The organism is Citrobacter sp. Cy070 (assembly GCF_030332245.1).
GTDB classification, from domain to species: domain Bacteria; phylum Pseudomonadota; class Gammaproteobacteria; order Enterobacterales; family Enterobacteriaceae; genus Citrobacter; species Citrobacter youngae.
In genome coordinates this window covers 1-57,671 of sequence record NZ_JAOWIG010000073.1, presented here as the reverse complement: position 1 = coordinate 57,671, position 57,671 = coordinate 1, and the positions used below count along the sequence as shown (strand labels likewise).

The following is a 57,671-nucleotide window of genomic DNA, read 5'->3' as shown; positions in this document are numbered from 1 at the left end:
TCGCATCGGCACGTCCGCCCATCACGCCAGACAGGCATCCCAACAGCGAGCCCAGCCCGCCAGCGATACCCACCACCACCAGACCGGCGACAATTGACTGCTGACTTCCGACCAGGACGCGGCTGAACAGATCACGACCCACTTCATCGGTGCCAAACCAGTGGCTGGCCGACGGTGGCAACAGGCGAGCGGTCAGATCGATGGCGTTAGGATCGTAAGGGGTGATCCACGGAGAGAGCACCATTAACAGTAGCATCAGTACAATAATAACGCCGCCAATCAGCGTCAGCGGGCTGCTTTTCATCATCCAGAACAATTTGGCCCAGTCCGTGCGACGGCGGGCGGTCTGCGGGACCGCTGGTGTTTCTTGTGTGAGCATCATTGTGCGCCTCCACGTCCAATTCGAGGATCTACCCACAGATAGAGCAAATCCACCACCAGGTTAACCAGCACATAGGCGAAGGAGACCACCACGGCAAATCCCATCACGGCCGGGAAATCAAGCGCCTGAATGGAGGTCACAACCCAGGCGCCCATGCCCGGCCAGGCAAAGACCGTTTCGGTCAGTACCGCGCCATAGAGCAGATCGCCCAGGGCCAGACCCAGCACGGTTATTGACGGAATCAACGCATTCGGCAGTGCATAACACAAAATGATGTACCAACCCGGTAAACCACTGGCACGCGCGGTGCGGATATAATCTTCACTCAGTTGCTCCAGCATGGCGGAACGAATCTGGCGGGCAACGATCCCAAGATGTACAAAAGCCAGTGTCAGCGACGGCAAAATCAGGTGCTGAAGCGCATTGAAAAAGACTTCGGCGTTGCCTTCCAGCAGTGCATCAATCAGGTAGAATCCGGTGACGTGAGCAGGTGGATCCAGCCAGTCGTCTAAACGTCCACCGCCGGGTAAAATTTGCAGATGACCGTAAAACAGCACGATAACGCCGAGGCCCAACCAGAATGCCGGGGTCGAAATACCGGTGATCGCCATCAGGCGGACGAGGTGGTCAAGCCAACGGTTGCGCCAGACAGCAGACAGAATACCCAGCGGGATACCGATGATCAGCGCCAGCAGCAGAGAGCAGAAGGCCAATTCAAGAGTGGCAGGGAAGAATACGCGCAGTTCATCCAGCACCGGACGGCCGGTGCGAATGGATGTGCCTAAATCACCCTGAAAAATATCGCTGACGTAACGGAAAAACTGAATATACAGCGGCTGATTCAGTCCCAGCTGTTGGCGAATATTTTCGACAATTTCATCACTGGCGCGATCGCCGGCCAGCAGTCGTGCAGGGTCGCCCGGGATCAGGTGTGAAATAATAAAAGTGATTACACAGACACCGGCAACCACCAGGATAAGTCCCCAGCATCGCTGGCGTAAAATGCTCCAGAAGGTCATTGGCTTCCCCTTGCGGAGCCAAATCGACTCCGCATTAATGTGGTTTATTTACTCATGGTGGAGATATTGAAGACCTGTTCCAGCATGGGGTTGAAGACAAAACCTTTGACGTCTTTATTCATCGCCAGCTGGTAGTTTTTCTGGAATAAATAGACGTAAGCCGCTTCATCAATGACGATGGTTTGCGCCTGCTGGTAATCATTGGTTCTGGCGACCTGGTCGGTGGTGGCCAGCGCGCTGCGCAGCAACTTATCGACCTCACTGTTTTCATAGAATGAACGGTTACCCGGCAAGCCTTTCTTATCCGATTCGAACCAGTAGTTCATGAACATGTACGGGTCAGCAAAGTCCGGGCTCCAGTTACCGATGGCAATGTCATAGTCACCTTTACCGACGCGATCTCGCATGGTGGCATTCGCCAGTTTTTCCAGTTTCACCTTAATGCCTAACTTGCCGAGGCTGGCCTGAGTGGAGAGCGCAATTGGCTCCCAGTTAGGATCGTTATCGGAATACAGGAAGCTCAGGGTTTCGGGTTTGTTGGCAACGTTACCTAATGCTTCTTTTGCTTTCGCTTCATCAAAGCTGTACTGCATGGCCTTGTCATCAAAACCCCACATCCCCTCAGGAATAGGGCCACGCATCTGCTTGCCGTTACCGCTGAGGATCCCATTTACCATGCCTTTATAATCGGTGGCCCACGAGATGGCGCGGCGCAAATCCACCTGATTGAGCGGCGCTTTACTGTTATTCAGATACAGATAGGTGACGCGCAACGAGGGATAATCCGCCACGTTGACTTTACCTTCCTGTTTTAAGGCAGCAAGCTGGTCAACAGGAAGCGCATCGGCAATGTCGATATCGCCACGGGACAGTTGCAAACGACGGGAAGCGCTTTCTCCGATGATCTTGACCGATACGCGTTTAAACGTGGGTTTAGGGCCGGAATAATGTGGGTTGGGTACCAGTACCAGTTGTTGTCCTTTTTGCCAGCTCTTCAACATGAAGGGACCAGACCCGGCCGTATTTTGTGCCAGAAATCCACGGGCATCATCAGCGGCATGCTCTTTTAAAATCGCCGGGTTGATAATTGAGGCGCCGTCATTTGCCAGCGTATATAAGAACGGCGCGAATGGTTGGCTAAGGGTAAATTTCACCGTGTTGTTGTCGATGGCATCAACTTTCAGATCTTTCGGAAATGCCTCAGCCGGCCCTTGACCGATCTTGAGCAAGCGCTCAAAAGATTGTTTTACTGCATCAGCGGTCACTGGCGTGCCGTCGGCGAATTTTGCATCGCTTTTCAGGGTAAAGATCCATTCTTTTTGGTCATCAGACGCTTTCCAGCCGCTGGCCAAATCACCTTCAACTTCCGTGGAACCTTTGCCGCCCTCTGTTTTGTACTGAACCAAACGCTGATATGAGGGATAGGTCACCGTCCAGTCGTTGTTATCGATTGTTACAGCGGGGTCGAGCGTTTGTGGATCGGCGGCTTTACCGATAACCAGCATATCTTTAGGGACGGCGGCCTGTGCGGCAGGCAAAGCGACCGCCAGCGCAACGGCTAACAGAGCGGGGCGAAAAAACGAGGTTAACGCAGGTGTAGTCTTCATAACCAGGCTCCAGAATTAAAGGGGATGTTGTGTTGTTATAGACGTGACAGTGTAACAAGCTATTTGATCGTCAAGCAGCGGGTAACGCGCGGCATTTGGCAGTTCGAAATGCCACCACTCGCTGTTGATGCCGACAAAACCGCCGCCGAACATGATGGCATTGAGCAGCAGTCGATTACGCTGCGCAGCCGGAGGAACTGAAGGGTGCCAGGCATGGGAACGGTCATGCATTTCATCAAAACCAGCCCCCATATCGAGCACATTACCGCGAGCATCCATCAGCGTGACGTCAATGGCCGTACCCCGGCTGTGATTCGAACCGATCGCCACATCCACCACATACTGCGGATCCGGACAGGCATTCCACAGTATCGCCTGCGCCTGTTGTGGGCGGTAGGCGTCATACACCACCAATGACAAACCCGCCAGTTGCGCGATGCTGATGCTTTTAGCCAGTGCAGTGACGGCCTCGGAATGCAGCAGGCAGCGCGCTTCCTGGTAGATGGGCGCGCCGGTAATGTTATCGGCTGTAGCGTATTTCAGGTCGATATGCAGTGACGGGAAAATCACCGACAAATCGACCAGTTCTGGGGTATCTGACATAGCACGTTTCCTGTTTATTGTTCGAATTGACCAAATTGTTGTTGTAACTGGCGGTTAGTTTGCAGGCGTCCCGCGAGGGAGTCGCCCAGTTGCGCCACCACCGCGGAGAGTAATAAGTTGAACAGGCAACTTACCGGAGCAAGCGAATCCCAGAAGTGCCCGGTATCCGTTTTCACCTGAAGTAAATCAATGGCATAGTCTCTGGCCCAGGGGCACCATACATCCGTGATTAACGCCAGAGGAATGCCGCGCTCACTGGCAACGCGGCAATATTGTCGGGATGTCGCCGAGTAAGCGCGCGTATCGGTGATCACGACATAAGGTTGATTAAATCCCGAGTTCAGCGACTCAACCCAGCTACCGGAAAGTCCTTCGGAGTAACTCACTTTCGGGCGCAGATATTCCAGATGGCTAAAAAAGGCGTTAGCGATCCCGCGGGTGGACTGGATCCCAAGGATATAAACGGCTTCTGCCTGCGCCAATTGCTGCGCAATACGTAAAAATGTCTCGCTTTGCGCCAGTTGGTAGACGTGGGTGATAGCGTCAATCTCCAGCAACAGCGACTGTTGTGCGCGGTCAGGTAGATTTTGCTGCTGGTGCCAGGAGTCCAGGCGCTCGTTCATTCCCCAGGGCTGATAGGGAATAGCCGGTATTTCACGCAGGCTGGCTTTCGCATCTTCCAGGTTACGAAACCCGAGTTTACGCAGGTAGCGCCCGACGGTAATGCCACTGGTTCCTGCTGCTTTCGCGATGCCGTCTGCCGTTTCAAAAGGGATCTGTGCAGCGTGCGCTAACAACCAACCGGCAACGCGCTTTTCGCTGGGCGTTAGCTGGCTAAAGGTCCTTTCTATGCGGGCAAATAACTCAGGTTTTGATGTCATTACCATCTCGCTGTTAGTTGTTTGTCAGATACCGCGTCACTGTTACCGGATTAACAATGCAGGACGCGTGCCAGGTCGGCGACAGCGCTGCGTCGGGGTTCTTTGTTAAAAAACATCAATTTTCATTAACCAATGATCAACATTTGTGCAGCGTAGTTCAGTTTTGGTGCAAAGGTAGGGTAAGTGAGGGATGAATCTGCTGATTTCGTCGTAACGATCACATTGTGTGCAACATTTCTTATCAGACATCAGAATCAGTAATGTGAAATATAAATTTCAGCCATATCGATGGCCGTAACCTTTATTCCTATGACGGTGGGAGTATTATTTTTTGCGAACTACATTAACGGTTTAAAGCGCAAGTGTAGATATTATCTGGATTATAAATGGAGTACTACAATGAATAAATTCTCCCTTTCTACAGCAGGCATCCTGGTCGCAGCGCTGTTAACCAGTGTAAGCGTCAATGCAGCAACTGATAACGCTAAAACTGAAGTCACTCCGAAAGGCATGAGCTGCCAGGAGTTTATTGATTTGAACCCGCAAACTATGGCTCCGGTTGCTTTCTGGGTGCTGAATGAAGACGAAGACTTCAAAGGCGGCGACTTCGTTGACTATAACGAAACCATCACTACAGCTGTGCCTCTGACCGTTGAACTTTGCAAAAAACATCCGCAAAGTGAATTAAGTAAAATAAAAGAAGAAATCAAAAAAGAATTATCTAAATAAGATTAGCCATGTATTAAAACCCAGTCAGAGTGCTGGGTTTTGCTATATGTGACAACGTCACTTATTTATTTCGTAATACTTAAGAAAACGTTATAAAGATATAAACTCCTGTGCCGATACTGGGTAAAAGTTAGCCTTTTGCAGAAGGAGTTTGTATGGCCTGGTATCCTACTCGTATTTCAACGCGGTTAACCATTGGCGGCATCCTGCTGCTTGCGGTGACCACCCTTGTTATTGTTGCAATTATGCTCTGGCGTGGTCAGCCACGCGTCGTCGAAATCAATACCGCTCTGATAGAAGAAACAGGGCAAGGTTTAACCCGTCAACTGAGTACTGTGCTATCCCGAATCGAGGGCGAAACCGTCAGTCTGTCACGACTGGCCGAAGTACTGCCTAATGATGAGTCTTTGTATCAAAGCGTGGTTCCACACCTGATTGGCGAAGACAGCCACTCAATTATTACCGGCGGCGGGATCTGGCCAGAGCCAAACGCGTTTACCCCGGGAGTAGATAAACGTAGCTTTTTCTGGGCGCGCAATGCTGAGGGCAAGCTTGATTTTTCGAATGATTATAATGCCGAAGGATCTGCCGGTTATCACAATGAAAGTTGGTATCAGCATGCCAAAGGTCACTCACAGAACAGTTGCCTGTGGTCTGATGTTTACCAGGATGCCAGTTCCGGCGTGAACATGGTGACGTGCAGTATTCCGTATCAATTAGCCGGCAAGTTTGCCGGTGTGGCCACCACCGATATTCGTCTGGATAACGTAGCGACCTTTATGCAGCAGCAAGGCAACAGCACCGGCGGCTACGCATTTGTGGTTGATAAACAGGGGCAGATCCTCTATTTCCCCCAGGCCGATCAGACAAAATACAAAACCTTTAGCGATCTGGCGCAAAGCGCACACTGGCTGGCTCCGGTAGAAGCCGGGCTGAAATCGCTGCGCGCGACTGATGGCGTGAAAACCATCACGCTGGAAAGCGATAACGTACTGAATGCTCCGTCACGCGTAATGTTGTTCCCGATGGCTGATACTGGCTGGGTCGTAGGGCTGGTGACACCGGAAACGCGCATCGTTGGCCTCGCCAAAGTCATGATGCAGGATGTGCTGGAAGTGCTGATCCCGATTATGACCGTGTTGCTGGTAGGATCATGGCTGGTGGTGCGTCGCTTGATCTCTCGTCTCGATGATACACGTCGCGCACTCGATGATATCGCACAGGGTGAAGGCGATCTTACCCGACGTCTGGATGTTAGAGGTAAAGATGAGATTTCAGATATCGCGGAAGCCTTTAACCTGTTCGTCGATAAAATTTCCGCCATTCTGATCACCGTCAGAAGCAGTAGCGTGGTGGTAGCCAATAACGCCGTCAGCCTGGCCGACAGTAACATGGAGCTTTCTTCACGGGTAACTCAGCAGGCGGCTGCGCTGGAAGAGAGCTCGGCCGCGATGGAACAATTAAATGCGACCGTTCATCAAAATGCGAGCAACACGCAACTGGCAGATGAACTTTCCGACAACACTGCGCAAACGGCGAATCGCTGTGGCGACGTGATGCAAGGTGTGATCTCGACAATGGATAACGTCAGTGCCTCGTCCGGTAGAATGGTGGAAATTGTAGCCGTCATCGACAGTATTGCATTCCAGACCAATATCCTGGCGCTGAATGCCGCCGTTGAAGCCGCCAGAGCAGGGGATGCAGGCAGAGGATTTGCGGTTGTTGCCTCTGAAGTTCGTACCCTGGCACAGCGCAGTGCCACTGCAGCCCAGGAAATCAAAGCGTTGATTGATGAGTCCGTTTCGCATGTTGGCAGCAGCAGCCAGCAAATCCACAATGCAGGTGAGCGCCTGGAAGAGCTGGTCAACAACGTGCGTCAGGTTAGCCAACTGATGGGGGAAATCCGTGTCGCGGGTGACGAGCAACGTAAGGGCGTTTCCGAAGTCACGCTCGCCGTCACCGAAATGGACAGCACCGTGCAGCAAAACGCATCGTTGATTGATGATGCTGCCACGCGAACCCAGGTACTGAAAGAAGAGGCGGAACAATTAGCGCTACTGGTTTCCTCCTTCAAATTGCCGGAGCCTTCAGCGGCCTGACCCCCACGTAAAGTATCCGGGGGCATCGTCTGCACCCGGATAACTCCAGGCTACACTTAACGTAGTTAACACGTCGGGAGCCGGAGTATGGCTGAGTTTGTCGTAGCGATGCTGGTGCACACACCGGTGTGGGTGTATGTCTTGTTGGTCTTCCTGTTATTTCGGGGGATTAAAGCCAGGATACCCGCTACCGTTACGCTGGAAAAGCTGGCACTGATCCCGGCGCTCTTTCTTTTTTGGGATATTTACGATTTAGCCACTTACCGCGATCAGTCCATCAGTACGTATCTGCAGTGGATGGTTGGTATTATTAGCGGCGCGATAGTGGGCTATATGTTGATAAACCCCGGTCGTCTGACACGCAGTAGCGCACCACGCAGCATTCATCGCCCGGCAGATTACTCTGCATTACCGTTCATGATGTTGGCCTTTGGCATCAAATATGTACAAGGTGTATTGAATGCTATCGCACCCGATATTTTACGCCAGCCGGTAATGAGTGCGTTGGCAATTATTACCGGTGGCGTGCTCGCCGGGGTGTTTATCGGGAAATTTATCCGCTACGTCAGCGTTTATCTCCGGTCACCAGCCCCCGGCAATACTTAGCGTCCCCAACGGTCACGAATATAGGTCACGGCTTCCTGGGTTTGCGGTTGGTTAAGATAGTCCTCTCGAAACAAGATAGTGCCATTAATATTCGGTTCGGACTCGTTCAGATCGAGTTGTTTTTTAAGCTCCGGCACACCGCCTTGTACCGTCCAGTCCGGTTCTTTTCGCGACGGCTCACCCACTTTATACAGCGCCACGCCAATATACAGGCGGGTATTGGTGGATTTCACCACGCCAGCCCACCATTTTGCCAGTACATCATAACGCGCCGCATCACGGGCGAAAGGCCAGTACAGCTGTGGTGCGATGTAATCCAACAGACCTAATTGCACCCAGCGCCGGGTATCGGCATACGATTCATCATACGCTGCCGCACCACGGGTGTCGGAGCCTGCCGGATCGTGGGAGCGATTACGCCACACGCCTGCAGGACTGACGCCAAACTCCACGTCAGGCTTAAGCTTTTTGATGGTCTGTGAAACCTGTTCGATCAGCCGTTGCGTGTTATGACGTCGCCAGTCCGCTTTTGAATCAAAACCCTGGCCATACCGTCTGAAAGTCTGGCTGTCGTTAAGCGCCGAACCCGGCGATTCGGTATAGAAGTAGTCGTCAAACTGCACGCCATCCACCGGATAATTCTCAACGACTTCCGCCACGATGCTGGTTATCCAGTCGCGCACGTCAGGAATACCCGGGTCCAGTACAAAACGGTCACCCGATGTACGGATCCAGTCCCGATGCAGAACATAAACGCTGGACGGGTTCTGCGACAGCGTGCGGTTTAATTCTGCGACCGTTGAAGGCTTCGTATTGACGGAGACACGGTAGGGGTTAAACCAGGCATGAACTTTCATCCCGCGTTTGTGCGCCTCATCGAGCATAAATTGCAACGGATCGTAACCAGGATCCTGGTCAATGGTGCCGGTCAGAGTGTCTGACCAGGGGAGAATTTTGGATTGCCACAGCGCAGTGCCGTCCGGTTTCACCTGGAAAAAAACGGTATTGATCCCAAGACGTTTCAGATTATCCAGCTTATCCGTCAGCGCTTTTTGCTGCTGGCTGATGCGGATGGCGGACGAACTGATGTTTACGGATGAGACTGGCGGCCAGTCCAGACGGGAAACCGTTGCCAGCCAGATACCACGAACCGGTTCTTTGCTCTGTTGCGGCGTTGTGACCGGGGGGTGAGGGTTAACCTTCGGTCCTGGCGGTTGTGAAGAGCAACTGCCAAGTAACAGCATACTGCCAACCAGTGCAGCGAACCATTTCACGTTGGTTAGCGGTAGCGAGTTGCGGGAACGGGCGAGCAGAGTCGCCAGTTTTTTCTGATAATGACCTGAAAAAAAACCGGATGCTGACATCGAATTTTGCTCTTATTTTTTCTTGTTGCGGCTGTTAGCCCAGGGATCAATAGCAGGAGCAGTGGGTTCTGGTGCAACGTCATACAGAGAATCAAGATACAGTGCTTCAACTTCTGCTCGCGCCCACGGCGTACGACGCAGAAACTTCAAACTGGATTTAACGCTCGGTTCATTTTTAAAACAGTTAATGTTTATCCGTTGGCCAAGTTCAGCCCAACCATAACGATTAACCAGGGCATTGACCTGCATTTCAAGCGTCACGCCATGTAAGGGGTCTTTAGAAATGTGAGCATTCATATGAAGTCCAGTTCGGTGGTTCCAGATTTTGTCAGTTGCACGAGCGCAAGGTTACAAGAAAGCAAGGCGACCAGCAATGGTATAAACCGGCATAGCACGGTGAATGAGTACCAGGCCAGCAATGTGCGCGCAGTACTTGAAACAGGCGAAAGAGAAGGGCGAAGTGACTATTCCCAGCGACCTGGCTAATGATGTCTGTACGCAAGGTCATAGTTTTGGAAAATGGCTGCTTAATGATGTTGTATTGCGCATTTCTAACTTAGCTGATCAAGTGGGTATCAAGGCCATCATGGTGCATGCCATTGATGACAAGGCCCGGGCCTTTTATGAATATTTTGTAATGGGGGGAACCCGTAGAGGGTTATGAGTCAGGTACGCATTGATTTGATTTAACATAATATACATTATGCGCACTTAGATAGAGAGAAGTGAAATCTGCCATACTGGGTTCATCATTGTGCTGGTCATTGATAACGCCTGACAGCGTTGTTCCTGGATTCAGGCTGTTCACCGACTACCATTCAAACCATATACTTTACGCATACGTCAAATCGCTGACGTTGCAATTGCTCACTCAGTCCTTTTCGCGTACAACCACAAGGTACGACACAAACCTGTGCCCTGGAATTTCACAGCAACGGACCCTACAGCCAATGCAAAGAACTATCCATGTTCATCAAAATGACAACGCTATCTTACGTGTCACGTTTCTATTGGTTCTTTCATTCACACTGACCGGTTGTGCGTTGACCCGCGTCTCTGCCAGCTCACATGACAAAGACGTCGATGAGCTAAATGTTATTGGCTTGAATCTGGATGCTGCAAGGCAAAAAGCAATCGTGGATGGTTTTGTGTGCAGTAAGGATGCAAACCTCAATCAGGTACAAACCGAAAGTGGCAGTCATAAATGGTTACAAACGGAATGCAGTAAAAAAAGCCTGGAACTGTTCTGCCCACAAATGCGGTTTATAGTATTCAATGTTGACCCCGATACAAATAAAGTTGTTGATGTAGGGAAATATATTAATCAGCATACTTGTTTCTGAATATGACATCGGCACCAGTAGGGTCTATGTCATATCGATATCCCCCTTCTGTCTCCACTTCTATTCAAGAGTACCGGATTGTATTGACCCTATGAAATAATATAATACCTGCATACTTTTAATGATAATCGTTACTGTTTAGCGGACAGCCGACTGCCAAATAAAGATTAGACTAACCCAAAGTTTTAATTACATTAATCACGTGGAGTTATGATGAATGATTTAAATCGTTTTTACTTTGACTTACCACAATGGCTAGGTAAGAGTGAAGGCATTCATCGACAATTTATTGGTAACTTTATATCTTGTCTCCATGATGAACAATTACAAGTAGTACTGAATCCAGTTAGTTTTCCCTGTTATGGTCTTAAAAGACTGGCAATTAAAGACTCTATTACATTCTCCTTCCACTCATATAATAATGACAAAAATGTTTTCTCGATAAAAGAATCACCTATATATGGACTGTACTCTGTAGATAAAAATGGATATTCGGGATGGGCAGATATTTGTGTTAACTTCAGTTCATATATCGATAAAATAAATAAAATAGATCACGACAGTGCCAAAAGTATCATTGGCGAGAAGCGGGAATTTTTCAGGGAGACAAAACTCTCCAAGCATCAACAACCACATAACCACGTTGCTCTACCCTCGAATTACCTTTTTTTCCCCATGCAGGTCAACTCTGATTCGGTTACCGATCATGAGAACATCAGCGCCATGGAGGCATTAGACTATGTTGCGGCATTGGCTAAAAAGACAAATCGAAAGTTGGTAATCAAACGCCACCCGATGTGTAAATCCAGAGGTGTTGATGCCAAGATTGCGTATCTATTAGCAACCAACGAGAATGTTTTGTCTGTTGATGCTAATATCCACGAATTAATTGAAGGGAGTTCTGCCGTTATCGCATGTAATTCTGGCACAAGCATTGAAGCCTTGATTTTCGGTAAACCAGTTTATTGCTTTGGGCGAAGCGAATGGTACGAAGCTACACATAAAATTGAAGCCTTAGAAGATTTCGATGCGATATTTTTGAATGATACACACAGTACCATGTCTGTTTTCCAGGAGAAGTTGATAGCATATTTATTATCTGAATATTGGATTCAATTTGATGACATTGAATCTATTAAGGAAAAAATAAAATACTGCATAAGCCTCTATGAGAGCAACTACGGTGATGACTTTATCGACAACCATAATAATGGTGAATGTTATGTCAGAAGCTTTTTGAATGCCCAAAGAGAGATCGCGATCCTGAAGAGAAAGCAAAAGAAGTATAAGAAAGATTATGAATTATTATCTTTTGTAATACGATTTGTCCTATTTTTACCCTTTAAAGCTACACTTACTATGCTGGGAAGGAACAAGAATCATTGATTCTGAGGGCGTGATGGAAATTGCTGGCTCAGAATCATACTATTTCATCGCATACAGGATACAGAAACATGGCTGACTGGAACCCTTCGCTCTATCTGCAATATGAAACCGAACGTTCGCGACCCGCAGCTGAATTACTCAGCAGAGTCGCGCTGGAGAATGTCCGCTCAGTCGTCGATCTCGGCTGCGGCCTGGGTAACAGCACCGCATTGCTACATCAACGTTGGCCATCAGCGCAAATATCAGGCGTGGATTCTTCGCCGGCAATGCTGAGCGAAGCGCGTAACGCGTTGCCTGGCTGTCATTTTATCGAAGCGGATATTAGCGCATTTCAGACAGAAGAGCCCGTAGATCTGTTGTATGCAAACGCATCTTTGCAATGGGTTCCCGATCACTATCAGCTGTTCCCCCACCTGGTCTCTCTGCTGGGGAAAGATGGCGTATTGGCTGTACAAATGCCGGATAACTGGCTGGAGCCAACGCATGTTCTGATGCGTGAAGTTGCCTATGAACTGGGTTACCCCGATCGCGGCCGTGCGCCTCTTCCCGGAGTGCATGCGTACTATGATATTTTGACTGACATGGGTTGCGATGTTGATATCTGGCGTACAACCTACTATCACGTTATGGATTCACACCAGTCAATTATCGACTGGGTGAGTTCGACGGGGTTGCGTCCCTGGTTGCAGGACCTGAGTGAAAGCGAACAACATCGCTATCTGGCGCGTTATCATGCATTGCTGCAGGAGCAATATCCACTGCAAGAGAATGGGAAAATACTGCTGGCGTTTCCGCGGTTGTTTATCGTTGCTAAACACAATTCTTAAGCACTGACCTCCTGGTATCAGCCTCTTTATACCAGGGGCTGATAATTATTGTGAATTCCCCATGCGCGCCCTCGCCTTTTTACGATGAGGATCTAGTGATGAAGCCAGTCATCTGCTAGTGTCTGAGAACGTTTACTGACGGGGGTTGTCATGTCTAAAATCTACATTGGCGGTTGTCTGTGTGGCTCTGTTCGCTTTACCGCGACGAGCCCTAATAATTCGCATACCTGCTCGTGCGATATTTGCCGCAAGCATACCGGTGCACCAACCGTCGTCTGGATTGAATTTAATGCTGAAAATGTAGAATGGACGGGAAAAGCGGGTAAACCGACTACCTGGCGTTCTTCAGAAACCTCCAGTCGCGCTTTTTGCCCTCAATGCGGAAGTTCAGTTGGTGGCATTGATGATGCTCCGGTAATAGCGCTATTAGCGGGCGTTTTTGATGATCCCAATGATGAAGATCTGGCCCCCGAGTTTCATTCATTTACCGATATGCAGCCTGCGTGGTGGCAAAGAGAATTCGGCTAAAACCGCACTCACCGGCGCATCAAGTCTTACCTATTCCTTCCGTGAAACAATAAGAGCTGGTCGTGTTACCAGCTCTACCGGATGCTATGTCAGCTGGTAATGCTTATCTGGCATATGTTTCGCCGGCACAACGGTTTCATCATTCATCTGCAGCAAATCGATTTCAATCGCGTTACAAATCGCATCGAGTGGCAGATCATTATTCTCTGTACCAAACGGATCTTCGAGTTCTTCGGCTAGCGTATCGAGCGAGATAAAAGTATAGGAAATAAGCACCGAGATGAACGGTGTCATATAGTGTAAATCCACCACTAACGCGAATGGCAACATGATGCAAAACAGATATACCGTGCGATGCAGGATTAAGGTGTAAGCAAACGGAACGGGTGTGTTCGCGATACGCTCACAACCTGCCAGCACTGCTGACATATCATTTAACCTGTTGTTTAAACTGTGAAATAATATATCAGATAGCTGCCCATTTCGTCTGCGAACGGCCAGCCACTCCCCCATCATCAGCAGAATGCGGTTGGCCGGTGATTGAGCCGCAAAAACGGTCTGTAAATCGCTCTCGCTGAGATATTTCGCCAGGGGTTCCGCCTGCGGTTGTCGACGTAAAGTCATACGCAGGCAATGGGCAAATGCGATTTGCAAACGAACGAACTGTCCCAGTTCAGCATCGTCTGGTAAGGTCGTTTTCACCTCACGCAGAAGCGAACGGGAAGCAATCATCAACTGCCCCCATAAATGTCGGGCTTCAACATAGCGCGAATAACAGGCGTTGTTACGAAAGCCTAAGAAGATTGCAATTGCGACACCAAGAATGCTGAATGGTGCCAAAGTAAATTTGATACCCAGCATCGTATACCATGGCAGCATGATGATAACGGCAATGGAGAGCAGGAAATTCAGCAGCAAGCGTGAAAAGATTTTGGATAATACTGAGCCATGCCAGACGAATATCAGGCGTAGCCAGTGTTGTTGGGGGCGAACGATCATGGTTATCTTCGGAAAATGTGAAAGCCGGGACATTAAACGTGATCGCGATCAATGTTGCAAGCTTATAGCAACATTATCTAAACATCTTTTCCTGCTGACCATAGTGGGCATTGAAGCTTCAGGTGTGCTCCATTTTTAGAAGTTATATTGTATGTTGTAACTAAATAAGGACGATAAAAAAACCCGGCCTGAACCGGGTTAACGTATTAGCACAGTGGCTTAACCGCTTCGCGCATGCCTTTCGCCAGGATAGAATCCAGGTCGGCAGAAACCTGTTCGACCAGCCCGGGAACCTGTGTCAGATCCTGTTCCCAGTGATCTTTTACGGCCAATACCGCGTTGACCAGCGCTGCGGTAGTAATCTGGCGGTCACGATGCTGAGCCCACAACACCTGGAAACGCTCCATCCAATGCGCATCATCCTGAACCGGATAAGATTCACCGTTACGCTCACCACGGTAGAAAGCAATCAAGGCTGCCAGGGCAAATGTCAGACGCAGCGGCAGTTGGCCGCTGGCCTTCTGCCCTGCCAACAACTGCGGCAGAATACGGGTGCGGAATTTGGTCATGCCATTAAGCGCAATCGACAATAGTTGATGCTTAATGTACGGGTTGCAGAATCGGCCGGTCACCGCGCTGGCAAATGAAGCCAATTCATCACGCGGCAGATCCAGCACCGGAATAATCTCTTCATAGATAGCTTTCTCAACGAAGGCGCGAATCTCAGCATCATTCATTGCCTCACCCACGGTATCAAGCCCTGCCTGCCAGGCGACCGGTACCAGGGCTGTGTGCGCACCGTTGAGAATGGCGACTTTACGCTCTTTATACGGCTTGATGTCATCAACAATCAGAACATTCAGCGGGTATTTATCGAGGCGAAGTTCAGTGGCTAATGATTTTGGCCCCTGAATAACAAACAGATAAAAGTGTTCTGCGGTATCAAGAAACGCATCATGATAACCCAGTTCAGCTTCAAGCTTCGCAACTTCGTCACGTGGGTAACCGGTAACAATACGGTCCACCAGCGTAGAACAAAATGCGTTTGCCTGGTCCAGCCACTGTACGAATGCTTCCGGCAACGCCCATTCCTGAGCATAACGCAAAACCAGTTCATGCAGCGCTTCACCATTGTAATCAATCAGCTCGCAAGGAATGATAATCCAGCCTTTATCAAGCGCACCGTTGAAATGGCTATAGCGTTCGAACAGCAGTCGGGTCAGTTTTGCCGGATAACTCACAGCCGGCGCATCATCAAACTTATCACCCGCGTGGTAGCTAATACCCGCTTCCGTGGTGTTAGAGAAAACAAAACGCATTTCAGGATTATGCGCCAGCTTCAGGAACTCATCGTATTCGCTATAGACGCTGATTTCGCGGTTAACCGAACGAATTAAACGGGCATCGCTGACGGCCTCGCCCTTTTCATTCAAACCACGAATGATGGTGGTATAGAGACCATCCTGGGTACTCAGTGACGGCGGAAAAGTACTTTCGATAGGACGAACAATGACCACACCAGCGTTCAGATCGGTATGTTCATTCAGCAGATCAACTTGCCAGTCAACAAAGGCGCGCAGGAAGTTTCCTTCACCAAACTGAATAATGCGTTCAGGATAGTGAGCACCGGGAAAATCGCGACGATTTAGTGTTTGCACAATGGGTTCCCTTTTTGATTAGTCATACAACCTGATTGAATTGGTCTAATAGGTTAGCAAACTTTAATACAATGAAACCCTGTTTTGATCAATCCCCGATGACAAATTAGAGCGTTTTATAAAAAAGTGTGGTTCCGGCCACTGTTCCATCAGGCATTTTTGCATAGTCAGGGATTACCCCTGCTTTTTGCCATCCACAATTGTGGTAGAACAACTCGGCGGCGCTGCCTGTAGACGTATCAAGAACCAGGAGGGTTTTCCCTTCATGATGGGCGCAAATTTCCAGTGTATTCATCAATTCCCGGGCTATCCCGCACCGCCGTGCAGAGGTATGAACCAGGAGTTTGGCAACGTCTGCACGATGAGGCTGGTTTTCGGGTTGATCAATAATGAGCTGAACGGTCCCAACAAGGGTCCCTTGCGCATTTTCAGCCCCCAGAACAATGCGTTCTCCACAAGAGACACTTTGTGCAACACGTGTCCAAAAAGGCCGCGACTTATCGCGGTTAAAAGGGAGCATAAAACTGACAGATGCGCCATCGTTCACGCACTGTTCAAGGACATCACTAAGCTCGTCGATTCTCGACAGGATCTGTTCCGCGCTCAGTATAAAGCAGGGGGTGTGGGTAGCCATTTAGTCTCCTTAGATTGACCCCTTCATACTGCAATTAACAATTACATAACACAAGGAGTCGAATCATAGGATTATGTTATCTATGGCTTATTCATTTGCAGCACTAACCAGTGGTAGATAACAGTGACAACGTAACGTTGCTGTTGCTCGCTCAACGGTTGCCCCTGAGGTATATCATGCCATTTGGCCAGACATCCCCTACAGCAGGTCGCCGTGGCATGTTGAGCGATAAACACCGGATGTCCACGCATCGGCGTTTGCTTTCCGTCATTGGTCGGGAGCGCGGGAGCCAGGCGCTTAGCAATAAAATCGGCCGCATGTTGTTCAATGACCGGCGCACCTTTTTCCAGACAATATTGTCTTTCTTTCTGACCGAGACGAAACCGCGATCGAAAAGTCGATTTCGCCAGTCGGGCAAAAAGCGAGTCGAGCGTGTTCATCAGTAAACCGAGCGCCCTAACTGTTGAGTTAATTGTTCCAGTACCGCAATACCCGCCAGCGAGTTCCCTGCGGGATCCAGTTCCGGACTCCAGACCGCAATCGCCATCTCATGCGGCACGATCGCCACAATACCGCCACCGACACCCGATTTCGCCGGCAAACCTACCCGCCAGGCAAACTCCCCGGCATTTTGATACATACCGCTGGTCGCCATTAGCGCGTTAATCTGCCGCGCCTGCATCGGCGTGACCACGGGCTCCGCAAGATGAAAGGCATGCCCCTGATTCGCCAGAAAGACGAACGTGCGCGCCAGCTCCACACAGCTCATTTTCAGCGCGCAGTAGTGAAAATAATTTTGCAGAACGGTCGTCACGTCGTGATGAAAATTACCAAAGGACTTCATCAGCCAGGCAATTGCCGCGTTGCGGGCTGAGTGCTCAAACTCAGAGCGTGCCACCGTCGTATCATAAGCAATATCTGAAACGCCACTTAATGCACGTACCACTTCCAGCATTCGTTGCCGTGGCGCACTCAGGCGACCTTGCAGCATATCGCAAACCACCAATGCCCCGGCATTGATAAAGGGATTACGCGGTATACCCTGCTCCATTTCCAGCTGCACCAGCGAGTTAAACGGGTGACCGGAAGGATCTTTGCCAACACGTTGCCAGATCTCGTCTTCCTGGTAATGACGCATTGCGACAACCAGGCTAAGCACCTTTGAAATCGACTGAATAGAAAAACGTTCTTGCGCATCCCCCGCCTGATAGTGCTGACCATCAACGGTGCAAATGGCAATACCCAGTTTTGAGCCATCGACAGAGGCTAATGCAGGAATATAATCGGCAACTTTCCCCTGACCAATCAGCGGACGAACCTGCTGCACAATGGTCTCTAAAATTGAATTGTCCATGGCCCTGGCCACAACATGCTCCTTGCTCGCAGGTATGAAAGGCCTGCGAGTATAACAGAGCTGAATACACAGCGTCAGGCCGGAAGACGGAATCTGGCAACGGCCTGCATAAGCTGATGAGATTCATGACGTAACTGTAAGGAGGAATCAGACGCAGCGTTCACCAGATCGCTGGTCTGTCGGGCTTCGTTATTCAGAGCCTGAAGCTGACTGGTCAACTCGTGAATACGGGTTCCCTGATTCATCGTCGCAGCAGAAATATCATTCAGTAAGGCGCCAAGATTTTCCACCAGCGATATAACCTGCTGTAAGTTGTCATCCAGTCCGTTCACCGCATGAAATCCTTCGTCAATACCCGCTAAGGAATGATGAATCAGCGCCTGAATATTCTGCGTGGACTGACTGCTTTTTCTCGCCAACAACCCAACTTCTTTTGCAACAACCGCAAATCCACGCCCTTGTTCACCAGCATGCGCAGCTTCAATCGCCGCATTTAACGCCAGAATATTGGTCTGAAACGCGATGCTGTCAATCAGTGAGATGATCCCGCGCATCTCTGATGAACGGGCAACAATTGCCTGCATCGACGCATTTACCGTTGCCATCATCCGGTTGCCACCCGCAGCAATATCCCGCGCCTGCACGGCGCGTTGATTCGCCAGTTGAGCAAACCCACTGTTATCCTCGACATGTGTTTCCAGAAACGAAATATGTGATGTCACCGTATTTAGCTCATCGCTCTGTTTCGCGGATTGCTGATATAACTGTTTATTGCTTTGCGTAAGCTGAGTGATATTTCCCACCATTGAGGTCGTAGCGTCATTCACCTGTTGCACCAGCATCCGTAGCCCCTGCTGCATCGCGTCGATACGTGAGCTCAGTTGTGTCACTTCACGATTAAACTGGCTCACCTGGGGGGCTGGACGGGAAAGATCGCCAGCCGCTAACACATCAATATGATCGATCAGTCGTCTCAGTGGCGCGATTACCCAGCGGGACATACTGCGCCAGACCAGTACCGCAATCACCACCAGCACAAGAGGAATAAATAAAAAGAGGTGCTGTAAACGTTCAAGACTGGTCAACAGCTGCTCTCGCCCTTTTTCCGTCTGCTGGAAATTGTCTTGCTGAAAACGTGCATAATTTTCATTAAAGTCTGTCTGAAACGCCTGAACAGGCACGGCAAAAAACGCATCAATGCTATTGGATTGCATTAATCCATCGGCCTGCTCCTGAATACCGCTATAAAAACGCTGATAGCTCTCCATCAAGTCGGGAGGCTGATGCGGATCCATTGCAAGCCAGGCATCCCATGCCGTTTTTGACTGCGTTAACGCATGCTGGGCCTCTTCCATTAACGGGCGCCAGCTCCCTTCCGAGCCGGTAGCCGCATCCTGCATAAAGTAAACGCCAGCACGATTAAGTAAGTCGCTGGCAGATAACAACGCCACCCTTGCTTCATCGATCTTCGACTGTTGCAAAAGCACCTGCTGATTATGCTGTTCATTAATCTGCGCGTCCCTGACAGAGGCTGAGAGCATAAGCGAGGATGCAATCTGCAAAACAGAGAACAGTGCAATAATACAAATGATACCGGTTAACAGACCAAACTGACGGGGAGTCAGGCGACGAAAAATTTGCGTTATGTTCATATTACTCTTCTGTATCAAAGCGTTAGGCGCGAGTGTACGCAGAGTAAATGACAAATTTATTGCAGAAATAAGACGGGTGCCCCTGCAGAGGCACCCGGGCTATCAGAGACGGTTTTTCCAGACGGTTTGCACATTGCAAAACTCATGCAGACCAAAGTGAGAAAGCTCACGACCAAAACCGCTTTTCTTCACGCCGCCAAAAGCAACGCGAGCATCACTGGCACTGTAACCATTAATAAACACGCCACCACACTCCAGACGGGCCGCCATAGTTTGCGCCAGTGCCTCATCCGCGGTAAACAACGTCGCCGACAAGCCGAACTCGCTGTCATTAGCCAGTGCTAATGCGTGCTCAGCATCCTTCGCGACGGTAATCGCCGCAACCGGGCCAAACAGCTCCTGACGAAACGCCGTCATTTCCGGCGTAACATCACCCAGTACCGTCACGGCATAGTAATTACCCTGACCGGCTATTTTTTCCCCACCGAGGAGTAAGCGCGCCCCTTGAGCCAGTGAATCTTCAACCTGCTGATGCAGTTCATCCCGCAGATCAAAACGTGCCATTGGGCCGAGATCGTTCTCTTCATTTAGCGGATCGCCCATTTTCAGTGCACTGGCTGCCGCAACAAAACGGTGGGTGAATTCTGCCGCAATCCCTTCTTCAATAATAAAGCGTTTCGCTGCGGCACAAACCTGCCCGGTATTCTGATAACGCCCTGCCACTGCGGCTTTAACCGCTAAATCAAGGTCTGCATCATTAAGCACGATAAACGGATCGGAACCGCCTAACTCAAGCACGCATTTCTTCAGCGCTGCACCAGCCTGAGCGCCAATCGCAGCACCAGCACGAACGCTGCCCGTCACCGTGACCGCCGCGATACGCGGGTCATTGATCATCTGACTCACCCCGGCGTTATCGGCATTCACCCAGCCATATACCCCAGCGGGTATTTCCGCATCGGTAAAGACCTGGGCGATAATCGCGGCACAACCAGTGACATTCGGTGCATGCTTTAACAGATAGCCATTTCCGGCCAGCAAAATCGGCACGGCGCCGCGCATAACCTGCCAGAGCGGAAAGTTCCACGGCATGATCGCCAGAATAGTCCCCAGGGGACGGTACTCAATCACGGCCTGATGATTCTCAACCTGCGTGGCCTCGGTACTGAGCATCGCTGGCCCATATTCGGCGTACCAGTCACATAATGCCGCAGACTTTGCCACTTCCGCACGTGCCTGCCTGACGGGCTTACCCATTTCACGCGAGATACACTGCGCCATCTCTTCGGCGCGTTCACGCAGCGCTTGTCCGACCCGGCGCAACATCTGTGCGCGATGGGTGACGGTCGTGCGTTTCCATGCGTTGAATCCCGTCGCCGCCAGATTCAGCGCGTGGGTAATCTCATCGGCGCTGGCCCACGGCATTGCCGTCAGCATTTCGCCACAGGTCGGGTCAACGGAAATAGCATGTGTTGCTGCTGTGATGGTCATAAGTGCCTCTCTTTCTCGCAAGGTATGGTTATATCATGCGCAGGTTTACTCTTTCTGAAAAATGAATAATATTAACCATACCATTCACGAACAGAGAAAATTATGGACCTGACGCAACTTGAAATGTTCAATGCCGTCGCAGAGACCGGCAGCATCACGCAGGCTGCGGCGAAAGTGCATCGCGTGCCGTCCAATCTCACCACGCGTATTCGCCAGCTTGAAGCGGACCTTGGCGTCGATCTGTTTATTCGTGAAAATCAACGTCTGCGGCTTTCTCCCTCCGGGCACAATTTTTTGCGTTACAGCCAGCGGATCCTGGCGCTGGTAGAAGAAGCGAGGATGGTGGTCGCAGGTGATGAACCACAGGGTTTGTTCTCTCTGGGATCGCTGGAAAGTACAGCCGCCGTGCGTATTCCGGCCACACTTGCCGAATATAATCAGCGCTACCCTAAAATCCAGTTTGCACTGGCAACAGGACCGTCCGGTACCATGCTGGACGGTGTGCTCGACGGTACGCTGAACGCCGCTTTTGCTGATGGCCCTATTACCCATCCAGGTCTTGAAGGAATGCCGGTGTACCGTGAAGAGATGATGATTGTCACCCCACACGGCCACCCCCCCATCAAACGGGCCAGCGATGTGAATGGTTACAATATCTATGCCTTTCGCGCCAACTGTTCCTATCGTCGCCACTTTGAAAGCTGGTTTCACGCCGATCGTGCCATGCCAGGCACGATCCATGAAATGGAGTCCTACCACGGCATGCTGGCCTGTGTGATTGCCGGCGCGGGAATCGCGCTGATTCCACGTTCTATGCTGGAAAGCATGCCAGGCCACCATCAGGTCAATGCCTGGCCGCTGAGTGAAAACTGGCGTTGGTTAAATACGTGGCTGGTCTGGCGTCGGGGGGCGATGACGCGACAGCTGGAAGCATTTATTGAGGTACTGGAACCTCAGCTGTCGCAAAATGCAGATTAACTGGCGAACGTCAGATGGCAAGGCAGTTGCTCAAGCTGCTGCCGCACCTCTTCATTGAGTCGCGCATCGGTCACGATATCCGTCAACGCATCCAGATGTGTGACGTTGAAAAGTGACCATGCACCGTATTTTGAACTGTCTGCCAGCAGTACGCGACGTTTGGCGTTTGCAATCAGGTCGCGCTTCAGACCGGCCTTTTCTTCCGTCGGTGCGGTGATCCCGCGGGTCAGATCCCAGCCGTTACAGCTTAGAAACGCGATATCCGGCCACACGTTTTGCAGCAGTTTACGCCCGTGCTCGCCGATACAGGACTGGCTGGAGTCATCAATACGCCCGCCAATGATCGTCACTTCAATTTGCTTGAACTCAGAAAGAAATAGCGCAATGTGCAGATCGCTGGTGATGACGCGCAACGGCAGATGGGTAAGCTGGCGCGCCAGTTCAATCATCGTCGTTCCCGCATCCAGGATAATGGCGTCCCCGGCTTTCACCAGGCTTGCCGCCGCGCAGGCAATAGCCTGTTTTTCCATCAGGCTGCGCTGCATTTTTTCATGTGTGGTTGGTTGCGAAGGGATAAACCGGTTAAGCGTCACGCCGCCGTGAGTACGGCTGATAACACCTTCCTGATCGAGTTTAATCAGGTCGCGGCGAATGGTCGCCGGAGAGGCCTGAGTCACAGCGACAAGCTGTTCAACTGTCGCCAGATTATGCCCTTTCAGATAATCCATAATCTGTTCTAACCGATTATATCCCTTCATTTTAATCCCGCGTAATTTGCATTGCTAACTGGATGGACACGGCCATGCTCTCAGACTTGGCTTTACCTGTCCAGGCAATATCAAACGCCGTGCCATGGTCTGCAGAAGTGCGAATAAATGGCAATCCGGCGGTGATATTCACCCCATCATAGAATCCCAGCAATTTTAGCGGAATATGGCCCTGATCGTGATACATTGCCACCACCATGTCATACATACCTTCGTGGCACTGCATAAAGACAGTATCTGGTGGACATGGTCCCGTAACATTTAACCCTTTCGCTTGCATTGCCTGCACCGCGGGTCCGACAATCGTTATCTCTTCCTCGCCAAACAGGCCATTTTCGCCGGCATGGGGGTTGACGCCTGCGACCGCAATACGTGGATTATCAAACCCGACACGACGCAGGAAATCATCTGCGACCTGAATGACTGTTTTTACACGCTGTTCACTGAGCGTATCAAGGAATTTACGTAGTGCAATATGTGTGGTGACATGAATCACTTTAAGCTGTTCGGTATACAGCACCATCGCATAGTCTTTGCTGTTGGTCAGTTGTGCCAGCAGTTCGGTATGGCCGGGATAATGATGTCCCGCCATGTGCAGTGCTTCTTTATTCAGCGGCGCAGTGGCAATGGCCTTAACTTCACCACTTAGCGCGAGTGCTGTAGCGCGTTTAATACAGCGATAGGCCAAATCACCCGCCTGCGCTTGCACCACCCCCGGTTCAAGCGCCGCAGGATCGGCAAGGGGTTCGTCAATCACGTTGATAACACCGGGGGCGAATTGCGCCTGGGTTACGTTATCGATCACCCGGAGTTCCGCTGGCGGCGTGACATTTAATGACTGGATACGACGCAGCGTTTGGGCACATCCCACAACCACAACCGGCGCGCCAGACAGTTCTCCCTCCACCAGCGATTTAATAATAATCTCAGGTCCAATACCTGCAGGGTCGCCCATAGTTACTGCAATAATGTTATTCACTCATGTTCTCCTCGATAAAATTTAAAACCTGACGCAACGTCGTTTCGTCACCGAATCCCCCTGCCTTTGTCATAACCGGGCGTTGCCAGTCGCCACCGACAAAATGACCGTACGGCACACACTGGGCCACACGGTCAGTAATACGAAATCCTGTTGCCTTAAGGGCGTCTGCAACCGCCATCGCCACATCACCACCAGAGAGATACAGCGCGCCTGGCGATACCTCCTGCAAAACCTGCCGGATAAGCTGTCCAAGAAACTGGCAGATTTTTTCACCGAGCTGAGCGCGATTCATCCCCACACGCACGCACAGCTGCGGAATATGATGGCGTGCTTCACTGTCGGGACTTGTGCGAACAATGCAGTGCCTACCAGAGGAGAGGATCCTAACGATGTGCTGCGCGTACTCTGTCGAGCTACCGCTGAAGATATTTTCGATATCAATGAATACAGTTCCCACCTGCGGGTCCTGGTACACAGCGGCAATCTGCTGTTGAGCGATTTCACTCATTGAACCCACTACCGCCAGTAAACACTGTGAGGACGGTGTCCGGACATGGCGGGCAAGCGCGTCACAGATCCCGGCAGACCCCACCAGCAGCGGCAGCTCATCCTGCATCAGCGCATCAGTAACAATCACATCAAGGTCAGCGTCAGTCCGGGCATCCACAACCCAAATCTGCGGCGTCTCAACAGCAGGCTCGCGCAGGTGCTGCATGTAGTCATTCAGTGACATCGCCCGACACGCAATGGTGGTTTGCGCCTGTATCACCTCACAAATATCGGCACTCATCACCGGTGTTTTCGGATCGCTGGCAAATTCGGTCTGCGTTACCGGAATACCGTTAACGAGGCACTGCCCCTGCTCGGTGGTTCGCCCGACTGAGGGACAAGCCAGTGCCACGATGGCCCGCTTTTTACCTGTAATCCGCATTAACGCGTCCAGTTCGGCCCCCGGGTTTCCGCGCAATGTTGAATCTATTTTCTTCAGCCACTGCGTCTGAGGACCAGCCTGACTCGTCAGAGCCAGCTCACTTACTCTGGCGGCGGCCTGCTCTGCCTCCAGCGCACGACTATCCGTGTTGATGACCAGCACATCTGCATCATCGGCACAGGGCAATGTGAAAGCGACATTTACCGTCATTCCCGTCAGCGCCAGACTCACCCCCGCATCATTTCCCCCCGTAAAGTCATCAGCAATGACAAGGATCTGGGGTCTTACAACATGTCTACTCATCCATGCTCCGGGTTGTTGTATGTTGATAATGATTATATTCAATCACATTTGATTAAATGTGAGCAAGCTCAAGTTATTCATCTCCGAGATAAATTATAAATTTAGCCCATGATGCAATCGTTCCTGAATCTCAGTGAGCGAATTCAATCACTCGAACAACAGGAGAATGCTGTGGCAACAATCAATAGCACCGTCATTAGCGGTTCGAATGCTATCCCCGCACTGGAGCCGTTACTGGCAGGTAAACGCCAGCTGTTACTGGTGACGGATAGCAATATTGTCGGACTGGGCGCGGTAACACAGATCCGCAACTTACTGACCAACGATGGACGTCATGTGGCTCTGATTGACAATGTGCCTGCAGAACCCGGGCATCACGATGTCAGCGCACTATTAAAAAACGTACAAGGTCTCAACGTAGAAATGGTGATCGGTATCGGCGGTGGTAGCGTACTGGATGTGGCGAAACTGCTCTCCGTCTTATGCCATCCTGAATCTCCGACGCTTGATGCCATGCTGGCGGGAGAAAAACCGCTGCAACGCGTTGCTTCTGTGCTGATCCCCGCCACAGCAGGTACGGGTTCTGAAGCGACTCCCAATGCGATTCTGGCGATCCCGGAACAAAACACCAAGGTCGGCATCATTTCTCCGGCGCTATTACCGGATTACGTGGCCCTGTTGCCAGAACTCACCACCAGCATGCCGGCGCATATTGCCTCGTCCACTGGCATCGACGCGCTATGTCATCTGATCGAATGCTTTACCGCTACCGTCGCCAATCCGGTAAGTGATAACGCTTCGCTCATTGGCCTGCGTAAGCTACTCAACCATATCGAAATCTCCGTCAATGAGCCGGAAAATCTGCTGGCCAAACTGGAGATGCTGTGGGCATCGTATTACGGCGGTGTGGCGATTAATCATGCTGGTACTCACCTGGTCCACGCGCTCTCTTACCCGCTCGGCGGTCGATACCATCTCCCACATGGCGTCGCTAACGCCATTCTGTTAGCACCCTGCATGAAAGTGATTCGCCCATTTGTGGTCGACAAGTTTGCCCTTGTGTGGGATCTGCTGCCTGACGCTGACTCAACACTCAGTGCCGAAGAAAAATCCCGCGCCCTGGTGGAGTACTTCGCCACACTCGTGAAACGACTGAACCTGCCCGATAACCTGGCAACGCTTGGTGTACCGTCTACTGATATTCCCGCACTGGCCGATGCCGCACTGAACGTAAAACGCCTGATGAATAATGCTCCCTGCGAGGTGAGTCATGAGGATATTCAGGCCATTTATCAAACTCTGTTTCCAGAACTGAATACCAAAGGAGTGAATCATGAGTAAGAAAATCTGTGGTGTACTGACGGCAATCGTTACCCCGTTCGACCACGACGGCGGGCTTAACCTTAAAGAACTGAGAAACCAGGTAAACCGCCAGTTAAATGCCGGAAACGGTATTTTCTGCGGCGGCACAAACGGTGAGTTTTTTGTGCTCAACGAGGAAGAAAAAATAGCAGTGACCCGCACCTGCGTTGAGGAAGTTGCTGGGCGGGCGAACGTAGTGGCGCATATTGGTGAAATCTCTACCCGTGAAACCATTCGTCTGGGCAAGCAAATAGAAAAACTGGGCGTCGATGCCGTATCGGTGATTACCCCGTATTTTGTTCCGCTCAAACAGCAGGAACTGATAGCTCACTATACCGCGATTGCCGACGCGCTATCGGTACCGGTATTTCTCTACAACATTCCGGCACGTACGGGAAATACCATTGAACCGGAAACAGCCAGAGTGCTGGCGGCACACCCGAACATTATCGGGATCAAAGACAGTGCCGGCAGTTATGAAAGTCTTAGCAGCTTCCTGGATGCAGTTAAAGATATCGAGGGATTTGATGTGCTGAATGGTCCAGATTCACTCATTCATCAGGGATTTGTTGATGGCTGTTCAGCCTGTATTTCCGGTTTGGCGAACGTAGCGCCAAAAGAAATTAACGCTATCTGGGCGCGATTCAAGGCCGGTGATGTTGTCGGATCGCATGAAGCACAGGAAAGCGTCACAGGTTTGCGAACCGAGCTCTATAAAGTTGCGTTCTCGCCCGCCGCAGTCAAAAAAGCATTGCAAATCATGGGGCATGAGGTAGGCGCAAGCCGTTACGCTGTCACGTTTGATGCTCATCAGGAACGCCAGATCCAGCAAATTATCAATAACTATTTACGATAGACACTTTTACAGCGGCGGCAACGCCGCTTAACTAACAGGATTGTATTATGAAAGTCATCTGTACATCACCTTCATTTGCCAAATACGATCAGCAACCGATCAAACTGCTTAACGACGCCGGACTTGAGTTAATCATGCTACCTGCAGATGCCGGTTTAGAAGCGCTTGCACCTCATCTGGAACAGACAGTGGCAATGATCGTCGCTTTTACCGATGTTAATGCCGGACTAATAGCTGCGGCACCGAATCTGAAAATCGTCTGCAAACACGGCGTGGGCGTCGATAATATCGACCTCAATGCCACGCGTGAAAAAGGTATTTTTGTTACCAATGTGCCGGATGCCAATAAGCATGCCGTCGCAGACTTTGCGTTTTCCCTGATCCTTAACTGTGCGCGTCAACTCCCCTACGCGATTGAACAAACCCGCGCGGGAAACTGGCCACGGATCTTCGCCTCCGATGTATATGGAAAAACGATTGGCATTATTGGGTTAGGTAACATCGGTAAACAGGTTGCACTGCGAGCCCGCGGCTTTAATATGCGCGTGCTGGCTCACGACGCATGGCAGGATGCACAGTTCGCCGCAGATAATCACATTGAATACGTTTCGCTCGATGAACTAACAGAACAAAGTGATTTCATCACGTTACACACTCCGCTGACGCCTGAAACCAAAAATCTCTTTGATTTAGCGCAGATGAAAAAAATGAAGAGCACTAGTTATCTCATAAACGTTTCACGCGGTGGTGTCGTTAATGAAGAGGATCTCTTTCTGGCTCTCACGCAGGGTGTCATTAAGGGCGCTGCCGCCGATGTCTTTTTACAAGAGCCGTGCAATTCACACCCCTTATTTGCGCTCGATAATTTCATCCCTACGGCACATATTGCAGGATATACCGAGGGTGCGATCAGCAATATAGGCGAGCAATGTGTTTATAACATCATTGAACATGTCATTCATCAGCGTAAGCCTAAAAATATAATGAACGGATTATAACATTGTGGAGATAACCCTACCCTTTCCACAATAATAAAAATGAACATCTACCATGGGCCAGATATATGAATAATTTTGCAGAAAAATCCCGAATTCGTTGGTGGATTGCGGGATTAATGTGGCTTGCTATTGCAATTAACTATATTGACCGGACGGTATTATCTGCTGCAGCACCTCACCTCATTGATGAGCTAAAACTCGATCCTGAAATGATGGGGTTTATCATGGCGGCGTTCTTCTGGTCATATTCTTTACTGCAAATACCGGCAGGTTGGTTTGCTGACCGTTTTGGTCAGAAAAAAGGTCTGGGTTTTGCCGTCGCGTGGTGGTCAATCGCCACCTCAATGATGGGTTTAGCCACTGGATTTAAATCTCTACTCGCATTGAGACTCGCTCTGGGCGTCGGTGAAGCCGCCGCCTATCCAAGCAATGCAGGGATCGCTGCGCGCTGGTTCCCGGATCGGGAGCGGGCCACCGTCTCAGGATTGTTTGACAGTGCCTCTAAATTTGGTGGTGCCGTCGCGATGCCGCTTATTGTCTGGATGATCTACCAGTTTGACTGGCGGATGACATTTCTGATTATTGGTGGTGTAGGCATTTTTTGGGTCATTGCCTGGTATTTTATTTATACAGAAAACCCGGAGGACCACAAAAGGATCAGTACAAGCGAAATTAAACATATTCGCGAAGGGCAAAAGCAAAAACACGGCGACAAATCCGTATTACCGATGCGTTGGTATAAACTGTTGCGCTACCGTAACATTTGGGCAATGTGTATCGGTTTCTTTACCATCAACTATACATCCTATTTCTTTATTACCTGGCTACCCACTTATCTGGTAAAAGACAAAGGAATGGATTTTATCAAAATGGGGATGGTTGCCGCCCTGCCATTATTATGTGGGATGGTGATCGAAGTCTTTGCCGGCTGGGCCTCTGACCGTATGGTACATAAGCGGATCCTGTCGCTGACTGCCACAAGAAAATTATTCCTGACAATCGGTCTGTTAATGGCTTTATGTATTGGTTTTGCCCCTTTTACTGATTCCGTGTTTATGACCGTGTTTTTACTGTGTGTGGCGAAATCAGGCACCACGGTTGCCGCCTCGCAGGTCTGGGCACTACCGGGTGACGTTGCGCCTAAAAACAGCGTATCGATTGTTGCAGGGTTACAGAATACTGTCTCCAATATGGGAGGCGCGGTAGGACCAATTATTACCGGAGCCATTGTTGCAGCCACTGGCTCCTTTACCTGGGCGCTGGTGTTCTCTGCCGCACTGGTGGTTCTGGGAATTTTGAACTATCTGTTTTTGATGGGTAAAGTTGAGCCAATCATCGACAGTGAGCATGAAGCGTTGTGCATGAAAGAAGCGCAGCTGCACTAAACTCGCTCAGGTAACGGTATTCTCCGGTCAGTCAGTAGTACTGACCGGCTTTATTTTCTCTCGTAATGCACCGCATTATCATCCGCAAAACAGCGTGATCTTAATCACGAAATGATTGTATTTTCACCAGTAAACGTTTTAAGATCGCCACCTCTCCTTTTTGCAGCTAACCCGATTTATACATATGACAACAAACACTGTTTCCCGCAAGGTCGCGTGGCTACGGGTAGTTACGCTTGCTATTGCCGGTTTTATTTTCAATACCACTGAGTTTGTCCCGGTCGGGTTGCTGTCCGACATTGCGCAAAGTTTTAATATGCAGACCGCGCAGGTTGGGATCATGTTGACGATCTACGCCTGGGTGGTGGCCCTGATGTCGCTGCCCTTCATGCTGCTCACCAGTCAGGTAGAACGCCGCAAGCTGCTGATCTGCCTGTTTGTCGTGTTTATCGCCAGCCACGTACTCTCTTTCCTGGCATGGAATTTTACCGTGCTGGTGATTAGCCGTATTGGTATTGCTTTCGCACACGCCATTTTCTGGTCGATCACTGCATCGCTGGCGATACGCCTTGCTCCGGCCGGGAAACGCGCGCAGGCACTCAGCCTGATTGCGACCGGCACCGCGCTGGCGATGGTATTAGGCCTGCCTATCGGACGCATCGTCGGCCAGTATTTTGGCTGGCGCACTACCTTCTTCGCCATCGGTATGGGCGCGCTAATTACCCTGCTTTGCCTGATTAAGCTTCTGCCCAAATTACCCAGTGAGCATTCCGGTTCATTAAAAAGCCTGCCGGTGTTATTCCGCCGTCCGGCGTTAATGAGCCTGTATCTGCTGACGGTGATTGTGGTCACCGCGCATTATACGGCTTATAGCTATATCGAACCCTTTGTGCAGACCGTCGCCGGGCTGAGCGCTAACTTTGCCACTGTGCTGCTTCTGGTTCTCGGTGGCGCGGGTATTATTGGCAGCGTAATTTTTGGCAAGCTGGGTAATCAGTATGCCTCGGTGTTGATAAGCGCGGCTATTGCCCTGTTGACCCTGTGCCTGGTGCTGCTATTGCCTGCTGCTGATAGCGAAATGCACCTGGCTGTCCTGAGTATTTTCTGGGGCATCGCCATTATGGTGATCGGCCTGGGAATGCAGGTGAAAGTACTGGCACTGGCTCCGGATGCCACTGACGTCGCAATGGCGCTGTTCTCCGGTATTTTTAATATTGGTATTGGCGCGGGAGCGCTGGTGGGAAATCAGGTAAGTCTGCACTGGTCGATGTCGACGATTGGTTACGTCGGTGCACTTCCTGCCGTTGCCGCGCTGATCTGGTCAGTGATTATCTTCCGCAAATGGCCGGTAACGCTGGAAGAGCAACCACAGCAGCAATAAGAAAAAGGCCCGGTAGATATACCGGGCCCGTTGTTTAATGGTAGGTTTGGATGATTTCCAGCACGCCGTTAATAATAAACTGCACACCCATACACACCAGCAGGAAGCCCATCAGACGGGAAATAGCTTCGATCCCGCCTTTCCCCACCAGCCGCATAATTCCGCCAGAACTGCGCAGACATCCCCACAAGATAATCCCGACGACGGCAAAAATAATGGGCGGCGCAACCATGATCACCCAGTCCGGGAATTCGGAACCGTGCCGCACGGTAGAGGCCGAACTGATGATCATTGCAATCGTCCCCGGGCCGGCAGTACTCGGCATGGCCAGCGGAACAAAGGCAATATTGGCCGTCGGTTCGTCCTCCAGTTCTTCGGATTTGCTTCTCGCTTCCGGAGAATCATGCGCTTTCTGCTGAGGGAACAGCATACGAAAGCCGATAAACGCAACGATTAACCCGCCCGCAATACGCAACCCGGGAATCGAAATCCCAAACGTATTCATTACCACCTGCCCGGCGTAGTACGCGACCATCATAATGGCAAATACATAGACAGACGCCATTAATGACTGACGGTTACGCTCTGCGCTGTTCATGTTGCCAGCAAGGCCGAGAAACAGCGCCACGGTGGTTAACGGGTTTGCCAGCGGTAACAGGACTACCAGCCCCAGTCCTATTGCTTTAAACAAGTCCATCATAATGTCATCTTTCCTGTGCGTTTTTCGTCAACGGCAAGTATAAGGGCAAACTCCAGGGTTAAGCCATGTTGTCGATGTAAGGATTCATTAGTTCTCTTTACGCATAAACCCTACGGATCAGAACGTTAAAAACGCGCTATGCGTAGCGCGTTCCTGATGTTTTAGCAAAACGTGGCATGCGGCCACTCATTCATTTGACTTATATTTGCCTAAGCAATAATATCAGCCGTGACTAACTACTTGCCAGGGCAACCATTGTGAAAAGCACCAGTGATCTGTTCAATGAAATCATCCCACTGGGTCGTTTGATCTACATGGTTAATCAGAAAAAAGATCGTTTATTAAACGACTATTTGTCACCGCTGGATATCACGGCATCGCAGTTTAAGGTGCTCTGCTCCATCCGTTGTGCGGTGTGCATTACCCCTGTCGAATTGAAAAAAGTGCTGTCTGTCGATCTTGGCGCCCTGACGCGGATGCTGGACAGACTGGCCTGTAAAGGCTGGATAGAAAGGCTTCCGAATCCACATGACAAGCGCGGTGTGCTGGTAAAACTCACCGAGCACGGCGCAGCAATTTGCGAGCAGTGTCATCAATTAGTAGGGCAAGACCTGCACCAGGAACTAACAAAAAACTTAACGGCGGAAGAAGTAGCAACACTTGAGCATTTGCTTAAGAGGATCCTGCCGTAAACAGAAAGAGGTATGACGATGTCCAGACGCAATACTGACACAATCACTATTCATAGCATTTTGGACTGGATCGAAAATAACCTTGAATCGCCACTCTCGCTGGAAAAAGTGTCTGAGCGTTCAGGTTACTCCAAATGGCACCTGCAGCGGATGTTCAAAAAAGAAACCGGCCATTCATTAGGTCAATACATCCGTAGCCGCAAAATGACTGAAATAGGGCAAAAATTGAAAGAGAGTAACGAACCGATCCTCTATCTTGCAGAGCGTTACGGTTTTGAGTCTCAGCAAACGCTGACCCGGACCTTCAAGAACTATTTTGATGTACCGCCGCATAAATATCGGGTGACGAATATGCATGGCGAATCCCGGTATTTGCTCCCGCTCAATCAATGCAATTGCTAATCGCCAGTTAACGACGTAACCGAGGAAATCATGAAACTTCTGTCTTATGCGATGCTGGCCCTGCTGCTTGTTGCGTCGGGCCAGAGCATGGCGGAACAGACCCCGCAACCGACAACGCAAAATAATCGCGACGCGATGATTATGCCCCCTGCGCACGATCAGTCCCCGTTCGATTTTAATCATATGGGTGCCGGCAGCGATAAATCCGATGAGTTAGGCGTGCCTTATTACAATATGCACAGCCTGTAATTATTTAGCCCCGTCACTGCGGGGCTTTTTTTTAACCCTTCACCTGCACAATCTTGCGCAAGCGAAAACCGAACACGTTGATATACAACCCCGCCATGATCAACAACGCACCAAGCAGTTGCAGCCCGGTTAACGTTTCATCCAGCAGCACTGCGGCACTGGCCAACCCTACCACGGGTACCAGCAACGACAATGGTGCAACACGCCAGGTTTCATAGCGCCCCAGCAGAGAACCCCAAATGCCATAGCCCACAATGGTCGCCACAAAGGCCAGATACACCAGGGACAGGATGGTAGTCATATCGATCGCCACAAGGCTCTGCACGATTTGCGCTGGGCCATCAAGCAATGCCGATGCCAGAAAAAACGGTACGACAGGAATTAATGCGCTCCACACCACCAGCGACATGACCGCTGGACGCGAAGTATGCTGCATAATTTTCTTGTTAAAGATATTGCCGCAGGCCCAGCTCAGTGCCGCCGCCAGCGTCAGCATAAAGCCAAGCATACCAACATGTTGTCCATTGAGGCTCGCCTCAATCAATACCAGCACACCGAACACCGCCAGCGCGATACCGACCAGTTGCTTCCCCTGTAAACGCTCGCCAAAGGCGAACGCGCCCAGCACGATAGTGAAAAAAGCTTGCGCCTGTAAAACCAGCGATGCCAGACCGGCAGGCATCCCAAACTTGATGGCGCTAAACAGAAAAGCGAACTGACCGAAGCTGATGGTCAGGCCATAGCCAAGTAACAGCGAGAGCGGGATCTTCGGGCGGGCAACAAAAAAGATTGCGGGAAACGCCACCAGTAAAAAGCGCAAGCCTGCCAGCATCAACGGCGGCATATTGTGTAGTCCCACCTTAATGACAACAAAGTTCAGCCCCAAAACTACGACAACCAGTAACGCCAGCAACCCATCTTTACGCGACATACCACCGCCCCTGCAAATATTAAATTTTTGTAAACAAGTTAAGGTAACGGAAATCGTTGTACCGTAACAGATCATTAATTCAGGTAGGCCACACAGGGCATTTTCAGACAACTTATTGAGTGTACATCACACTTTTAGCATGCTATTTGTTTCTGATATCTAAAAAAAACATAACAACATGCATTGTCGGGCAGAAAAATGAATATCTCACTGAGAAGGTCCACTCTCGCGTTACTCGCGTCATCTTTGTTATTAACTATTGGACGCGGAGCCACGCTACCATTCATGACGATTTACCTCAGTCGTCAGTATGGCCTGGGTGTCGATCTGATCGGTTATGCAATGACAGTAGCACTGACTATTGGCGTCGTTTTCAGTCTTGGATTCGGCATCCTGGCCGATAAATTTGAAAAAAAACGCTTTATGCTACTGGCGATCGCGGGCTTTGCTTGCGGCTTTATAGCGATTCCTCTGGTGCATAACGTGGTGGTGGTGGTTCTGCTCTTCGCGCTGATCAACTGTGCCTACTCCGTGTTTGCAACCGTGCTGAAAGCCTGGTTTGCCGATAACCTCTCAGCCACCACTAAAACAAAGATTTTCTCACTTAACTACACCGTGCTGAACATCGGCTGGACCGTTGGCCCGCCGTTGGGCACGCTACTGGTCATGCAAAGTATTAACCTGCCGTTCTGGTTGGCGGCCATATGTTCAGCCTTCCCGCTGGTGTTTATCCAGACATGGGTAAAACGCTCCGCAATCCCCTCTGAAGGTTTGAACACGACAGTATGGTCACCCTCAGTTTTGCTGCGCGATAAAGCATTATGCTGGTTTACGTTGTCTGCTTTTCTGGCCTCGTTTGTCGGTGGTGCATTTGCATCCTGTATTTCTCAGTACGTGATGGTGGTTGCCGATGGTGATTTTGCTGAGAAAGTGGTGGCGGTCGTCCTGCCCGTCAACGCAGCAATTGTGGTATCGCTGCAATATGCTGTCGGACGCAGACTGACGTCTGCAAACATCCGCCCGCTGATGGCTGCGGGTACACTTTTTTTTGTTATCGGTCTGGTCGGTTTTACCTTCTCTGGCAACAGCCTGCTGTTCTGGGGGATTTCAGCCGCCTTTTTCACCATTGGCGAGGTCATCTACGCGCCGGGTGAATACATGCTGATCGACAACATCGCACCGGCAGGTATGAAAGCCAGTTACTTTTCCGCCCAGTCACTGGGCTGGCTTGGCGCGGCGGTAAACCCATTAGTCAGCGGGGTCATCCTGACCACACTGCCCCCATGGTCGCTGTTTGTCGCACTAATGGTGGCGATTGTCCTGGCCTGGGCGTTAATGATAAAAGGCATGCGCGCCAAACCCTGGAGCCAGCCGGCAGTCTGCTGAAAATTACTGCGACAGTGCCAAAACGGCACTGTCGCCTGATTCAGATGGCAACCAACCCACGCACACCTTCTGCTGCCATATTTTCACCTGATCCACGTTGAATAATGCTGCCTCGCGACATTAACAGGTATTTGTCTGCAAGCTGTTCGGCAAAGTCATAAAACTGCTCCACCAGCAATATAGCCATATCACCACGATGGGCCAGTTGGCTAATAACCAGGCCAATCTCTTTTATCACCGAAGGCTGGATCCCCTCTGTTGGCTCATCGAGGATCAACAACTGCGGGCGACTGGCCAGCGCCCGGCCAATAGCTAACTGTTGCTGTTGCCCACCCGACAAATCACCACCCCGCCGGTATTTCATCTCCTGTAATACCGGAAACAACGCATAAATTTCATCCGGTACACGTTTTGCCTCTTGCGCTGAAAACCGGGAGAGTCCCAGCAACAGATTCTCTTCAACCGTCAGGCGAGGAAAAATATCGCGGCCCTGCGGCACATACGCTACCCCCGCCTGCACCCGCTGATGTGGCTTACGGAGAGTAATGTTTTTACCCTGCCAGATAACACTGCCGCTGCGGGTTGGAATCAGACCCATCAGGCACTTCAGCAGTGTCGTTTTGCCAACCCCATTACGCCCCAGCAGACATGTTACTTCACCGATACGCGCCTCAAAACTCACGCCACGCAGGATATGGCTGCCGCCATAGTATTGATTTAGTTCATTTACCTGTAGCATCAGCACTCCTTAGCGTCCGAGATACACTTCAATCACCTGCTCATTGGCCTGAACATCGCGCAGGCTCCCCTCGGCCAGTACCCGCCCCTGGTGCAATACCGTGACGTGATCAGCAATGCTCTCAACAAACCCCATATCGTGCTCAACCACCATCAGAGAATGTTTTCCGGCAAGCTGGCGAAACAGTTCAGCGGTGTATTCCGTCTCAGCATCCGTCATCCCGGCAGCTGGCTCATCCAGTAGCAACAAATGCGGCTCCTGCACCAGCAACATACCAATCTCCAGAAATTGTTTCTGTCCATGGGAAAGGCGTCCGGCACGACGGGCGCGTTCGTTACTCAGTCGCAACAGCGTCAACATGTCATCAATGCGATCCCGTTGTTCTCCCGATAAACACGCCCGTAATGACCCCCAAACGGATTTATCATTTTTCATCGCCAACTCGAGGTTCTCTTCCACCGTCAACGCTTCAAAAACGGTCGGTTTCTGAAATTTGCGACCAATGCCCTGGCGAGCAATGGCGATGGCGTCGAGTGATGTTAAATCAATGGATTGATCGTAAATCGCCCGCCCACTTTGCGGCTTCGTTTTACCGGTGATGACATCCATCAACGTGGTTTTTCCCGCGCCATTGGGTCCAATAACGCAGCGTAACTCGCCAACCCCAATATTGAGCGTCAAATCCGTTAGCGCCTGGAAACCATCAAAGTTAACGTTTATTTTTTCCAGTTGGAGCACCGGATCTGTTTGATTGCGAAAACGATCGCCCGGCATCTGGCGGGTAAAAAGCCCTTCATCTGGCTGCATTATTTGTCTCCCTTGCGAAACAGACCAATTACGCCTCGAGGCAAAAACAGCGTAACGCCAATAAAAATCAGGCCGAGAAACAGTTGCCAGTATTCAGGCATGATGACGGTAAACCAACTTTTAGCGCCGTTCACCAGCACCGCGCCAAACACCGGGCCAATCAACGTACCGCGCCCACCCAGTGCGACCCAAATCGCGGCTTCAATTGAGTTGGTGGGTGACATTTCACTGGGGTTAATGATCCCCACCTGCGGAACATACAGCGCCCCCGCCAGCCCGCACAGGACGGCAGAGAGTGTCCATACCAGTAGTTTGAAACCCTTTGGGTCATACCCGCAGAACATCAACCGATTTTCAGCGTCGCGAACGGCTGTCAAAATACGGCCAAATTTACTGCGAGCCAGCGCCCATCCGAGCCACAGCGCCAGAATCAGCAGCACAACGGTCGCCAGGAACAACGCGATACGTGTCGTGGTCGCCGTCACCGAAAATCCCAGAATGGTGGTAAAACCGGTAAATCCGTTATTGCCGCCAAACCCGGTTTCGTTACGGAAGAACAACAGCATGCCGGCAAAGGTCAGCGCCTGCGTCATGATGGAGAAATAGACCCCTTTGATTTTTGAACGGAAGGCAAACCAGCCAAACACCAACGCCAGCAAGCCAGGCACCATAACAACCAACATCATCGCCCAAAGAAAATGCTGCGTTCCCCACCAGAACCACGGAAGTTCAGTCCACGACAGGAACGACATAAAAGCTGGCACCCCTTCACCAGATGCCTGGCGCATCAGGTACATCCCCATCGCATAACCGCCCAGCGCAAAGAAAATACCGTGGCCCAGCGAGAGCATTCCCGCATATCCCCACACCAGATCTAGGGCAACTGCCACAATGGCATAACAGAGAATTTTCCCAACCAGTGTCAGTGTCCAGACAGATATCGCCAGCGGATGATCCGTAGGCAGCAGCGCGAGAAATGGCAGAATAATCAGTGCCAGCAGTAAAGCCAGCCCCAGCACACAGGTAATACGCGGCGCTTTGCGCGCCAGCGTTAATGTCATTGGCATCGTCATCAGTCAATGACCCTCCCTTTTAGCGCAAACAGCCCCTGCGGACGTTTTTGAATAAACAGAATAATCAGCACCAGAATCATAATTTTGCCGAGGACGGCCCCAACCTGCGGTTCGAGAATCTTGTTGAAAATCCCCAAACCAAACGCCGCCGCGACGCTCCCGGCAAGCTGTCCAACGCCTCCCAGCACCACCACCAAAAATGAATCAATGATGTAGCTTTGCCCCAGTTCTGGCCCAACGTTGCCCAACTGCGATAGCGCCACGCCCCCAAGTCCGGCAATGCCGGAGCCGAGACCAAATGCCAACATATCCACGCGCCCCGTGGGAACGCCGCAGCAATCTGCCATGCTGCGGTTTTGTGTCACTGCACGCACGCGCATACCCAGACGGGTTTTATTCAGCAACAACCAGGTGAAGGACAGCACCAGAATGGCAAATCCCAGCACCACAATCCGGTTCCACGGCAAAATCAGATTGGCATAGACCTGAATACCACCCGACAGCCATGCCGGGTTAGCTACCTCAAGGTTTTGCGCACCAAAGGTCATGCGCACCAACTGGATCAGCATCAAGCTAATCCCCCAGGTTGCCAGTAGCGTTTCAAGTGGGCGTCCGTACAAATGGCGGATCACTGTGCGTTCCAGCAGCATTCCCATAGCGGCGGTCAGCAGGAAGGCAACCGGCAGCGCAATCAGCGGATAAAAGGCTAACCACTGCGGGAAAAACTGGCTCATCAGCTGTTGCACTATCCAGGTACAATAAGCACCAAGCATCAGCATTTCACCGTGCGCCATATTAATGACGCCGAGTAACCCGTAGGTGATGGCCAGCCCCAGCGCCGCCAGCAATAAAATAGACCCGAGCGATAATCCCATAAACGCCTGGCCAAGCAACTCTCCAACCTTCATTCGATGTTCAATGGTATTCAGGCTTTCGCTGGCGGCAGCGCGTACACGCGCATCGGGTTCATGTTCCAGCTGGGTGAAAGGCTGTAATCGTGCTTGTGTTTCAGGATCATTGGATGCGCCCAGCAATTCGATGGCCCGGCGCCTGACATCGGGCGAACTACTGTTCAGTTGCAGGTTTGCCAGAGCAGCCGCCAGGGCGGATTTCACGCCAGCATCCGTCTCCTGCAGCAGCCTTTGCTGCAAAAATGGCAGCATCACTGGCAGTGCTTCACGTTGTAATGTTCGGGCAGCAGCCATTCTAAAAGTGACATTGTCACTTAATAACTGATGAACAGACAGTGTGCCAGCCACCAGGTTACGCAGGCGGTTAGTCAGGCGGATTTTTTTTAATTCACCACTGGGTGTGCTGGCCGCCCCCAGAGATTGCACACGCGAACCGTTCATCGTGAATGCATTTTTAACGTCGTCGGTCAGCAGTTTTTCGCCACTCAGGGCATTAAGCAAAGGTAAACGCTGAACATCGGGGTTAATCGCCCATTGTTCCAGTAATGTCGCCTGCTGTGTCCGACTGGCCGCGGCGAAGGTATCGGCATCTGTTGCCTGCGCTATCCACGGCAAAAGCCACGTCAGCAACAACACGCCACGAATAAAGCGCATGGCTTTCATGATAGCGTTCTCCAAAATTGGGCCCTCCAACAGGAGGGCGTAAGATCAGTTGCTGGCGGTTTTGACGGGCTGCTCAGATTTTTTATCATTCCCGGCGATATACGGACTCCACGGTTGGGCACGGACCGGGGCATCCGTTTGCCATACCACGTTAAACTGACCGTTACTTTCAATTTCGCCAATCATGACGGGTTTATGCAGGTGATGGTTCGTTGCATCCATTGTCAGCGTAAAGCCAGAAGGTGCAGAGAATGATTGCCCCGCCATGGCTGCACGGACTTTATCGACATCCGTCGTTCCGGCTTTTTCAACCGCCTGCGCCCACATGTGCAGGCCAACATACGTGGCTTCCATCGGATCGTTCGTGACCACAGAATCAGCATTCGGCAGTTTGTGCGCTTTCGCATAGGCGCGGTAATCAGCGATAAATTGCTTATTGGTGGCATTATCAACGGATTCAAAATAGTTCCAGGCCGCAAGATTGCCTACCAGGGGTTTGGTATCAATACCGCGCAACTCCTCTTCTCCAACAGAGAACGCAACAACCGGAACATCGGTCGCTTTCAGACCCTGGTTTGCCAGCTCTTTATAGAACGGAACGTTAGAGTCGCCATTAATGGTTGATACCACCGCCGTTTTTCCCCCGGCGGAGAATTTTTTGATGCTGGCGACGATGGTCTGGTAATCGCTGTGGCCAAACGGGGTATAAACCTCTTCAATGTCTTTATCCGCAATGCCTTTTGAATGCAGCCAGGCACGGAGAATTTTATTAGTTGTTCGCGGATAGACGTAATCGGTGCCCAGCAGGAAGAAACGTTTTGCACTGCCACCGTCTTCACTCATCAGATACTCAACCGCCGGAATGGCCTGCTGATTGGGCGCGGCGCCGGTATAGAAAACGTTAGGTGACATCTCTTCACCTTCATATTGCACGGGATAAAACAACAGGCCGTTTAACTCTTCAAATACCGGCAGTACAGATTTGCGCGAAACCGATGTCCAGCAACCGAAAACCACCGCCACTTTGTCCTGGCTTAGCAACTGACGGGCTTTTTCGGCAAACAGCGGCCAGTTTGACGCCGGATCAACCACTACCGGCTCCAGTTTTTTCCCCAGTACACCGCCTTTGGCGTTGATCTCATCAATGGTCATCAACGCCACATCCTTCAGCGGTGTTTCAGAAATAGCCATTGTCCCGGACAACGAATGCATGATGCCAACTTTAATGGTGTCGGCAGCCTGAACGCTAAAACTCATCCCCATAGCCACAACAGAGGCCGAAAGAGCAAAGGCTTTTAATAATGTACGACGCTGCATAGTTTCACTCCTGAAAGTAGACTTGCTGAAAGCTCCGGTGCAGCCGGAAAGGCAAAACGGTGCAAATTAAGGGTGTTCAGAAGGAATAAGGCAAAAACAGTGCCAGATATGAAAAAGGTATATAATTCAATAAATTATAAACACCATCAATGAAATGCAGATAAAAAGAATGCGTCGCCATGACGGCAAGAGAGAAGAATTGAACCACCATGACACAGTGTTGCATTATAAACGTGCAACATCTTGTGTCCGGACAACCCGGTAGCTGCAGCGGATTACAAGATAAAATTATGATTATTTGCAGATGGGTGCGCCTGTTTCGTCACGATTATTTATTTTCTTCGACGAGAAAAAGCCAAAACCTTACATTTCAGACGAAATATTCACACAGTTCACTCTTTGTTTAAGTTCGAATTGCTACTATAGTCATTAACGAGGTGAAATTAAGGTAAGAGAGGAAACTCAATAGATAAAGGAGCATTTACTATGCTGGGTAATATGAATATTTTTATGGCTGTTCTGGGAATTATTTTATTTTCCGGTTTCCTGGCCGCGTATTTTAGCCACAGATGGGATGATTGATGAACGGAGATAATCCTGCACCGAACCGGCCCCTTGTCGCATAACTGCACAAGGGGCCATTTTTTTACCTGCTTCCCTTCCCTGAATCATTTCTCAGAATTACAGATAAAAAAAACCGCCGGAGAAACCAGCGGTAAATGCTTGCATGGATAGATTTGTGTTTTGCTTTATACGTTATCTGGCAATTCCCTGCGAAGATAACGAATAGTCGGCTAACATATCATCGACAACCACAATGGAAGTTAAACGAAACGTAACTACAGCCGGTCTACACTGATAAAATTCACGCTCTGACGCGCGGTGTCAGTTGATCATTAGTGCCAACTAGCGTGATTTTCTCTTTTTCATCCATAAACATGCAGCGATTCCTGCCGGTCTGTTTCCCTTCATACATGGCTCTGTCAGCACGTCCAAGACCGTTGTCCAGTGTTTCACCCTGTTGAACTCTGGTAATGCCAGCCGTTACCGTTATGCCGATTTCGCCTTCTGGATAAGGGATTTTTTTCTGGCCAATCAGATGACAAAGACGCAACCCTGCCTGGCATGCCTGCTCGTCCGTTTTGGTTCGGATGATGACAATAAACTCCTCACCACCATAGCGATAAGCAACCTCATCGTATCGAGTCCATGCTAATAAATTTGACGCCAGACTGCGCAACACCATGTCACCAACCAGATGTCCGTAGGTATCATTAACATGTTTAAAACGGTCGATATCCAGCAACAATATGTACAGGTTAAGCGGCTCAGCATCGAGTAACTGCTGGTCAAACGACTCATCAAGCATTCTTCTGCCAGGCAAACCTGTTAACACATCAATATTACTGCGGATAGTCAGTAAATATATTTTGTAGTCCATGACCGCAGACGTAAATCCCAGTAACGCATCCTGGAAACTGTCGAAATGCCATGAATGGCTACGCTCTTCCACGATTGCCAATAGCAATTCCTTGCCTAACAAATGCATTTTCTCATGTGTCGCGTAAATATTGCTGACATAACTGCATTCATCATCATCGTGCTGTGGATGGTCTTTGAGCCACTGCCCAAATTGACAAACAGCGTGAGAGTCATCGCCCGAAATATCAGGCTGAGTAACATCTGATGACACCACACAGCGGAACATTTTCACTAGCCACTTATAATGAGCATCAATTGATTTGTTAAGTTCGATTAAAATTACATCTATTTCCTGCGTTCTTCTGATCATCACGGTTTCCTTCCCTGTATGAACATTTAGACATGGGCATTTTAGCGCCAAAAAGGAAAAATTATGTAAATTTTTTAATAGTAATTAATATTAAGGAAAGAAAACAAAGATTACTTCGCATGATAATAAATTAACTTGAAATTAAAATAATCATGGTAATCAATGCGATAGATTTTATTCTATTTTCCTTGTTTTATATTTAATGGAACCGAACACCCATGAGTTAAATCGCAAAAATGACGATAATATTAACCGCATGAAATGTGATATTTGAAAACGATTTCCTCAATGAACGGCTTCGTGGTAAAGAATCTGCCCGCCCATACCTGAAATCAGCTTATCTACCTGTTGCGTACTTATTTCTTAGGTACACGCGCCAGGCCATGAACACGCCTGGCAGAAAGGCAACTCCAACAATAACTGACTTATAAAGCACCCCGTCAAAGAGGTACGTGTCATGAGTGATTTTGTCTACCCATACACACCAAATAACCCAGGTAACAGCAAAGCAGAATGAAATCAGCTCTACCTTTGTTGGCAACCTCATCGTCATTCATCCATCTCACATTTTGGGCAAGAAAAAATCACGCTAAAAACCGGGCATCGCGCCCGGTTCAATTTTTTGGCAGACAATGCCTTAGGCGCTCAAACCTCGATGTTTGAGCATTGGCTCCATTTTTGGATCTCTGCCGCTCCATTGGCAATAAAGCTCAGCTAAGTCAGTGCTGTTACCACGGGACAAAATCGCTTCGCGGAATTTCTGCCCGTTTTCACGGGTCAATCCGCCCTGCTCTACAAACCACTGATAGCCGTCATCGGCCAACATTTGCGTCCATAAATAGGCATAATACCCTGCGGCATAGCCACCACCGAAGATATGGGCAAAATAGCTGCTGCGATAACGCGGCGGTACAGCCTGCAGATCCAATCCTTCCGCAGCCAGGGCCTGCTGCTCAAATTCATCAACTGACAGCGATGACACACACTGCTCCAGGCTGTGCCAGCGCATATCCAGCAATGCAGCACTGAGAAGCTCCGTCATATCATAGCCTTTGTTAAACAAGCTGGCCCGTTGCATCTTCTCCAGCAATGGCTGGGGCATTTTTTCACCCGTTTCAACATGGCGAGCATAACGCGCGAAAACCTGCGGATCACTCGCCCAGTGTTCGTTTATCTGCGACGGGAATTCGACGAAATCACGCGGGGTATTCGTGCCCGACAGCGTCGCATACCGTTGGCTGGCAAACAGACCATGTAACGTGTGTCCGAACTCATGGAACAACGTGATGACATCATCCCACAGCAGCAAGGCGGGTTGGCCCTGAGCAGGTTTCTGATAATTGCAGACGTTGTAAATTACCGGCCTGGTTTCATTTTGCAGAGATTGCTCAACAAAATTTCCCATCCAGGCACCACCGCTTTTTGATTCACGGGCAAAGAAATCACCATAAAATAGCGCCAGTCCTACGCCATCATGATCGAAAATCTCCCAAACCCGTACATCCGGATGATAAACAGGGATGTCAAAGCGCTCGATGAATTTAATGCCAAATAGCTGGTTTGCTGTCCAGAAAACACCTTCATTCAGCACCGTATCCAGGGCAAAGTAAGGTTTAAGCAGAGCTTCATCAAGAGCATATTTTTCACGACGCACCTGCTCGGCATAAAATGCCCAGTCCCAGGCCTCAACCTCGAATTGTCCCTGTTGCTGATTAATCGCTTTCTGAATTTCAGCCTGCTCATTCAGCGCGCGTTGACGTGCAGCGGGCATGATCGCCCGCATAAAAGAAAGTGCCGCTTCTGGCGTTTTCGCCATCTGATCGGCAATTTTCCAGGCAGCAAAATTCGCAAAACCCAGTAATGTTGCCTGCTCTCTACGGATCTCCACCAGCCGTTTAATGATAGCGCGGGTATCGTTGGCATCATTTTTTTCCGCCCGCGTCCATGCCTGGGTAAACAGGTTTTCTCGTGTCTGTCGATCGCGTAACGCAGCAAGTGTCGGTTGTTGTGTGGTGTTCAATAGTGGGATAACCCAGCGAACCTCAAGTCCTTTGTCGCTGGCGGCTTGCGCCGCAACGGCAATTTCTTCTGCGCTGAGTCCGTCAAGCTGCCGGACATCATCCACGATCAGTGCACCCGCTTTGTTCGCCGCCAGCAGACGCTGATTGAACTGGCTGGTTAACGTCGCTGACTCCGTATTTAGCGCTTTCAGGCGCGCTTTATCGGCATCATTAAGACATGCACCAGCCAACACAAAGCGTTGGTGAACCACCTCCAACAGACGCAATGATTCACCTTCCAGCGCCAGCGAAGAGCGTTGCTGCCAGACGGCATCTATACGCGCAAAAAGTGCGTCATTGAGATAGATATCATTTGCCAGCGCGGCCAGTTCGGCGGAGAACTCCTCGTCAAGACGCTGCAGCTCATCGTTGGTATGCGCTGCCGTCATCGCAAAGAAAACGCTGGTGACGCGCGTCAACAACGCCCCACTTTGCTCAAGCGCCAGCAACGTATTTGTGAAATCAGGAGCCTGTTGGTTTTGCACAATCGCCGCTATTTCAGCGCGCTTTTGTTTCACACCTTCATCAAACGCGGGCCGATAATGGCAATCTTCAATCTGATCAAATTGCGGTGCCTGGTAAGGTAATGTGCTGTGGTGCAAAAAAGGATTTGTTAACGACATCTTTTCCTCCTGAAAACGATTTGTTTACTAGAGTAGGCCTCCCAGGATTTGACCGCAATCTCGTTAAGCAGGAATAGCTCTGAACAGAAATGACGTGCTATGGTAGTACTACATAAAAAGCGTTGAGGAACAGTGAGATGATCGTTTTAGTAACCGGAGCAACAGCAGGTTTTGGTGAGTGCATTACGCGTCGTTTTATTGAGAATGGGCATAAAGTTATTGCCACCGGACGCCGCCAGGAACGTCTGCAGGAACTGAAAGATGAACTGGGTAATAATCTGTATATCGCCCAGCTTGACGTACGCAATCGCGCATCCATTGAAGAGATGCTGGACACCCTGCCTGCCGAATGGCGCAATATCGATATCCTGGTCAACAATGCCGGTCTGGCGCTGGGTCTTGAGCCAGCCCACAAAGCGAATGTCGATGACTGGGAAACCATGATCGATACCAACAACAAAGGCCTGATTTATATGACTCGTGCCGTTCTGCCTGGCATGGTCGAGCGTAACCGCGGACACATAATTAATATCGGCTCTACCGCCGGTAGCTGGCCGTACGCTGGCGGGAACGTTTATGGTGCAACCAAAGCGTTTGTTCGTCAGTTTAGTCTGAACCTGCGTACAGACTTACACGGCACGGCGATCCGCGTTACCGACATTGAACCCGGACTGGTTGGCGGTACCGAGTTCTCTAATGTGCGTTTCAAAGGCGACGATGATAAAGCAGGTAAAACCTACGAAAATACCACTGCACTGACTCCGCAGGATGTCACTGAAGCTGTATGGTGGGTTGCTTCGTTACCGGCTCATGTCAACATCAATACCCTTGAGATGATGCCAGTCACCCAGTCTTTTGCCGGGCTTAGCGTGCATCGAAGCTAAATGAGATACCCGGCCTTGTGCCGGGTATAGAAAGCGCTCGATAAGTGATAAAATAGCCGGGTTAACTCTCTAATAAGTAAGAATGAATGACCGTAGAAACGCAGCTCAACCCTACACAGCCGGTAAATCAACAGATTTACCGTATTCTTCGCAGCGATATCGTGCATTGTCTGATTGCACCTGGTACGCCATTGTCGGAGAAAGAGGTTTCCGTACGCTTTAACGTGTCTCGCCAGCCGGTACGAGAAGCATTCATCAAACTGGCAGAAAACGGTTTGATTCAGATCCGTCCACAACGTGGCAGTTACGTGAATAAGATCTCGCTGTCGCAGGTGCAAAATGGCTGTTTTGTACGTCAGGCCATTGAGTGTGCCGTAGCCCGCCGCGCCGCCTCGATGATCACCGATAACCAGTGCTATCAACTGGAACAGAATCTGCACCAGCAACGCATTGCCATCGACCGTAAGCAGCTCAACGATTTCTTCCAGCTTGATGATGAGTTTCATCAGAAGCTGGCATTAATCGCTGATTGCCAGCTTGCCTGGGACACCGTCGAGAATATTAAAGCCACGATTGACCGTGTGCGCTATATGAGTCTGGATCATGTCTCCCCACCTGAAATGCTACTTCGTCAGCACCATGATATCTTTGCAGCGCTGGTAAAACATGATGGCGATGCCGTCGAGCATGCAATGATGCTGCATCTACAGGAAATTAGCGAATCTGTTCAGCTTATTCGTCAGGAAAATAGCGACTGGTTTAGCGAAGACTAATACGTAGCTCACCTCTCACTGAGGTGAGTTTCCCCGAACAATTCCCTCTCCTGCATATCCCGATAAAAAAAGCTGTGATTTTGATCGAAAACAAAAAAAATCATTAACGAGAAGCGTATTTATATTGCGCCCGTTACGTGGGACTAAAAGCCCACGGGCTTTGACGGTAAGTTGGAAAGGAGAAAACACCATGAAAACATACGATCGTAACCGCAACGCAATCACCACTGGCAGCCGTGTCATGATTAGTGACACCGGACTCACCGGCCGTATTACAGCCATTGACACCGATGGCCTGACCGCTGAGCAAATCCGCCGCGGTAAAACAGTGGAAATCGAAGGATGTGAAGGCAAATATGCCCCCCTCGAACTGATTCGTTTAGGCATGAACTAATTGGTGTGAATGCCAAAAACAATGCGCCATCTGGCTGTCGTTAAAGCCGGATGGCGACATAAAGCGTTATCTTACTGACAGTAATTTCGCAGCATATTTTGCAACCGTTGCCTTCGCGCCTTCCGCCAGCAAAGTCAGGTACGCTTCTGTAACCCGCTTTTTAAACCGTTCAACCTGTGGCAGTTCGTCGCCAAAAATAGCGTCAATAGCCAATAGCGCCTGCACACGATCTTCACCTTCGTGACTGTTCTGTACCGCTTTCTGGATCACTGGCAGCAGCGGATCGCTAATTTCAATGGCTTGTCCCTGCTCATCCACGCCCCCGACATAGCGCATCCAACCCGCCACACCGAGTGCAAGCAGATCAAAACCACTGCCGTGCACGATATGCCAACGCACAGAGTCAAGCATACGTTGCGGCAGTTTCTGACTACCGTCCATGGCAATCTGCCAGGTACGGTGGCGCAACGCCGGGTTGCTATAGCGGTCAATCAGTAAGTCGGCATAATGCTGAAGATCCACCCCTTTCACTTTTAATGTTGGCGCTTGCTCCTGCAGCATCAACGCGCGGGCGGCGACACGATAGTTCTCATCACCCATGCAGTCGTTGATGTGTTGATATCCTGCCAGGTAGCCGAGGTAAGCAAGGAAAGAGTGGCTGCCGTTAAGCATACGCAACTTCATCTCTTCGAACGGGATAACATCTGCCACCAGTTCAGCCCCGGCTTTTTCCCACTCTGGACGCCCTGCGACAAAGTTATCTTCAATGACCCACTGACGGAACGGTTCGCATGCCACACCCGCCGGATCGCGTACCCCGGTAAGTTGTTCAATTTTGTCCAGCGTATCTGCGGTTACCGCCGGGACAATACGGTCAACCATTGTTGACGGGAACGTCACATGTTGTTCGATCCATGCAGCCAGCTCAGCATCCACCGCCCGGGCATACGCAGTGACAACATTGCGCATCACATGGCCGTTTTCAGGCATGTTGTCGCAGGACATCACGGTAAACGCACCTAAACCTGCGGCTTTACGGCGTGCAAGTGCTTCAACCACCACACCCGGTGCCGTCTTCGGCTGTTTTGGGTTTTGCTGGTCGGCGGCAATCATCGGGTTATCCAGCATCAATTGCCCGGTAGCCGGAGAATGGCAATACCCCTTCTCAGTTATGGTCAGGGAAACGATCGCCACCTGCGGTTCGCACAGTGCAGCCAGTACAGGTTCCAGACCATCAACCTGCGCATGCAACGCCTTTTTAACCACGCCAACAACTCTTGCGGTCCAGGCATCCGCAGACATTTCCGCAACGGTGTACAGGTTATCTTGCTGTTTCAAATCAGCAATCTGCTGCTCTCCACCAATCAGGTTTACTTCGCAGTATCCCCAGTCACTATTGTGATCTGCTGCCAGGATGTCAGCGTATACCCCCTGGTGTGCACGGTGGAAAGCACCGAACCCCAGATGAACAATACGCGGAACCAGTTTTGTACGATCGTAGCCAGGAAGTGCAGCCTTTGCCGCTAAGAGCTTGTTTTGCATTGTATGACCTACTTATCAATGAAATCAGGACTGTTCCAGAGTAACGCCTGTATGGTTGTATGTTTTGATTTGCATTAAGCTTTCTATGATTGGTATGACATCATTTATTGAGTTATATACCAAGATCGGTGAATTTGGCGGCATACTGCCGCCAACGAATATTAATGTTTCTGCCACTGCTGGTATTCACGCTTAAGTCTTTGCGGAGCGGTTTCCGGCATCATCAACAAACCAATAATTGAGATAACTCCAAGTACAATCACATAGGTTGCAAGTCCATAGTAATGTCCACCTGTTACTTGCAGAATTTTTACTGCAACTAAGCCAAGAATCCCACTGCCTATTAGCGACCCCAGTTGCCAAATTAATGCTATTCCGCTACAGCGAATATGCGTTGGGAAAAGCTCCGGAAAGTATGAAGCCTGAGGTGCATAACACATACTATGTCCAATACTCAGCACCATGATCATTACTATTTGTGTAAGCCAGAAACTATCCTGATTAATCGCAAGGAAAAAAGGAATAATCATAACGACCTGCAGCAACGCACCGATAATATAGACTGGTTTACGTCCAATTTTATCGCATAGCGACCCCATCAACGGTATGGCAATGATTTCTATTATCACCGCAACTATCATTGTCTCCATCAAAATATTAGCATCAAGATTATTTGCCTTACCGTAAGCCAAAACAATCACGGTGAACATTGCAAATGTGCAAGCTTCAATCAGTTTCGCACAGACTCCCTTGACAACAATGCCAGGAAAATCGCGGATAACTTCAACGAGTGGACGTGATTCTTCTGCTTTTGTCTCCCTAATCTGAGCAAAGACAGGTGACTCATCAATTTTTAAGCGGATAAACAGCCCAACAATAACCAGTAACAGACTCAACAGGAACGGTATTCGCCACCCGTAATCCATCATTGCCTCTGGAGAAAGTGTGGCATTTAACAACGCAAAGAGTGCTAACGGCAGTAGGAAACCAACCGGGGCACCAATTTGAACCCAACTGGAAAAAAATCCACGATGTTTGGGTTCAGAATATTCAGCAGTCATCAGTACTGCACCGGCTTGCTCTCCTCCAACCCCAAATCCCTGTAATACACGAATAAAAATAAGTAAAGCTGGAGCCCATACACCTATTTTCTCATATGTAGGTAATAACCCGATACAGAACGTCCCCAAACCAACAATTAATATGGTAATAACCAGTGCTTTTTTACGCCCGACCTTATCGCCAATATGGCCAAAGACAATTCCTCCTAATGGTCTTGCGAGGAAACCAACAGCATAGGTAGCAAAAGCCGCGAGAGTACTTATTAACGGATCGTCACTTGGGAAAAATAAATGACCAAAAAAGAGTACAGCAGCTGTCCCGTATGCAAAAAAATCATAATACTCAGCAGCAGTACCAATTGCGGATGCTGAAGCCACTCGACGAATAATGGGCTTATTATCTACGTTATTTTTAATATCGACTGAACTAACCATAAGTTTAACCTTCTGTAGGGTATTGGGTTAATCAACATCTTTCGTACGTAAAATTTACATTTACCAGTTCCATAACGTGCCATCTTCAAGACGGGCGACCGGCAGATATGCGGGATCGTACGGATATTTCGCTGCAAGTTTTTCGTCAAACTCAATACCGAGCCCTGGTTTGTCACCTGGATGCATGTAGCCGTTATCAAAGGTCCAGTTATGCGGGAACACTTCCAACATCTGTTCTGAGTACCCCATATATTCCTGCACCCCGAAATTGGGTACCCACATATCGAAATGCAGCGCAGCGGCCATGCAGACTGGCGACAAATCGGAAGGTCCATGAGAACCCGTGCGTACCTGATAAAGTGAGGCAAAATCAGCAATACGACGCATACCGGTGATACCGCCTGCGTGGGTAATAGTGGTGCGAATATAGTCGATCAGCTGTTCTTCAATAAGCTGCTTGCAGTCCCAGATACTGTTGAACACTTCCCCTACCGCAATCGGCGTGACCGTATGCTGGCGAATCAGGCGGAAGCACTCTTGGTTTTCAGCGGGGGTAGGGTCTTCCATCCAGAACAAACGGTATTGTTCAATGCTCTTACCAAAACGAGCCGCTTCAATTGGCGTCAGACGGTGATGCATGTCATGCAGAAGATGTTCATCAAAACCAAATTTGTTGCGGACGGCTTCAAACAATTTCGGTGTGAAATCGAGATATTTCTCCGTCGACCACAGCTGCTCTTCCGGCCACTGGCCTTTGGTCGCAGGTTCGTAGGCCAGGCCTTTACCTTTAGACATTCCGTAGGTGGTCTTCATTCCCGGTACACCACACTGCACACGGATCGCTTTAAACCCCATCTCTTTATGACGCGCGTAATCCTCCAGCACATCATCAATGGAATGACCCGTTGTGTGACAGTACACCATGACGCCTTCGCGTGATGCGCCCCCCAGCAACTGGTACAACGGCATATTCGCCGCCTTCGCTTTGATATCCCACAGGGCCATATCCACCGCAGAAATCGCCGACATCGTTACCGGGCCGCGGCGCCAGTAAGCCCCCTTGTAGAAAAACTGCCAGATATCCTCAATTCGATGCGCATCACGTCCAATTAGCTGTGGACACACATGATCTTTCAGGTAGGACGCCACGGATAATTCACGCCCGTTAAGCGTGGCATCCCCTAATCCAGTGATCCCATCGTCTGTCGTGATTTTCAGCGTGACAAAATTACGTCCTGGACAGGTAACAAAAACTTCAGCCCCGACAATCTTCATTTTTTAATCCTTACATCTCTTCTTGTGATGCAGGAAATTTACCCAACTGAACTACTACCATACAAGCATGAAGATCAAAAAAACGCTCACTGATCACAAAAAAGGCGCTATGCGCGCCCCCATCCGGCAACGATGATCAACATCCCGCACAGTGCTACTAACGCGCCGGACCAGTCGTACAGGCTCAGTTTTACGCCATCGACAATGCGTAACCAGAGCAGTGCAGTCACCACGTAGACACCACCATACGCGGCATATACCCGCCCGCTCGCCGCCGGATGTAGCGTCAGCAACCAGACGAACAGCGCTAATGACACCCCAGCGGGAACCAGCAACCAGGCCGTCGCCCCACGCTTAAGCCAGAGCCAGGGTAAAAAGCAGCCAATGATTTCGCATAACGCGGTGACGAAGAAAAGTAATGTTGTCTTAAGCATTGAAGTAATTCAGTTACCTTCGGTTTAACCATGATACGACAGAATATGTCCAACGTATCCATATGCGCCCAGTGGGTATGCCCTGGCGCAGGAATAGTGTAGAATTTAACCCTGTTTTATCGTTTTTTCCCTTTCTCATTAAAGGAATTCGCCATGAAAATTACACTGACCAAACGCCTGTGTCTGACGGCCATGCTGACGCTGGCGGCGGCCGTGTACACCTCTTCCGTATTTGCTGAAACCAGTAAACTGGTCATAGAGTCCGGGGACAGTGCGCAAAGTCGTCAACAGGCTGCAATGGAAAAGGAACAGTGGAACGATACGCGTCAGTTGCGTCAGAAAGTCAACAAGCGTACAGAGAAAGAGTGGGACAAAGCCGACGCTGCTTTTGATAGCCGTGATAAATGCGAACAAAGCGCGAACCTGAATGCGTATTGGGAGCCTAACACACTGCGTTGTCTCGATCGCCGCACTGGCCGCACCGTTGCCCCATAATCATTGTGCTCACTAGAAGATATTGAAAGGATACGATATGGCAAGCGCCCTCAGTGTAAAGCTGCGCCCGCTGGAGCGTGAAGATTTACGTTTCGTCCATCAGCTTGATAACAACGCCAGCGTCATGCGCTACTGGTTTGAAGAACCTTACGAAGCGTTTGTTGAGCTGTCAGACCTGTATGACAAACACATTCACGACCAAAGTGAACGCCGTTTTGTGGTCGAGTGTGACGGTGAGAAAGCCGGGCTGGTGGAGCTGGTTGAAATAAACCATGTGCACCGCCGGGCTGAATTTCAGATCATCATTTCCCCGGATTACCAGGGCAAAGGTCTGGCAACGCGCGCGGCAAAGCTGGCGATGGATTACGGTTTTACCGTGCTTAATTTATATAAGCTGTATCTGATCGTTGATAAAGAGAACGAAAAAGCCATTCACATCTACCGCAAACTTGGCTTTATGGTCGAAGGTGAATTGATTCATGAGTTCTTTATTAACGGCCAATATCGCAACACCATTCGCATGTGTATCTTCCAACAGCAATATCTGGCCGATCACAAAACACCGGGTTCCAACCTGTTACAACCTACCGCTCAGTAAAAACGGTTAGTAGTAATCAATGGTGTTTTCAATCGAGTAATGATGCTCAACTGCCGGCTTTACGCTTTCGTCAACGATAACCAGCTGGCAGTTGACCGGATTAGCATACGAATCATACTCACAGGTTTGTTTGACGTTACCTAAAGGATGATCGTTCAGCATGCTTACTGCCGTGTAATCCAGTTTTTTCAATGGATCGGCTGACGGTTTAGCCTCAACCTGCAGCGTATTGTCCTTACTGACGGTGGTTTTGCCGAGCGGGTAGCCTTCCGCATCATACCGGTACTGCACCTTCATTTCTTTTCCCGTGGCGGACACAACAAAACCGTTATCGTCGGTATCCCACACTACGCCCGCAGAAGGCAGTTCCGCCAGTTGGCATTTCCCCTGTAAACGGATCCGTTTTTCCATCGTTTCGGCATCCCGATAGAAGTTCGCATCCAGCACTAACGCCATACCCGTATTATTTTCGACATCATGCAATTCCAGCGTATCAAAACAGCCTTCCTGCGAGAGCGTACCTGTGACGCGCTTAGTCACTTCGCCTTTGTCGTTGAGCAGCGTCTGACTAAAATCTTTCACCGGGCCGCGCAGCGGATCAAAATCAAATTCATTGGAGAAGCTGGCCATTTCCGGCGTAAAGGACACCAGCCCTTTGGCGTTATCACACCCAACCAACACGATACACAGGAAACCTAACAGGGTCTGTTTCTTCACATTTTTCACCGGGATAAGAAGATAATTCTCAATCATATTAGCAAATACAGTTATTTACACCAGAAATGCTAATCTTAGTTTATGTCGATCACGAAAGGAGTTGATGATGAAATACATAGCAGGAATTGCCGCGAGCTTATTACTGGTCGCTTCCCCGCAGATCCTGGCTGCACCCGCGTCATGTGAGCGCGTGAAGAGTGATATCGAGCAGCGCATTATTAATAATGGTGTCGCGGAATCCAGTTTCACGTTGAATATTGTTCCTAATGACCAGGCCGATCAGCCTGATTCACTGGTGGTCGGTCATTGTGCCAATGATACGCACAAGATCCTCTATACCCGAACTAACAGCGGTAACGCACCCGCAAACAGTAGCCCTTCTCAGGACGGTCACGTGGCTGAACCGCAATAAATTTTTACCCTCCGTTCGCGGAGGGTCACTCCTGTTTGATATGCATTAATAAGATTTACCTATAAATAGGTAGACTCAACTTCATTGTTAGCAAGCTAGTTATTTCGTTATAAAACAATGTATATAACGACAATTACAATGGAGTGGGTTATGTCTGAAGATGAGCAATATGGAGGTATTAGCCGCAGGACGTTAGTGAAATCCTCGGCTATAGGTTCACTGGCACTTGCTGCCGGAGGCCTGTCACTACCCTTTGGTATTCGTGCCGCTGCTGCTGCAGTACAGCAATCCGTGCAACCTGTTGAAGATAAAGCTGTCTGGAGTTCCTGTACGGTTAACTGCGGCAGCCGTTGCCTTTTACGTCTGCATGTGAAAGATGATGCAGTCTACTGGGTTGAATCTGACACGACCGGCGATGATACCTACGGTAACCACCAGGTTCGCGCCTGCTTGCGTGGTCGTTCGATTCGCCGTCGTATGAACCACCCTGACCGCCTCAAATACCCGATGAAACGCGTTGGCAAACGCGGTGAAGGTAAATTTGAGCGTATCAGTTGGGATGAAGCGCTGGATACCGTAGCCGGAAATCTGAAACGTATTTTGCATGATTACGGTAATGAAGCCGTTCACGTTCTTTACGGTACCGGTGTGGATGGCGGTAATATCACGAACTCCAACGTCCCCTACCGTTTGATGAATTCCTGTGGTGGCTATCTAAGCCGTTACGGGAGTTACAGCACCGCACAAATCAGCGCCGCCATGGGATACATGTTTGGTGCTAACGACGGTAACAGCCCCGACGATATCGCCAACACAAAACTGGTTGTGATGTTTGGTAATAACCCAGCCGAAACGCGTATGAGCGGCGGTGGCGTAACCTGGTATGTCGAGCAGGCACGTGAGCGGTCAAATGCCAGAATGATCGTTATCGATCCACGCTACAACGACACCGCCGCAGGTCGTGAAGATGAATGGTTGCCTATTCGCCCTGGGACGGATGCTGCACTGGCCGCCGCTATCGCCTGGGTGCTGATCACAGAAGATCTGATTGATAAACCTTTCCTTGATAAATACTGCGTCGGCTACGATGAAACCACTCTCCCCGCCAGCGCACCGCGTAATGCGCACTACAAGGCCTATATATTAGGTGACGGTCCGGACGGAATTGCCAAAACACCGCAATGGGCATCTCAGATTACCAGCATCCCTGCGGACAAAATCATCCAGTTAGCGCGTGAAATAGGTTCGGCAAAACCAGCTTACATCTGTCAGGGCTGGGGACCGCAACGCCATTCCAACGGTGAACAGACAGCCCGAGCAATCACCATGCTCTCTGTTTTGACAGGAAACGTGGGAATTAACGGCGGTAACTCCGGTATGCGAGAAGGGACCTGGGATCTGGGCGTTGAATGGTTCTCCATGTTAGAGAACCCGGTCAAAACACAGATATCGGTGTTCACCTGGACGGATGCTATCGATCATGGCGCAGAAATGACAGCCACCCGCGACGGTGTCCGTGGCAAAGATAAACTGGATGTGCCTATCAAGTTTATCTGGTGCTATGCCAGTAACACGCTCATCAACCAGCATGGCAATATTGCTCATACTCATGACGTTTTACAGGATGACAGTAAGTGCGAAATGATTGTCGGCATTGAGCACTTTATGACCGCATCGGCGAAGTACTGCGACATCCTGCTGCCGGATCTGATGCCTACTGAACAGGAAGATCTCATCTCACATGAGTCCGCCGGGAATATGGGCTATGTGATCCTCGGACAACCCGCTACCTCACCTAAATTTGAACGAAAACCCATCTACTGGATGTTAAGTGAAGTCGCTAAACGCCTGGGCCCGGACGTCTATCAAAAATTCACGGAAGGCCGCACCCAACACGAGTGGGTGAAATATCTGCATGCCAAAACCAAAGAACGTAACCCGGAAATGCCGGATTACGAAGAGATGAAAACGACCGGTATTTTCAAGAAAAAATGCCCGGAAGAACACTATGTTGCCTTCCGTTCATTCCGCGAAGATCCTGCGGCAAACCCGTTGAAAACGCCATCAGGGAAAATTGAGATTTACTCTGAAAGACTGGCCACCATTGCCGAGACATGGGAACTCAAGCAAGACGAGATTGTGCATCCGCTACCGGCTTATGCGCCAGGCTTTGACGGCTGGGACGACCCCAAACGCAAAACGTACCCGCTGCAGCTCACCGGGTTCCACTATAAGGCGCGAACTCACTCAAGCTACGGCAACATTGATGTTTTACAACAGGCATGCCCGCAGGAAATCTGGATTAACCCCGTCGATGCTCGTTCACGTGGTATTCATCACGGCGATACGGTACGGGTGTTTAACAGCAATGGTCAGATGCTGATCGCCGCGAAAGTTACACCGCGTATTTTGCCCGGCGTGACAGCCATCGGCCAAGGCGCATGGCTCAATGCTGATATGTTTGGTGACCAGATCGATCACGGTGGTTCTATTAACATTCTCACGTCACATCGTCCTTCTCCGTTAGCGAAGGGGAATCCATCCCACAGTAATCTCGTTCAGGTTGAAAAGGCGTAAGGTGTAACCCATGACGACTCAATACGGATTTTTTATCGACTCCGCCCGTTGCACCGGTTGCAAAACTTGCGAACTGGCCTGCAAAGACTTCAAAAATTTAACGCCTGACGTCAGTTTCCGCCGTATTTACGAATACGCCGGCGGTGACTGGCAGGAAGATAACGGTGTCTGGCACCAGAACGTTTTCGCCTACTACCTCTCCATTGCGTGCAACCACTGTGAAGACCCGGCCTGTACCAAGGTGTGTCCAAGCGGCGCGATGCACAAACGTGAAGATGGTTTTGTGGTCGTGGATGAAGATGTGTGCATTGGCTGTCGCTATTGCCACATGGCCTGCCCGTATGGCGCGCCGCAATACAATGCCGCCAAAGGACACATGACCAAGTGCGATGGCTGTCATGAACGCGTTGCTGAGGGTAAGAAACCCATCTGTGTCGAATCCTGCCCGCTGCGTGCGCTGGACTTCGGCCCGATAGAGGAACTGCGTAAAAAACACGGCACCCTGGCCGCGGTAGCGCCGCTCCCTGGTGCGCACTTTACCAAACCGAGCATCGTCATCAAACCAAATGCCAATAGCCGCCCGACCGGGGATACCACGGGTTATCTGGCTAATCCGAAGGAGGT

At 50.1% G+C, this 57,671-nt stretch carries 58 protein-coding genes and 1 pseudogene (1 of these 59 running past the window's edge); 28 read left to right on the top strand and 31 right to left on the bottom strand.

Features of this window, described 5'->3' with window-relative positions; all coding sequences use genetic code 11:
* The 5 genes in view from ddpC to OGY19_RS13865 are tightly spaced (at most 44 nt apart) and all read right to left on the bottom strand, a layout consistent with a single transcriptional unit that may run on beyond the window.
* On the bottom strand, window positions 1–382 hold the 5' portion of the coding sequence (gene ddpC / locus OGY19_RS13885) for a D,D-dipeptide ABC transporter permease (protein ID WP_115602049.1). It extends 515 nt beyond the left edge of the window; 382 of the gene's 897 nt are visible here — the first part of the coding sequence; its start codon is at window positions 380–382; the stop codon falls past the left edge of the window.
* A complete protein-coding gene (locus OGY19_RS13880) occupies window positions 379–1,401 on the bottom strand; it encodes an ABC transporter permease (RefSeq protein WP_115602050.1) in 1,023 nt (340 codons plus the stop codon). Before OGY19_RS13880 ends, ddpC begins: the two co-directional genes overlap by 4 nt.
* 44 nt (window positions 1,402–1,445) lie before the next feature.
* Entirely contained in the window at window positions 1,446–3,008 is a 1,563-nt protein-coding gene (locus OGY19_RS13875; protein WP_101742193.1) for an ABC transporter substrate-binding protein, read from the bottom strand.
* 15 nt (window positions 3,009–3,023) lie between these two features.
* Complete coding sequence (gene ddpX / locus OGY19_RS13870) at window positions 3,024–3,611, bottom strand: D-alanyl-D-alanine dipeptidase (protein WP_115602051.1); 588 nt, start codon at window positions 3,609–3,611, stop codon at window positions 3,024–3,026.
* Between the two features lie 14 nt (window positions 3,612–3,625).
* Entirely contained in the window at window positions 3,626–4,492 is an 867-nt protein-coding gene (locus OGY19_RS13865; protein ID WP_048211666.1) for a MurR/RpiR family transcriptional regulator, read from the bottom strand.
* Between the two features lie 399 nt (window positions 4,493–4,891).
* Here OGY19_RS13865 and hdeB point away from each other — a divergent pair, with 399 nt between their 5' ends.
* From hdeB to OGY19_RS13850, 3 genes are all read left to right on the top strand, one after another.
* Entirely contained in the window at window positions 4,892–5,221 is a 330-nt protein-coding gene (gene hdeB / locus OGY19_RS13860) for an acid-activated periplasmic chaperone HdeB (protein WP_005122660.1), read from the top strand.
* 155 nt (window positions 5,222–5,376) lie between these two features.
* Window positions 5,377–7,320 (top strand): methyl-accepting chemotaxis protein, encoded by a 1,944-nt coding sequence (locus tag OGY19_RS13855; protein WP_061067896.1) that lies wholly within the window; start codon window positions 5,377–5,379, stop codon window positions 7,318–7,320.
* Between the two features lie 87 nt (window positions 7,321–7,407).
* A complete protein-coding gene (locus OGY19_RS13850; protein ID WP_115602052.1) occupies window positions 7,408–7,926 on the top strand; it encodes a hypothetical protein in 519 nt (172 codons plus the stop codon).
* On the opposite strand, the gene OGY19_RS13845 is transcribed toward OGY19_RS13850, so the two are convergent.
* Window positions 7,923–9,290, bottom strand: coding sequence for a glycoside hydrolase family 10-like protein (locus OGY19_RS13845; RefSeq protein WP_115602053.1), 1,368 nt, complete (start codon window positions 9,288–9,290; stop codon window positions 7,923–7,925). The genes OGY19_RS13850 and OGY19_RS13845 overlap by 4 nt on opposite strands.
* Before the next feature lie 12 nt (window positions 9,291–9,302).
* Complete coding sequence (locus tag OGY19_RS13840) at window positions 9,303–9,587, bottom strand: VF530 family protein (protein WP_048211670.1); 285 nt, start codon at window positions 9,585–9,587, stop codon at window positions 9,303–9,305.
* A 181-nt stretch (window positions 9,588–9,768) separates the two neighbouring features.
* Between OGY19_RS13840 and OGY19_RS13835 the strand changes: the two are divergent.
* From OGY19_RS13835 to OGY19_RS13815, 5 genes and pseudogenes are all read left to right on the top strand, one after another.
* Window positions 9,769–9,954 (top strand): annotated as a pseudogene (locus OGY19_RS13835) (hypothetical protein); the annotation flags it as partial.
* Between the two features lie 286 nt (window positions 9,955–10,240).
* Window positions 10,241–10,633 (top strand): hypothetical protein, encoded by a 393-nt coding sequence (locus tag OGY19_RS13830; protein WP_115602058.1) that lies wholly within the window; start codon window positions 10,241–10,243, stop codon window positions 10,631–10,633.
* Between the two features lie 210 nt (window positions 10,634–10,843).
* Entirely contained in the window at window positions 10,844–12,019 is a 1,176-nt protein-coding gene (locus OGY19_RS13825; protein WP_115602059.1) for a capsular polysaccharide export protein, LipB/KpsS family, read from the top strand.
* Between the two features lie 68 nt (window positions 12,020–12,087).
* Entirely contained in the window at window positions 12,088–12,846 is a 759-nt protein-coding gene (gene tam, locus OGY19_RS13820) for a trans-aconitate 2-methyltransferase (protein ID WP_286596651.1), read from the top strand.
* Window positions 12,847–12,996: 150 nt separating this feature from the next.
* Complete coding sequence (locus tag OGY19_RS13815; RefSeq protein ID WP_286596648.1) at window positions 12,997–13,374, top strand: GFA family protein; 378 nt, start codon at window positions 12,997–12,999, stop codon at window positions 13,372–13,374.
* 84 nt (window positions 13,375–13,458) lie between these two features.
* On the opposite strand, the gene OGY19_RS13810 is transcribed toward OGY19_RS13815, so the two are convergent.
* From OGY19_RS13810 to sad, 7 genes are all read right to left on the bottom strand, one after another.
* Window positions 13,459–14,373, bottom strand: coding sequence for a bestrophin family protein (locus tag OGY19_RS13810; protein ID WP_061067892.1), 915 nt, complete (start codon window positions 14,371–14,373; stop codon window positions 13,459–13,461).
* Between the two features lie 206 nt (window positions 14,374–14,579).
* Window positions 14,580–16,031, bottom strand: a complete 1,452-nt coding sequence (locus OGY19_RS13805; protein ID WP_101743078.1) for a tagaturonate reductase — start codon at window positions 16,029–16,031, stop codon at window positions 14,580–14,582.
* 106 nt (window positions 16,032–16,137) lie between these two features.
* Window positions 16,138–16,665 carry a GNAT family N-acetyltransferase gene (locus OGY19_RS13800; protein WP_061067890.1) on the bottom strand — a complete coding sequence of 176 codons (528 nt, stop codon included), beginning with the start codon at window positions 16,663–16,665 and terminating at the stop codon, window positions 16,138–16,140.
* Between the two features lie 80 nt (window positions 16,666–16,745).
* Window positions 16,746–17,105 carry a DUF4186 domain-containing protein gene (locus OGY19_RS13795; protein WP_048211679.1) on the bottom strand — a complete coding sequence of 120 codons (360 nt, stop codon included), beginning with the start codon at window positions 17,103–17,105 and terminating at the stop codon, window positions 16,746–16,748.
* Entirely contained in the window at window positions 17,105–18,031 is a 927-nt protein-coding gene (gene glsB, locus OGY19_RS13790; RefSeq protein WP_048211680.1) for a glutaminase B, read from the bottom strand. Before glsB ends, OGY19_RS13795 begins: the two co-directional genes overlap by 1 nt.
* A 62-nt stretch (window positions 18,032–18,093) precedes the next feature.
* Window positions 18,094–19,671, bottom strand: a complete 1,578-nt coding sequence (locus tag OGY19_RS13785) for a methyl-accepting chemotaxis protein (protein WP_286596645.1) — start codon at window positions 19,669–19,671, stop codon at window positions 18,094–18,096.
* Window positions 19,672–19,773: 102 nt separating this feature from the next.
* Complete coding sequence (gene sad / locus OGY19_RS13780) at window positions 19,774–21,162, bottom strand: succinate-semialdehyde dehydrogenase (protein WP_115602061.1); 1,389 nt, start codon at window positions 21,160–21,162, stop codon at window positions 19,774–19,776.
* A 102-nt stretch (window positions 21,163–21,264) separates the two neighbouring features.
* Here sad and ptrR point away from each other — a divergent pair, with 102 nt between their 5' ends.
* Window positions 21,265–22,140, top strand: coding sequence for a putrescine utilization regulator PtrR (gene ptrR / locus OGY19_RS13775; RefSeq protein ID WP_061067887.1), 876 nt, complete (start codon window positions 21,265–21,267; stop codon window positions 22,138–22,140).
* Here the strand turns inward: ptrR and OGY19_RS13770 are convergent.
* The 3 genes from OGY19_RS13770 to dtnK are packed head-to-tail and all read right to left on the bottom strand — an operon-like array spanning window position 22,137 to window position 25,123.
* Window positions 22,137–22,898: a DeoR/GlpR family DNA-binding transcription regulator gene (locus OGY19_RS13770; RefSeq protein ID WP_048211684.1), complete on the bottom strand. Its 762-nt coding sequence runs from the start codon at window positions 22,896–22,898 to the stop codon at window positions 22,137–22,139. The two genes, ptrR and OGY19_RS13770, sit on opposite strands and share 4 nt — an antisense overlap.
* A gap of 1 nt (window position 22,899) precedes the next feature.
* Entirely contained in the window at window positions 22,900–23,886 is a 987-nt protein-coding gene (locus OGY19_RS13765) for a D-threonate 4-phosphate dehydrogenase (RefSeq protein ID WP_115602062.1), read from the bottom strand.
* Entirely contained in the window at window positions 23,879–25,123 is a 1,245-nt protein-coding gene (gene dtnK / locus OGY19_RS13760; protein ID WP_286596641.1) for a D-threonate kinase, read from the bottom strand. Before dtnK ends, OGY19_RS13765 begins: the two co-directional genes overlap by 8 nt.
* Window positions 25,124–25,294: 171 nt before the next feature.
* Here dtnK and OGY19_RS13755 point away from each other — a divergent pair, with 171 nt between their 5' ends.
* From OGY19_RS13755 to OGY19_RS13735, 5 genes are all read left to right on the top strand, one after another.
* Entirely contained in the window at window positions 25,295–26,464 is a 1,170-nt protein-coding gene (locus OGY19_RS13755; protein ID WP_115602064.1) for an iron-containing alcohol dehydrogenase, read from the top strand.
* The gene (locus OGY19_RS13750; protein WP_061067885.1) at window positions 26,457–27,341 is read left to right on the top strand and encodes a dihydrodipicolinate synthase family protein; all 885 of its coding nucleotides are present in this window, start codon (window positions 26,457–26,459) and stop codon (window positions 27,339–27,341) included. The genes OGY19_RS13755 and OGY19_RS13750 overlap by 8 nt, the downstream gene beginning before the upstream one ends.
* A 47-nt stretch (window positions 27,342–27,388) precedes the next feature.
* Window positions 27,389–28,339 carry a phosphoglycerate dehydrogenase gene (locus OGY19_RS13745; RefSeq protein ID WP_048211689.1) on the top strand — a complete coding sequence of 317 codons (951 nt, stop codon included), beginning with the start codon at window positions 27,389–27,391 and terminating at the stop codon, window positions 28,337–28,339.
* A gap of 65 nt (window positions 28,340–28,404) precedes the next feature.
* The gene (locus OGY19_RS13740; RefSeq protein WP_048211690.1) at window positions 28,405–29,724 is read left to right on the top strand and encodes an MFS transporter; all 1,320 of its coding nucleotides are present in this window, start codon (window positions 28,405–28,407) and stop codon (window positions 29,722–29,724) included.
* A gap of 184 nt (window positions 29,725–29,908) precedes the next feature.
* Window positions 29,909–31,105 (top strand): sugar transporter, encoded by a 1,197-nt coding sequence (locus OGY19_RS13735; protein WP_048211691.1) that lies wholly within the window; start codon window positions 29,909–29,911, stop codon window positions 31,103–31,105.
* Window positions 31,106–31,139: 34 nt separating this feature from the next.
* Here OGY19_RS13735 and OGY19_RS13730 read toward each other — a convergent pair whose 3' ends face one another.
* The gene (locus tag OGY19_RS13730) at window positions 31,140–31,805 is read right to left on the bottom strand and encodes a MarC family NAAT transporter (protein WP_048211692.1); all 666 of its coding nucleotides are present in this window, start codon (window positions 31,803–31,805) and stop codon (window positions 31,140–31,142) included.
* Window positions 31,806–32,062: 257 nt separating this feature from the next.
* Between OGY19_RS13730 and marR the strand changes: the two genes are divergently transcribed.
* Genes marR through marB form a run of 3 tightly spaced genes read left to right on the top strand, consistent with a single transcriptional unit; the run spans window position 32,063 to window position 33,148 of the window.
* A complete protein-coding gene (gene marR / locus OGY19_RS13725) occupies window positions 32,063–32,497 on the top strand; it encodes a multiple antibiotic resistance transcriptional regulator MarR (RefSeq protein ID WP_048211693.1) in 435 nt (144 codons plus the stop codon).
* An 18-nt stretch (window positions 32,498–32,515) separates the two neighbouring features.
* The gene (gene marA / locus OGY19_RS13720; RefSeq protein ID WP_286596682.1) at window positions 32,516–32,899 is read left to right on the top strand and encodes an MDR efflux pump AcrAB transcriptional activator MarA; all 384 of its coding nucleotides are present in this window, start codon (window positions 32,516–32,518) and stop codon (window positions 32,897–32,899) included.
* A gap of 30 nt (window positions 32,900–32,929) precedes the next feature.
* Entirely contained in the window at window positions 32,930–33,148 is a 219-nt protein-coding gene (gene marB, locus OGY19_RS13715) for a multiple antibiotic resistance protein MarB (protein WP_048211695.1), read from the top strand.
* 31 nt (window positions 33,149–33,179) lie between these two features.
* On the opposite strand, the gene eamA is transcribed toward marB, so the two are convergent.
* A complete protein-coding gene (gene eamA / locus OGY19_RS13710; RefSeq protein WP_286596638.1) occupies window positions 33,180–34,079 on the bottom strand; it encodes an O-acetylserine/cysteine exporter in 900 nt (299 codons plus the stop codon).
* A gap of 198 nt (window positions 34,080–34,277) precedes the next feature.
* Here eamA and ydeE point away from each other — a divergent pair, with 198 nt between their 5' ends.
* Window positions 34,278–35,465 (top strand): efflux MFS transporter YdeE, encoded by a 1,188-nt coding sequence (gene ydeE / locus OGY19_RS13705; protein ID WP_115602065.1) that lies wholly within the window; start codon window positions 34,278–34,280, stop codon window positions 35,463–35,465.
* A 40-nt stretch (window positions 35,466–35,505) separates the two neighbouring features.
* On the opposite strand, the gene urtE is transcribed toward ydeE, so the two are convergent.
* Genes urtE through urtA form a run of 5 tightly spaced genes read right to left on the bottom strand, consistent with a single transcriptional unit; the run spans window position 35,506 to window position 40,975 of the window.
* Window positions 35,506–36,204, bottom strand: a complete 699-nt coding sequence (gene urtE, locus OGY19_RS13700; protein WP_005122752.1) for an urea ABC transporter ATP-binding subunit UrtE — start codon at window positions 36,202–36,204, stop codon at window positions 35,506–35,508.
* Window positions 36,205–36,213: 9 nt separating this feature from the next.
* Entirely contained in the window at window positions 36,214–37,011 is a 798-nt protein-coding gene (urtD, locus tag OGY19_RS13695) for an urea ABC transporter ATP-binding protein UrtD (protein WP_040231114.1), read from the bottom strand.
* Complete coding sequence (gene urtC, locus OGY19_RS13690; RefSeq protein WP_048211699.1) at window positions 37,011–38,084, bottom strand: urea ABC transporter permease subunit UrtC; 1,074 nt, start codon at window positions 38,082–38,084, stop codon at window positions 37,011–37,013. The genes urtD and urtC overlap by 1 nt, the downstream gene beginning before the upstream one ends.
* Entirely contained in the window at window positions 38,084–39,658 is a 1,575-nt protein-coding gene (gene urtB / locus OGY19_RS13685; protein ID WP_115602066.1) for an urea ABC transporter permease subunit UrtB, read from the bottom strand. The genes urtC and urtB overlap by 1 nt, the downstream gene beginning before the upstream one ends.
* A 45-nt stretch (window positions 39,659–39,703) precedes the next feature.
* Complete coding sequence (urtA, locus tag OGY19_RS13680) at window positions 39,704–40,975, bottom strand: urea ABC transporter substrate-binding protein (protein ID WP_048211701.1); 1,272 nt, start codon at window positions 40,973–40,975, stop codon at window positions 39,704–39,706.
* 486 nt (window positions 40,976–41,461) lie between these two features.
* Here urtA and mgtS point away from each other — a divergent pair, with 486 nt between their 5' ends.
* Both mgtS and OGY19_RS24585 read left to right on the top strand, forming a co-directional pair.
* A complete protein-coding gene (mgtS, locus tag OGY19_RS13675) occupies window positions 41,462–41,557 on the top strand; it encodes a protein MgtS (protein WP_003032406.1) in 96 nt (31 codons plus the stop codon).
* A complete protein-coding gene (locus OGY19_RS24585) occupies window positions 41,557–41,601 on the top strand; it encodes a hypothetical protein (protein ID WP_420889184.1) in 45 nt (14 codons plus the stop codon). The genes mgtS and OGY19_RS24585 overlap by 1 nt, the downstream gene beginning before the upstream one ends.
* A gap of 239 nt (window positions 41,602–41,840) precedes the next feature.
* Here OGY19_RS24585 and OGY19_RS13670 read toward each other — a convergent pair whose 3' ends face one another.
* The gene (locus tag OGY19_RS13670) at window positions 41,841–42,767 is read right to left on the bottom strand and encodes a diguanylate cyclase (protein WP_115602067.1); all 927 of its coding nucleotides are present in this window, start codon (window positions 42,765–42,767) and stop codon (window positions 41,841–41,843) included.
* Window positions 42,768–43,404: 637 nt separating this feature from the next.
* Complete coding sequence (dcp, locus tag OGY19_RS13665) at window positions 43,405–45,450, bottom strand: peptidyl-dipeptidase Dcp (RefSeq protein WP_115602068.1); 2,046 nt, start codon at window positions 45,448–45,450, stop codon at window positions 43,405–43,407.
* 137 nt (window positions 45,451–45,587) lie between these two features.
* On the opposite strand from dcp, the gene ydfG reads away from it, so the two are divergent.
* The 3 genes from ydfG (at window position 45,588) to ydfZ (ending at window position 47,501) form a co-directional block, all read left to right on the top strand.
* Entirely contained in the window at window positions 45,588–46,334 is a 747-nt protein-coding gene (gene ydfG, locus OGY19_RS13660) for a bifunctional NADP-dependent 3-hydroxy acid dehydrogenase/3-hydroxypropionate dehydrogenase YdfG (protein ID WP_061067877.1), read from the top strand.
* An 86-nt stretch (window positions 46,335–46,420) separates the two neighbouring features.
* A complete protein-coding gene (locus tag OGY19_RS13655; protein WP_048211706.1) occupies window positions 46,421–47,107 on the top strand; it encodes a GntR family transcriptional regulator in 687 nt (228 codons plus the stop codon).
* Window positions 47,108–47,297: 190 nt separating this feature from the next.
* On the top strand, window positions 47,298–47,501 hold the full coding sequence (gene ydfZ, locus OGY19_RS13650; protein WP_003032393.1) for a putative selenium delivery protein YdfZ: 204 nt from the start codon (window positions 47,298–47,300) through the stop codon (window positions 47,499–47,501).
* 66 nt (window positions 47,502–47,567) lie between these two features.
* Here ydfZ and OGY19_RS13645 read toward each other — a convergent pair whose 3' ends face one another.
* From OGY19_RS13645 to OGY19_RS13630, 4 genes are all read right to left on the bottom strand, one after another.
* Window positions 47,568–49,043 (bottom strand): mannitol dehydrogenase family protein, encoded by a 1,476-nt coding sequence (locus OGY19_RS13645; RefSeq protein ID WP_286596636.1) that lies wholly within the window; start codon window positions 49,041–49,043, stop codon window positions 47,568–47,570.
* 161 nt (window positions 49,044–49,204) lie between these two features.
* A complete protein-coding gene (locus OGY19_RS13640; protein ID WP_048211708.1) occupies window positions 49,205–50,539 on the bottom strand; it encodes an MFS transporter in 1,335 nt (444 codons plus the stop codon).
* A 60-nt stretch (window positions 50,540–50,599) separates the two neighbouring features.
* On the bottom strand, window positions 50,600–51,814 hold the full coding sequence (gene rspA / locus OGY19_RS13635; protein ID WP_115602070.1) for a starvation-sensing protein RspA: 1,215 nt from the start codon (window positions 51,812–51,814) through the stop codon (window positions 50,600–50,602).
* 107 nt (window positions 51,815–51,921) lie between these two features.
* On the bottom strand, window positions 51,922–52,248 hold the full coding sequence (locus OGY19_RS13630; RefSeq protein WP_005121149.1) for a YnfA family protein: 327 nt from the start codon (window positions 52,246–52,248) through the stop codon (window positions 51,922–51,924).
* A gap of 153 nt (window positions 52,249–52,401) precedes the next feature.
* Between OGY19_RS13630 and OGY19_RS13625 the strand changes: the two genes are divergently transcribed.
* Together OGY19_RS13625 and speG are read left to right on the top strand one after the other, a co-directional pair.
* A complete protein-coding gene (locus OGY19_RS13625) occupies window positions 52,402–52,743 on the top strand; it encodes a DUF1283 family protein (protein WP_048211710.1) in 342 nt (113 codons plus the stop codon).
* Between the two features lie 37 nt (window positions 52,744–52,780).
* Window positions 52,781–53,341 (top strand): spermidine N1-acetyltransferase, encoded by a 561-nt coding sequence (gene speG, locus OGY19_RS13620; RefSeq protein ID WP_101743063.1) that lies wholly within the window; start codon window positions 52,781–52,783, stop codon window positions 53,339–53,341.
* A gap of 6 nt (window positions 53,342–53,347) precedes the next feature.
* Here the strand turns inward: speG and OGY19_RS13615 are convergent, their stop codons facing one another.
* A complete protein-coding gene (locus OGY19_RS13615; protein ID WP_082193773.1) occupies window positions 53,348–54,058 on the bottom strand; it encodes a YnfC family lipoprotein in 711 nt (236 codons plus the stop codon).
* 103 nt (window positions 54,059–54,161) lie between these two features.
* Here OGY19_RS13615 and OGY19_RS13610 point away from each other — a divergent pair, with 103 nt between their 5' ends.
* From OGY19_RS13610 to OGY19_RS13600, 3 genes are all read left to right on the top strand, one after another.
* A complete protein-coding gene (locus OGY19_RS13610) occupies window positions 54,162–54,470 on the top strand; it encodes a DUF1161 domain-containing protein (protein WP_086523673.1) in 309 nt (102 codons plus the stop codon).
* Window positions 54,471–54,620: 150 nt separating this feature from the next.
* Window positions 54,621–57,047 (top strand): selenate/tellurate reductase subunit YnfF, encoded by a 2,427-nt coding sequence (gene ynfF / locus OGY19_RS13605; RefSeq protein WP_233609287.1) that lies wholly within the window; start codon window positions 54,621–54,623, stop codon window positions 57,045–57,047.
* A 10-nt stretch (window positions 57,048–57,057) separates the two neighbouring features.
* On the top strand, window positions 57,058–57,671 hold a 614-nt coding region (locus tag OGY19_RS13600; RefSeq protein ID WP_048211714.1), incomplete at its 3' end, for a DMSO/selenate family reductase complex B subunit.

Excerpts from the sequence above, each read along its gene's own strand:
- OGY19_RS13880 (WP_115602050.1), bottom strand. The coding sequence starts at position 1,401 with ATGACCTTCTGGAGCATTTTACGCCAGCGATGCTGGGGACTTATCCTG.
- OGY19_RS13875 (WP_101742193.1), bottom strand. The coding sequence starts at position 3,008 with ATGAAGACTACACCTGCGTTAACCTCGTTTTTTCGCCCCGCTCTGTTA.
- ddpX (WP_115602051.1), bottom strand. The coding sequence starts at position 3,611 with ATGTCAGATACCCCAGAACTGGTCGATTTGTCGGTGATTTTCCCGTCA.
- OGY19_RS13865 (WP_048211666.1), bottom strand. The coding sequence starts at position 4,492 with ATGACATCAAAACCTGAGTTATTTGCCCGCATAGAAAGGACCTTTAGC.
- hdeB (WP_005122660.1), top strand. The coding sequence starts at position 4,892 with ATGAATAAATTCTCCCTTTCTACAGCAGGCATCCTGGTCGCAGCGCTG.
- OGY19_RS13855 (WP_061067896.1), top strand. The coding sequence starts at position 5,377 with ATGGCCTGGTATCCTACTCGTATTTCAACGCGGTTAACCATTGGCGGC.
- OGY19_RS13850 (WP_115602052.1), top strand. The coding sequence starts at position 7,408 with ATGGCTGAGTTTGTCGTAGCGATGCTGGTGCACACACCGGTGTGGGTG.
- OGY19_RS13845 (WP_115602053.1), bottom strand. The coding sequence starts at position 9,290 with ATGTCAGCATCCGGTTTTTTTTCAGGTCATTATCAGAAAAAACTGGCG.
- OGY19_RS13840 (WP_048211670.1), bottom strand. The coding sequence starts at position 9,587 with ATGAATGCTCACATTTCTAAAGACCCCTTACATGGCGTGACGCTTGAA.
- OGY19_RS13830 (WP_115602058.1), top strand. The coding sequence starts at position 10,241 with ATGCAAAGAACTATCCATGTTCATCAAAATGACAACGCTATCTTACGT.
- OGY19_RS13825 (WP_115602059.1), top strand. The coding sequence starts at position 10,844 with ATGATGAATGATTTAAATCGTTTTTACTTTGACTTACCACAATGGCTA.
- tam (WP_286596651.1), top strand. The coding sequence starts at position 12,088 with ATGGCTGACTGGAACCCTTCGCTCTATCTGCAATATGAAACCGAACGT.
- OGY19_RS13815 (WP_286596648.1), top strand. The coding sequence starts at position 12,997 with ATGTCTAAAATCTACATTGGCGGTTGTCTGTGTGGCTCTGTTCGCTTT.
- OGY19_RS13810 (WP_061067892.1), bottom strand. The coding sequence starts at position 14,373 with ATGATCGTTCGCCCCCAACAACACTGGCTACGCCTGATATTCGTCTGG.
- OGY19_RS13800 (WP_061067890.1), bottom strand. The coding sequence starts at position 16,665 with ATGGCTACCCACACCCCCTGCTTTATACTGAGCGCGGAACAGATCCTG.
- OGY19_RS13795 (WP_048211679.1), bottom strand. The coding sequence starts at position 17,105 with ATGAACACGCTCGACTCGCTTTTTGCCCGACTGGCGAAATCGACTTTT.
- OGY19_RS13785 (WP_286596645.1), bottom strand. The coding sequence starts at position 19,671 with ATGAACATAACGCAAATTTTTCGTCGCCTGACTCCCCGTCAGTTTGGT.
- sad (WP_115602061.1), bottom strand. The coding sequence starts at position 21,162 with ATGACCATCACAGCAGCAACACATGCTATTTCCGTTGACCCGACCTGT.
- ptrR (WP_061067887.1), top strand. The coding sequence starts at position 21,265 with ATGGACCTGACGCAACTTGAAATGTTCAATGCCGTCGCAGAGACCGGC.
- OGY19_RS13770 (WP_048211684.1), bottom strand. The coding sequence starts at position 22,898 with ATGAAGGGATATAATCGGTTAGAACAGATTATGGATTATCTGAAAGGG.
- dtnK (WP_286596641.1), bottom strand. The coding sequence starts at position 25,123 with ATGAGTAGACATGTTGTAAGACCCCAGATCCTTGTCATTGCTGATGAC.
- OGY19_RS13750 (WP_061067885.1), top strand. The coding sequence starts at position 26,457 with ATGAGTAAGAAAATCTGTGGTGTACTGACGGCAATCGTTACCCCGTTC.
- OGY19_RS13745 (WP_048211689.1), top strand. The coding sequence starts at position 27,389 with ATGAAAGTCATCTGTACATCACCTTCATTTGCCAAATACGATCAGCAA.
- OGY19_RS13740 (WP_048211690.1), top strand. The coding sequence starts at position 28,405 with ATGAATAATTTTGCAGAAAAATCCCGAATTCGTTGGTGGATTGCGGGA.
- OGY19_RS13735 (WP_048211691.1), top strand. The coding sequence starts at position 29,909 with ATGACAACAAACACTGTTTCCCGCAAGGTCGCGTGGCTACGGGTAGTT.
- OGY19_RS13730 (WP_048211692.1), bottom strand. The coding sequence starts at position 31,805 with ATGATGGACTTGTTTAAAGCAATAGGACTGGGGCTGGTAGTCCTGTTA.
- marA (WP_286596682.1), top strand. The coding sequence starts at position 32,516 with ATGTCCAGACGCAATACTGACACAATCACTATTCATAGCATTTTGGAC.
- marB (WP_048211695.1), top strand. The coding sequence starts at position 32,930 with ATGAAACTTCTGTCTTATGCGATGCTGGCCCTGCTGCTTGTTGCGTCG.
- eamA (WP_286596638.1), bottom strand. The coding sequence starts at position 34,079 with ATGTCGCGTAAAGATGGGTTGCTGGCGTTACTGGTTGTCGTAGTTTTG.
- ydeE (WP_115602065.1), top strand. The coding sequence starts at position 34,278 with ATGAATATCTCACTGAGAAGGTCCACTCTCGCGTTACTCGCGTCATCT.
- urtE (WP_005122752.1), bottom strand. The coding sequence starts at position 36,204 with ATGCTACAGGTAAATGAACTAAATCAATACTATGGCGGCAGCCATATC.
- urtD (WP_040231114.1), bottom strand. The coding sequence starts at position 37,011 with ATGCAGCCAGATGAAGGGCTTTTTACCCGCCAGATGCCGGGCGATCGT.
- urtC (WP_048211699.1), bottom strand. The coding sequence starts at position 38,084 with ATGACGATGCCAATGACATTAACGCTGGCGCGCAAAGCGCCGCGTATT.
- urtB (WP_115602066.1), bottom strand. The coding sequence starts at position 39,658 with ATGAAAGCCATGCGCTTTATTCGTGGCGTGTTGTTGCTGACGTGGCTT.
- urtA (WP_048211701.1), bottom strand. The coding sequence starts at position 40,975 with ATGCAGCGTCGTACATTATTAAAAGCCTTTGCTCTTTCGGCCTCTGTT.
- mgtS (WP_003032406.1), top strand. The coding sequence starts at position 41,462 with ATGCTGGGTAATATGAATATTTTTATGGCTGTTCTGGGAATTATTTTA.
- OGY19_RS13670 (WP_115602067.1), bottom strand. The coding sequence starts at position 42,767 with ATGATCAGAAGAACGCAGGAAATAGATGTAATTTTAATCGAACTTAAC.
- dcp (WP_115602068.1), bottom strand. The coding sequence starts at position 45,450 with ATGTCGTTAACAAATCCTTTTTTGCACCACAGCACATTACCTTACCAG.
- ydfG (WP_061067877.1), top strand. The coding sequence starts at position 45,588 with ATGATCGTTTTAGTAACCGGAGCAACAGCAGGTTTTGGTGAGTGCATT.
- OGY19_RS13655 (WP_048211706.1), top strand. The coding sequence starts at position 46,421 with ATGACCGTAGAAACGCAGCTCAACCCTACACAGCCGGTAAATCAACAG.
- ydfZ (WP_003032393.1), top strand. The coding sequence starts at position 47,298 with ATGAAAACATACGATCGTAACCGCAACGCAATCACCACTGGCAGCCGT.
- OGY19_RS13645 (WP_286596636.1), bottom strand. The coding sequence starts at position 49,043 with ATGCAAAACAAGCTCTTAGCGGCAAAGGCTGCACTTCCTGGCTACGAT.
- OGY19_RS13640 (WP_048211708.1), bottom strand. The coding sequence starts at position 50,539 with ATGGTTAGTTCAGTCGATATTAAAAATAACGTAGATAATAAGCCCATT.
- rspA (WP_115602070.1), bottom strand. The coding sequence starts at position 51,814 with ATGAAGATTGTCGGGGCTGAAGTTTTTGTTACCTGTCCAGGACGTAAT.
- OGY19_RS13630 (WP_005121149.1), bottom strand. The coding sequence starts at position 52,248 with ATGCTTAAGACAACATTACTTTTCTTCGTCACCGCGTTATGCGAAATC.
- OGY19_RS13625 (WP_048211710.1), top strand. The coding sequence starts at position 52,402 with ATGAAAATTACACTGACCAAACGCCTGTGTCTGACGGCCATGCTGACG.
- speG (WP_101743063.1), top strand. The coding sequence starts at position 52,781 with ATGGCAAGCGCCCTCAGTGTAAAGCTGCGCCCGCTGGAGCGTGAAGAT.
- OGY19_RS13610 (WP_086523673.1), top strand. The coding sequence starts at position 54,162 with ATGATGAAATACATAGCAGGAATTGCCGCGAGCTTATTACTGGTCGCT.
- ynfF (WP_233609287.1), top strand. The coding sequence starts at position 54,621 with ATGTCTGAAGATGAGCAATATGGAGGTATTAGCCGCAGGACGTTAGTG.